The organism is Candidatus Thiothrix putei, assembly GCA_029972225.1.
Classification (GTDB): domain Bacteria; phylum Pseudomonadota; class Gammaproteobacteria; order Thiotrichales; family Thiotrichaceae; genus Thiothrix; species Thiothrix putei.
On the sequence record CP124756.1, the window covers coordinates 454,997 to 512,667 of the forward strand.

General features: G+C 51.7%; 54 protein-coding genes and 4 pseudogenes (2 of these 58 running past the window's edge). 35 read left to right on the forward strand and 23 right to left on the reverse strand.

The features are described 5' to 3' along the window. Nucleotides 1-496, forward strand: the 3' portion of a protein-coding gene (locus QJT81_02360) for a DMT family transporter (GenBank protein ID WGZ94851.1). 416 nt of this gene lie to the left of the window's left edge; the window shows 496 of its 912 coding nt (coding positions 417-912); the start codon falls outside the window, past its left edge; the stop codon is at nt 494-496. A gap of 104 nt (nt 497-600) precedes the next feature. Next, nucleotides 601-1,649: pseudogene (locus tag QJT81_02365) on the forward strand (IS630 family transposase). Between the two features lie 26 nt (nt 1,650-1,675). On the opposite strand, the gene QJT81_02370 reads toward QJT81_02365, so the two are convergent. The 4 genes from QJT81_02370 to QJT81_02385 form a co-directional block, all read right to left on the reverse strand. Beyond that, complete coding sequence (locus tag QJT81_02370; protein WGZ94852.1) at nt 1,676-2,164, reverse strand: hypothetical protein; 489 nt, start codon at nt 2,162-2,164, stop codon at nt 1,676-1,678. Continuing rightward, on the reverse strand, nt 2,161-2,490 hold the full coding sequence (locus QJT81_02375) for a UPF0175 family protein (GenBank protein ID WGZ94853.1): 330 nt from the start codon (nt 2,488-2,490) through the stop codon (nt 2,161-2,163). The genes QJT81_02370 and QJT81_02375 overlap by 4 nt, the downstream gene beginning before the upstream one ends. Before the next feature lie 102 nt (nt 2,491-2,592). Beyond that, nucleotides 2,593-2,784 carry a hypothetical protein gene (locus QJT81_02380; protein ID WGZ94854.1) on the reverse strand — a complete coding sequence of 64 codons (192 nt, stop codon included), beginning with the start codon at nt 2,782-2,784 and terminating at the stop codon, nt 2,593-2,595. Between the two features lie 34 nt (nt 2,785-2,818). After that, a complete protein-coding gene (locus tag QJT81_02385; GenBank protein ID WGZ94855.1) occupies nt 2,819-3,073 on the reverse strand; it encodes a hypothetical protein in 255 nt (84 codons plus the stop codon). An 11-nt stretch (nt 3,074-3,084) separates the two neighbouring features. On the opposite strand from QJT81_02385, the gene QJT81_02390 reads away from it, so the two are divergent. The 5 genes from QJT81_02390 (at nt 3,085) to lepB (ending at nt 5,968) form a co-directional block, all read left to right on the forward strand. After that, entirely contained in the window at nt 3,085-3,558 is a 474-nt protein-coding gene (locus QJT81_02390) for a sigma-70 family RNA polymerase sigma factor (GenBank protein ID WGZ94856.1), read from the forward strand. A gap of 100 nt (nt 3,559-3,658) precedes the next feature. Next, the gene (locus tag QJT81_02395; protein ID WGZ94857.1) at nt 3,659-3,931 is read left to right on the forward strand and encodes a hypothetical protein; all 273 of its coding nucleotides are present in this window, start codon (nt 3,659-3,661) and stop codon (nt 3,929-3,931) included. Between the two features lie 17 nt (nt 3,932-3,948). Beyond that, nucleotides 3,949-4,890, forward strand: coding sequence for an ISAzo13 family transposase (locus QJT81_02400; GenBank protein ID WGZ94858.1), 942 nt, complete (start codon nt 3,949-3,951; stop codon nt 4,888-4,890). Next, on the forward strand, nt 4,841-5,122 hold the full coding sequence (locus QJT81_02405) for a hypothetical protein (GenBank protein WGZ94859.1): 282 nt from the start codon (nt 4,841-4,843) through the stop codon (nt 5,120-5,122). Before QJT81_02400 ends, QJT81_02405 begins: the two co-directional genes overlap by 50 nt. Before the next feature lie 66 nt (nt 5,123-5,188). After that, entirely contained in the window at nt 5,189-5,968 is a 780-nt protein-coding gene (gene lepB, locus QJT81_02410) for a signal peptidase I (protein WGZ94860.1), read from the forward strand. An 8-nt stretch (nt 5,969-5,976) separates the two neighbouring features. Here lepB and QJT81_02415 read toward each other — a convergent pair whose 3' ends face one another. Together QJT81_02415 and QJT81_02420 are read right to left on the reverse strand one after the other, a co-directional pair. Continuing rightward, the gene (locus QJT81_02415) at nt 5,977-6,957 is read right to left on the reverse strand and encodes a DUF58 domain-containing protein (protein WGZ94861.1); all 981 of its coding nucleotides are present in this window, start codon (nt 6,955-6,957) and stop codon (nt 5,977-5,979) included. Beyond that, complete coding sequence (locus QJT81_02420; protein WGZ94862.1) at nt 6,854-7,783, reverse strand: MoxR family ATPase; 930 nt, start codon at nt 7,781-7,783, stop codon at nt 6,854-6,856. The genes QJT81_02415 and QJT81_02420 overlap by 104 nt, the downstream gene beginning before the upstream one ends. Nucleotides 7,784-8,316: 533 nt before the next feature. Here QJT81_02420 and QJT81_02425 point away from each other — a divergent pair. After that, a pseudogene (locus tag QJT81_02425) lies at nt 8,317-9,365 on the forward strand (IS630 family transposase). Nucleotides 9,366-9,653: 288 nt separating this feature from the next. Here the strand turns inward: QJT81_02425 and QJT81_02430 are convergent. Continuing rightward, entirely contained in the window at nt 9,654-10,709 is a 1,056-nt protein-coding gene (locus QJT81_02430) for a transposase (protein ID WGZ94863.1), read from the reverse strand. 399 nt (nt 10,710-11,108) lie between these two features. On the opposite strand from QJT81_02430, the gene QJT81_02435 reads away from it, so the two are divergent. Continuing rightward, nucleotides 11,109-11,636, forward strand: a complete 528-nt coding sequence (locus QJT81_02435; GenBank protein WGZ94864.1) for a hypothetical protein — start codon at nt 11,109-11,111, stop codon at nt 11,634-11,636. Nucleotides 11,637-11,936: 300 nt separating this feature from the next. Here the strand turns inward: QJT81_02435 and QJT81_02440 are convergent, their stop codons facing one another. Continuing rightward, nucleotides 11,937-13,316, reverse strand: coding sequence for an ATP-binding protein (locus QJT81_02440; GenBank protein ID WGZ94865.1), 1,380 nt, complete (start codon nt 13,314-13,316; stop codon nt 11,937-11,939). A gap of 114 nt (nt 13,317-13,430) precedes the next feature. Further along, nucleotides 13,431-13,976, reverse strand: a complete 546-nt coding sequence (gene orn / locus QJT81_02445; GenBank protein WGZ94866.1) for an oligoribonuclease — start codon at nt 13,974-13,976, stop codon at nt 13,431-13,433. Between the two features lie 48 nt (nt 13,977-14,024). Here orn and QJT81_02450 point away from each other — a divergent pair, with 48 nt between their 5' ends. The 9 genes from QJT81_02450 to QJT81_02490 all read left to right on the forward strand — a co-directional run bounded on the left by QJT81_02450 (nt 14,025) and on the right by QJT81_02490 (nt 22,684). Continuing rightward, nucleotides 14,025-15,266 carry a M48 family metallopeptidase gene (locus tag QJT81_02450; protein ID WGZ94867.1) on the forward strand — a complete coding sequence of 414 codons (1,242 nt, stop codon included), beginning with the start codon at nt 14,025-14,027 and terminating at the stop codon, nt 15,264-15,266. A gap of 13 nt (nt 15,267-15,279) precedes the next feature. Further along, nucleotides 15,280-15,561, forward strand: coding sequence for a cytochrome c (locus QJT81_02455; protein WGZ94868.1), 282 nt, complete (start codon nt 15,280-15,282; stop codon nt 15,559-15,561). 44 nt (nt 15,562-15,605) lie between these two features. Then, complete coding sequence (gene rsgA / locus QJT81_02460; GenBank protein ID WGZ94869.1) at nt 15,606-16,508, forward strand: ribosome small subunit-dependent GTPase A; 903 nt, start codon at nt 15,606-15,608, stop codon at nt 16,506-16,508. A gap of 242 nt (nt 16,509-16,750) precedes the next feature. Further along, the gene (locus QJT81_02465) at nt 16,751-17,242 is read left to right on the forward strand and encodes a hypothetical protein (GenBank protein ID WGZ94870.1); all 492 of its coding nucleotides are present in this window, start codon (nt 16,751-16,753) and stop codon (nt 17,240-17,242) included. Between the two features lie 60 nt (nt 17,243-17,302). Next, nucleotides 17,303-19,252, forward strand: a complete 1,950-nt coding sequence (locus QJT81_02470) for a transglycosylase SLT domain-containing protein (GenBank protein WGZ94871.1) — start codon at nt 17,303-17,305, stop codon at nt 19,250-19,252. Continuing rightward, nucleotides 19,224-20,285: a type II secretion system minor pseudopilin GspK gene (gspK, locus tag QJT81_02475; protein WGZ94872.1), complete on the forward strand. Its 1,062-nt coding sequence runs from the start codon at nt 19,224-19,226 to the stop codon at nt 20,283-20,285. The genes QJT81_02470 and gspK overlap by 29 nt, the downstream gene beginning before the upstream one ends. Continuing rightward, nucleotides 20,254-21,450 carry a type II secretion system protein GspL gene (gene gspL, locus QJT81_02480; GenBank protein WGZ94873.1) on the forward strand — a complete coding sequence of 399 codons (1,197 nt, stop codon included), beginning with the start codon at nt 20,254-20,256 and terminating at the stop codon, nt 21,448-21,450. Before gspK ends, gspL begins: the two co-directional genes overlap by 32 nt. Beyond that, a complete protein-coding gene (locus QJT81_02485; GenBank protein ID WGZ94874.1) occupies nt 21,447-21,926 on the forward strand; it encodes a type II secretion system protein M in 480 nt (159 codons plus the stop codon). Before gspL ends, QJT81_02485 begins: the two co-directional genes overlap by 4 nt. Further along, nucleotides 21,923-22,684 (forward strand): type II secretion system protein N, encoded by a 762-nt coding sequence (locus tag QJT81_02490; protein WGZ94875.1) that lies wholly within the window; start codon nt 21,923-21,925, stop codon nt 22,682-22,684. The genes QJT81_02485 and QJT81_02490 overlap by 4 nt, the downstream gene beginning before the upstream one ends. A gap of 43 nt (nt 22,685-22,727) precedes the next feature. Here the strand turns inward: QJT81_02490 and QJT81_02495 are convergent, their stop codons facing one another. After that, a complete protein-coding gene (locus QJT81_02495; GenBank protein ID WGZ94876.1) occupies nt 22,728-23,936 on the reverse strand; it encodes an RNA-guided endonuclease TnpB family protein in 1,209 nt (402 codons plus the stop codon). Between the two features lie 176 nt (nt 23,937-24,112). Between QJT81_02495 and QJT81_02500 the strand changes: the two genes are divergently transcribed. Then, nucleotides 24,113-24,445 (forward strand): hypothetical protein, encoded by a 333-nt coding sequence (locus QJT81_02500; GenBank protein WGZ94877.1) that lies wholly within the window; start codon nt 24,113-24,115, stop codon nt 24,443-24,445. Here the strand turns inward: QJT81_02500 and QJT81_02505 are convergent. After that, nucleotides 24,398-25,975 (reverse strand): ATP-binding protein, encoded by a 1,578-nt coding sequence (locus tag QJT81_02505; protein WGZ94878.1) that lies wholly within the window; start codon nt 25,973-25,975, stop codon nt 24,398-24,400. The two genes, QJT81_02500 and QJT81_02505, sit on opposite strands and share 48 nt — an antisense overlap. 180 nt (nt 25,976-26,155) lie before the next feature. Between QJT81_02505 and QJT81_02510 the strand changes: the two genes are divergently transcribed. The 7 genes from QJT81_02510 (at nt 26,156) to QJT81_02540 (ending at nt 35,597) form a co-directional block, all read left to right on the forward strand. Further along, entirely contained in the window at nt 26,156-26,338 is a 183-nt protein-coding gene (locus tag QJT81_02510) for a hypothetical protein (GenBank protein WGZ94879.1), read from the forward strand. A gap of 8 nt (nt 26,339-26,346) precedes the next feature. Next, nucleotides 26,347-27,018: an ATP-binding protein gene (locus QJT81_02515; GenBank protein ID WGZ94880.1), complete on the forward strand. Its 672-nt coding sequence runs from the start codon at nt 26,347-26,349 to the stop codon at nt 27,016-27,018. A 59-nt stretch (nt 27,019-27,077) separates the two neighbouring features. Then, complete coding sequence (locus tag QJT81_02520) at nt 27,078-29,534, forward strand: SNF2-related protein (GenBank protein WGZ94881.1); 2,457 nt, start codon at nt 27,078-27,080, stop codon at nt 29,532-29,534. After that, entirely contained in the window at nt 29,531-30,664 is a 1,134-nt protein-coding gene (locus QJT81_02525) for a Fic family protein (protein ID WGZ94882.1), read from the forward strand. The genes QJT81_02520 and QJT81_02525 overlap by 4 nt, the downstream gene beginning before the upstream one ends. Nucleotides 30,665-30,869: 205 nt before the next feature. Further along, nucleotides 30,870-31,034: a hypothetical protein gene (locus tag QJT81_02530; GenBank protein ID WGZ94883.1), complete on the forward strand. Its 165-nt coding sequence runs from the start codon at nt 30,870-30,872 to the stop codon at nt 31,032-31,034. A gap of 19 nt (nt 31,035-31,053) precedes the next feature. Beyond that, nucleotides 31,054-32,871 carry a site-specific DNA-methyltransferase gene (locus QJT81_02535; protein WGZ94884.1) on the forward strand — a complete coding sequence of 606 codons (1,818 nt, stop codon included), beginning with the start codon at nt 31,054-31,056 and terminating at the stop codon, nt 32,869-32,871. Continuing rightward, entirely contained in the window at nt 32,868-35,597 is a 2,730-nt protein-coding gene (locus tag QJT81_02540) for a DEAD/DEAH box helicase family protein (GenBank protein ID WGZ94885.1), read from the forward strand. Before QJT81_02535 ends, QJT81_02540 begins: the two co-directional genes overlap by 4 nt. Before the next feature lie 31 nt (nt 35,598-35,628). On the opposite strand, the gene QJT81_02545 is transcribed toward QJT81_02540, so the two are convergent. The 3 genes and pseudogenes from QJT81_02545 to QJT81_02555 all read right to left on the reverse strand — a co-directional run bounded on the left by QJT81_02545 (nt 35,629) and on the right by QJT81_02555 (nt 37,274). Then, nucleotides 35,629-36,177: an ATP-binding cassette domain-containing protein gene (locus QJT81_02545; GenBank protein ID WGZ94886.1), complete on the reverse strand. Its 549-nt coding sequence runs from the start codon at nt 36,175-36,177 to the stop codon at nt 35,629-35,631. After that, a pseudogene (locus tag QJT81_02550) lies at nt 36,170-36,310 on the reverse strand (transporter substrate-binding protein). Before QJT81_02550 ends, QJT81_02545 begins: the two are co-directional and overlap by 8 nt. A gap of 247 nt (nt 36,311-36,557) precedes the next feature. Further along, nucleotides 36,558-37,274: a TorF family putative porin gene (locus tag QJT81_02555; GenBank protein WGZ94887.1), complete on the reverse strand. Its 717-nt coding sequence runs from the start codon at nt 37,272-37,274 to the stop codon at nt 36,558-36,560. Between the two features lie 300 nt (nt 37,275-37,574). Here QJT81_02555 and QJT81_02560 point away from each other — a divergent pair, with 300 nt between their 5' ends. Genes QJT81_02560 through QJT81_02575 form a run of 4 tightly spaced genes read left to right on the forward strand, consistent with a single transcriptional unit; the run spans nt 37,575 to nt 40,524 of the window. Further along, on the forward strand, nt 37,575-38,348 hold the full coding sequence (locus QJT81_02560; GenBank protein WGZ94888.1) for an ATP-binding cassette domain-containing protein: 774 nt from the start codon (nt 37,575-37,577) through the stop codon (nt 38,346-38,348). 17 nt (nt 38,349-38,365) lie between these two features. Then, entirely contained in the window at nt 38,366-39,145 is a 780-nt protein-coding gene (locus QJT81_02565) for a lysine/arginine/ornithine ABC transporter substrate-binding protein (GenBank protein ID WGZ94889.1), read from the forward strand. Between the two features lie 3 nt (nt 39,146-39,148). Then, nucleotides 39,149-39,835 carry an ABC transporter permease gene (locus tag QJT81_02570; protein WGZ94890.1) on the forward strand — a complete coding sequence of 229 codons (687 nt, stop codon included), beginning with the start codon at nt 39,149-39,151 and terminating at the stop codon, nt 39,833-39,835. Continuing rightward, nucleotides 39,832-40,524 (forward strand): ABC transporter permease, encoded by a 693-nt coding sequence (locus QJT81_02575; protein ID WGZ94891.1) that lies wholly within the window; start codon nt 39,832-39,834, stop codon nt 40,522-40,524. Before QJT81_02570 ends, QJT81_02575 begins: the two co-directional genes overlap by 4 nt. Here the strand turns inward: QJT81_02575 and QJT81_02580 are convergent. The 6 genes and pseudogenes from QJT81_02580 to QJT81_02605 all read right to left on the reverse strand — a co-directional run bounded on the left by QJT81_02580 (nt 40,503) and on the right by QJT81_02605 (nt 45,477). Beyond that, nucleotides 40,503-41,126, reverse strand: coding sequence for a LysE/ArgO family amino acid transporter (locus QJT81_02580; GenBank protein ID WGZ94892.1), 624 nt, complete (start codon nt 41,124-41,126; stop codon nt 40,503-40,505). The two genes, QJT81_02575 and QJT81_02580, sit on opposite strands and share 22 nt — an antisense overlap. Before the next feature lie 321 nt (nt 41,127-41,447). Further along, complete coding sequence (locus tag QJT81_02585; GenBank protein ID WGZ94893.1) at nt 41,448-42,443, reverse strand: IS30 family transposase; 996 nt, start codon at nt 42,441-42,443, stop codon at nt 41,448-41,450. Nucleotides 42,444-42,653: 210 nt separating this feature from the next. Then, nucleotides 42,654-43,430, reverse strand: coding sequence for a nucleotidyltransferase domain-containing protein (locus QJT81_02590; protein WGZ94894.1), 777 nt, complete (start codon nt 43,428-43,430; stop codon nt 42,654-42,656). Next, nucleotides 43,431-43,592, reverse strand: coding sequence for a hypothetical protein (locus QJT81_02595; protein WGZ94895.1), 162 nt, complete (start codon nt 43,590-43,592; stop codon nt 43,431-43,433). 19 nt (nt 43,593-43,611) lie between these two features. After that, a pseudogene (locus tag QJT81_02600) lies at nt 43,612-44,660 on the reverse strand (IS630 family transposase). A gap of 22 nt (nt 44,661-44,682) precedes the next feature. Beyond that, a complete protein-coding gene (locus QJT81_02605) occupies nt 44,683-45,477 on the reverse strand; it encodes a nucleotidyltransferase domain-containing protein (GenBank protein ID WGZ94896.1) in 795 nt (264 codons plus the stop codon). 446 nt (nt 45,478-45,923) lie between these two features. Between QJT81_02605 and QJT81_02610 the strand changes: the two genes are divergently transcribed. Continuing rightward, the gene (locus QJT81_02610; GenBank protein ID WGZ94897.1) at nt 45,924-48,236 is read left to right on the forward strand and encodes a YgiQ family radical SAM protein; all 2,313 of its coding nucleotides are present in this window, start codon (nt 45,924-45,926) and stop codon (nt 48,234-48,236) included. On the opposite strand, the gene QJT81_02615 is transcribed toward QJT81_02610, so the two are convergent. Then, nucleotides 48,233-48,934, reverse strand: a complete 702-nt coding sequence (locus QJT81_02615) for a hypothetical protein (GenBank protein WGZ94898.1) — start codon at nt 48,932-48,934, stop codon at nt 48,233-48,235. The genes QJT81_02610 and QJT81_02615 overlap by 4 nt on opposite strands. A 197-nt stretch (nt 48,935-49,131) precedes the next feature. Here QJT81_02615 and QJT81_02620 point away from each other — a divergent pair, with 197 nt between their 5' ends. Further along, complete coding sequence (locus tag QJT81_02620; protein ID WGZ94899.1) at nt 49,132-52,098, forward strand: hypothetical protein; 2,967 nt, start codon at nt 49,132-49,134, stop codon at nt 52,096-52,098. Between the two features lie 266 nt (nt 52,099-52,364). Here QJT81_02620 and QJT81_02625 read toward each other — a convergent pair whose 3' ends face one another. Together QJT81_02625 and QJT81_02630 are read right to left on the reverse strand one after the other, a co-directional pair. Then, the gene (locus QJT81_02625) at nt 52,365-53,306 is read right to left on the reverse strand and encodes an ISAzo13 family transposase (protein WGZ94900.1); all 942 of its coding nucleotides are present in this window, start codon (nt 53,304-53,306) and stop codon (nt 52,365-52,367) included. A gap of 17 nt (nt 53,307-53,323) precedes the next feature. Beyond that, nucleotides 53,324-53,596: a hypothetical protein gene (locus QJT81_02630; GenBank protein ID WGZ94901.1), complete on the reverse strand. Its 273-nt coding sequence runs from the start codon at nt 53,594-53,596 to the stop codon at nt 53,324-53,326. On the opposite strand from QJT81_02630, the gene QJT81_02635 reads away from it, so the two are divergent. The 3 genes in view from QJT81_02635 to QJT81_02645 are tightly spaced (at most 7 nt apart) and all read left to right on the forward strand, a layout consistent with a single transcriptional unit that may run on beyond the window. Beyond that, entirely contained in the window at nt 53,583-54,803 is a 1,221-nt protein-coding gene (locus QJT81_02635; protein ID WGZ94902.1) for a hypothetical protein, read from the forward strand. The genes QJT81_02630 and QJT81_02635 overlap by 14 nt on opposite strands. Beyond that, nucleotides 54,800-55,531, forward strand: a complete 732-nt coding sequence (locus QJT81_02640; GenBank protein ID WGZ94903.1) for a hypothetical protein — start codon at nt 54,800-54,802, stop codon at nt 55,529-55,531. The genes QJT81_02635 and QJT81_02640 overlap by 4 nt, the downstream gene beginning before the upstream one ends. Before the next feature lie 7 nt (nt 55,532-55,538). Continuing rightward, nucleotides 55,539-57,671: the 5' portion of a YgiQ family radical SAM protein gene (locus QJT81_02645; protein ID WGZ94904.1), read on the forward strand. It continues 99 nt past the right edge of the window; the window shows 2,133 of its 2,232 coding nt (coding positions 1-2,133); the start codon lies at nt 55,539-55,541; the stop codon falls past the right edge of the window.

The window sequence follows — 57,671 nt, forward strand, 5'->3', positions numbered from 1 at the left end:
GTTGGCATTGGTATTGACCTACAGCGGGGTGATGGTGCTGTATTGGCACGAGGCGACCTTCGGCGGTAGTGATGTCAGTTTTGGCGTCATGTTGGTGGCGATGTCGGCGTTATCCTTTGCGTTTTACGTGGTGTGGAGCAAGCGGCTGATCGGCAGGCTCGGCAGCCGTTTGTTCACCAGTTTGGCGATGTTGGTATCGACGGTGTTTGTGTGCATCCATTTCCTGTTGACCCATCAGGTTGAGGATTTGTGGATTAGCCCGACTGCGTGGGGTTATGCCGTGCTGCTGGGGATTTTCAGCACCGTGTTGCCGAGTTTCATGGTCAGCGAAGCGATTGCGCGGATTGGGGCGGCACGTACCAGCATCGTGGGGACAGCCGGGCCGGTCATCACGATTTTGCTGGCAGTGGCGTTACTGGGCGAGCCGTTTGGCTGGTTTCACTTGGCGGGGATGCTGCTGGTAATGGCAGGCGTGGGGTTGTTGGGGAAGAAATGAGTGTGTTGTCCTAGCGAATTATACCAGTCCGTGCCATAAAATAGTTTTTTTGATCAGGGAAATATGGTTAGATGACTGGTAACAAAAGCAGCCATGAGTAATGTATGACATTAAAAATCACTTTCACTGAGGATGAGATAGCGGAGCTGTTCTACTGGAAGGAGCGCCATCCTCATCCCAGAGTCCGTAAGAAAATGTCCGTGCTGTACCTGAAATCCCAACAGTTGACGCATAAGGAAATCAAACGATTGGAAAGGATTACAGAAGCCACGCTGCTTGCCTACCTAAACGCCTACCTACAACCTAACGGTTTAGAAGCTCTTAAAGAAATACGATTCAATAAACCACAGAGTGATTTGATGGCATATAAAGACAAGATTGAAGCCTATTTTCGTGAATATCCCCCCGCAACCAGCAAGGCGGCAGCCGCTAAGATTGAGGAGCTGACAGGCATCAAACGCAGTGAGGACAGGGTACGTGTCTTTATGAAGAAAATAGGGATGGACATCCATAAAGTGGGGATGATACCCGCCAAAGCTGATGTGGAAGCACAAGAAAAGTTCCTGGAAAATGAACTAAAACCGCGCATTCAGGAGGCTAAGGAGGGCAAACGCGCCCTTTTTTTGTCGATGCCGCCCACTTCGTGTTAGCACCGTTTCTGGGGTTTTTGTGGTCATTTTCCCGCGTATTCATCAAAGCCCCCTGTGGTCGACAACGCTACAACGTATTGGGCGCACTCAATGCGATAACGCTACAACTCATCACGATCACTAACGACTCCTATATCAACGCTAACAGCGTGTGTGAATTATTGGAAAAAATTGCAGCGTTAGCACTCAAAATACCGATCACTTTGGTCTTGGATAATGCCAAGTATCAACGCTGTGAAGCCGTGTTTGCCTGTGCGAAAAGGCTCAATATTGAACTATTATTTTTACCGACCTATTCACCCAACCTCAATCTGATTGAACGGTTGTGGAAGTTCGTCAAGAAAAAATGCTTGTACTCGAAATACTATGATAAGTTTCCCGCTTTCAAGGCGGCCATCACCAACTGTCTCGACAAGCTGGATACCGATCACAAGAAAGAACTGACCCAGTTGATGACAACAAATTTTCAAACCTTTAAAAATGTTCAGGTCTTGACGCTGTAAGGTATACCCTGTCAGGTGATAATTCGCTAGGACTGATGCAACACATCCCGTACCTGTTGCTGGAGCGATGGCGCAAGCCTTAACCCATTAGCAACTGCCTGATCCAGCATCGCCAGCGCAGTGTGGGTATCCACGAGTTTGCTGCGGTTTGCCTGTATCAGCAATCCCGCAAATCCCGTGATGCGAATGCCGAACTGTTTGGCAATCTGGCGACCTTTGCGTTCGTCGATAATCAAGGGCAGGTTAAGGCTGGTAGCCAGTTCGATAGCGTTTGCTTCACCTGCATCTAACAATAGCAGGAGAGCGGCAAGGCGTTTTGACGCTGGCACATCCACGATGGTAAAGCAGGGTAAACGCTCTAGCAGTGCGGTGATGTTGGGCGAACCCGCCTGTAATTCTGCCAATACCACGGCAGGTATCAGAATTTGTTCAAACAGCTTGCATAACAACCCTAATGATGCCAATTTTTCCAACACAATCAGGCTGGTGGTATCGCTGACAATCACGGATTTCATGCGGCAAATAGCTCATCCAGTGTTTGCAGGTCTTCCTGTAAATCGTAGTCGGCAAAGGGGATATTGAGTTCACCGAGTAACTCTAAGGTAGCGTGTTTGGTTTTCCCCAGCACTTTGCCTAATTGCCCAAGGCTCAAATCACCACTTTGAAAGGCTTTGAGCGCCATCCAGTTTTTCAGCCCGTTTTCCATGAGTTGGTGGGTGAATGGCAGGGCGACACCCAACGGTTCGCCGCGTCGGGTGATGAGCATGTACTCATTATTTTGCAGTAAATGGCTCAACTTGCCGGGGTTGGTTTGTAATTCCTTGATGCCGATGACGTTCATTGTGAATCACCTTGTACTAACGTTACGGAGTACTTGAGTATAACATGGGGGTGCTGCCAGTGAAACAACTGGCTTAAGCAACGTAGGCATGACAGGGACGTTTTATAATCGTAAAAATCCTGCCAAATAGAGCAATCTATCCCGATTAATCCCCCCAAACTTATCGCGCAGCTTATCCAACACATTGGAGGCATAGCGATACGAAATCCCCGTATGATCCTGAATATTTTTGAAGGGCTTGCCCGACGCCGCATAGCGCAAAACCGTGATTTCGGTGTCATTCAGGCTTGGCAAAAAGGGGGAGGTAAACCGAGCACAGGTTTGCGGATCAGACAACTACCAAGCTATGGAAGATGTGCGTCATCTGCAACAACAGTTCTGAACGTTCCCGCATCAAATGCTTAAACAGTTCAGGGTATTCGCGATTGATAATATTGATCGTCGAAACACCTGCCACGCCCACTGCGGGAATGCTGAGGGCATTCACACACCCATATAACTGGGTAGCCAGCTTATCAAAAGTGTAAACAACACGCCCTTCAAACTCTCCTCCAGCACATCGCCAAGGGCAATCGGCAGGCATTCGCGCCGCTGGTGGAACGCTATCAGCGCCCGCTGTTCAGCTATTTGGGGCGCATGGGATTTTCTCAGGCACAGGCGGAAGATTTGGCACAGGAAACCTTCATCCGCGCATGGCAGCATTTGGGGCAATACGACGCGCACCGCGCTGAATTTTCCACATGGCTCTTCACCATCGCCCGCCGTTTGGCATTAAACGAGCTGGAACGTGCAGGCAATCGGCTGGAAACACACTGGGGTGAAGACCCACCCGACGTTGCCAGCCACGACGCCACCCCGCTGGAACACACCGAACAACACGAGCAGCAACGCCGCTTGCAAGCCGCCCTCAAACGCTTGCCGCCGCGAGAGCGCAGCCTGTTAGCCTTGGCATACAGTCAGGGTTTGGATATGCAGGCGATTGCCCACATCGAAGGCTGTAGCGTCGGTGCAGTCAAAACCCGTTTGCATCGCGCCCGCGAACAATTACGCCACTGGCTAGGAGCTTGATATGGCACAACACGACGATCCCTTGGAACGCTTAGGAACTGTCCCGAAATAACTTCCCTCTTTTCTGCTAACAGCGAAAGGGGGAAGATAGCCCCTTGTAATGCCAATCAACACCGAGGATGAGCCAATGGATGTTTACCCATCAGCCATAGAAAAACAAATGCAGCGGTTCTACCAATCGCTCAATGAGCGTGACCGCCGCCGCTACGCCGCCGTGGAAGCCGTCCGGCTTGGGCACGGGGGGCAGGACTACATTTCCCGGTTATTGGACTGTGACCCCAAAACCATCCGCCACGGGTTGACGGAGTTGGAATCGGAAGATGGCTTGCCCACCGTAAGGCAGCGAAAAAAAGGGGCGGGCGCAAACGGCTGAACGCTACGCACCTGCAATTGGATGAGCATTTTCGCCAAGTTTTAAAGGATCATACGGCAGGCGACCCCATGCGGGAGGCGGTGAAATGGACGAACCTGTCACGTCGGCAGATTGCCCGGCGGATGCAGGCATTGGGGACATCGGCTGGGAAAAACGTGGTGTCGCGCCTATTACGGGAGCACGGCTACCGCCGCCGCAAGCCCCAGAAGAAACGCACCATGGGGCAACACGCTGACCGTAATGCCCAGTTTGAAAAGATTGCCCAACTCAAACAAACCTACCTGCAAGCAGGCAAACCCGTGATCAGCATTGACACCAAAAAGAAGGAACTGCTGGGCAACTTTTACCGTGAAGGGGTAACGGATGCCGTCGAACCCACGGAGGTCAATGACCATGACTTCCCCAGCTATGGCAATGGTCAGGTGATCCCCCACGGCATCTACGACCTTGCCCGCAACGAAGCGGCACTGCACCTGAACACCAGCCACGACACCACCGAGTTTGCCTGCGAAAGCCTTGGCTTATGGTGGCGTGAGCAAGGGAAACCCAACTACCCCGAAGCTGACGAGCTGTTGGTCTTATGTGACGGTGGTGGCAGCAACAGTTCCTCTGCGTACCTGTTCAAGCAAGACTTGCAGGCATTGGCGGACAGCCTGAACCTGACAATACGCATCGCCCACTACCCGCCCTATTGCTCCAAATACAACCCGATTGAACACCGACTGTTCCCCCATGTGACCCGTGCCTGCCGGGGTGTGCCGTTGGAAACGGTCGAAACCGCCAAACACTACATGGCAAAAACGGAAACCACCACTGGCTTGAAGGTCGCTGTCCGCATCATCAGTAAAGTTTTTGAAACCGGGCGCAAGTATACCCAAGCGTTCAAGGATAACATGACCATCCAGTTCGATGACTTCCTGCCAAAATGGAACTACTCCGCTGTCCCTCAGTCCCCCTGATTTCGGGAAGTTATTTCGGGACAGTTCCTTACTGCAAATCGAGCCGCTGGATGTGCCGCACGGTTTCAGCGAGCGGGTGATGCAGCGCATCGCGTATTTACCCTTGCCCGCGCAAGGCAGCCAGCCCTTGGAATGGTTGCAATGGTTAGCGTTGGCAGGTGGCGCATTGGCAGGTATTGGGCAAGTGCTGGGCTTTGTGTTCGGCATCTGGATGGTGAGTGCGGCGGGGTAAATGCCGTGTAACCGTTGCCGCGCTCGGCGGTATAACTCAGCATGAATCATAACTTTGGAGCTTTCCATGCAACCTGAAACCTTAACGTATCAACGCCGCCAGCCGTGGTTTGCGGCGTTCATGTCCTTCATCCTGCCCGGTTTTGGGCAGCTTTATAACGGTGAGTGGAATAAGGCAACGTGGCTGTTTCTGGGCTTTGCGCTGCTGGTGATTCCTGGCATTGCGGTGATTGCGCTGTATTTGCCTGCGAGTTGGACGTTTCCGACGCTGTTGCTGAGTTTGCTGACCTTGTTGGGGCTGTGGGGCTATAGCGTAGTGGATGCGTTTCGCACCGCGCGGTGTTTGCAGGCTTACGTGCTGAAACCCTGGCAACGCGGCAGTTTGTACGCGCTGGTGTGGTTGGTGTGCAGTGGCATTGCCTTGCCGTTCCTAACCGATTTTGTGCGCACGCATTTGGTGGAATCGTTTCGTGTGCCGTCGGCGAGTATGCAGCCTGCGGTGCTGGCGGGGGATATTCTGTTTGCCGACAAACGGTATAACCGCCCCGGTCTTACAGCGGTGCAACGCGGTGATATTGCGATTTTTGTGTACCCGAATGACCGCACCCTGCATTACATCAAGTGTATTGTGGGCTTGCCGGGGGATGTGATGAAGGTCGATGGCGGCGAAATCACCGTGCCAGCGGGGGAGGTGTTTGTGATGGGCGATAATCGCGCTGCCAGCAAAGATTCCCGCGATTTCGGCACCGTGCCGTTGCAAGATGTGGTGGGCAAGGCGCGGCAAATCTGGTTTTCGTATGGCGATGGCGCAATACGTTGGGAGCGTTTGGGGAAGGTGCTGGAGTGAGGCAACGTTCAGGCCGCTGACATCCCAAATAGTGCCAATGCCTGCAAGCACTGTGCCTTGTGCGCCTCACCCTTACTGGGAGCAAGCACCTTGCCGGGCAGCTTCAAACCGTATTGGCACTGTTCCTGATGGCATTCCAGCACCTTGCGGCACAAGTGTGACAAACGTACTTCTACCCCCGGCATCGGCAAACTATCCCAGTCCAGCCATAGGTCATGGCTGGCATAATCCACAAACGTCTTGGTGTAAAGCTTGCCGGTCTGGGCAAACTTAGCCCAATGAATGCGTTTCGGGGCATCGCCATACTGGTAATCACGCACCCCACCGAAATCGTTCGTGCCACCCATGATTTCCAACCCCGTGTCGGTTGCTTCATTAGGGGCAGTGCCGTTGGTTTGGAACGCCTTTTCTATTGGTGCGGGGTAGACCAAACCTTGTGCATCCAGAGACACATACGACCATGTTACCGCCAGACCGGTGGGGTAACGGCTGGTAATACGCAGGCGTGGCGGTTTGAAATACCCGCGCCCTTGGGTGCTATGTGAGAGTTTTACCCGTTGGACTTGGGTGGTAATCAGATTTACCTGTACTTGGCTTTCGCCTTCCCAGTCCAATTCCAGCGCGTATTTGGCTTGCTGCGCGGGGCGGCTGAGTGCCACTTCCAATACCGCATTTTCCCCCGCAAAACACGGCTCAATGCCAATAACGGTAACGGACAGCCCAGCTAAATTACGCCAAGTGTAAAAGATATTCAGCAACAGCAAGGCCAGCAGCCAAAAGCTGATGATGTACACCAGTGAGTTTTGGAAATTGATCCCCAACAAGAATAGCAAGGCCACGACTGCTAACAACCCCAGTGCGGTTTTGCTGGGGAGAATGAAAATCTTATCCACGCCCGACGACATCCACTTTGCTGAGGATGTGCCGCGCCAAGGGTTCGCCTTGCGCTTCTTGCCGCCCGACAAGGCGATGCCCGACCACGGCAGCAAACACCGCCTGCACATCTTCCGGTAACACATGCCCGCGCCCTTGCAGCAACGCCCAGGCTTGCGCTGCTTTAACCAATGCCAGTGAACCACGCGGCGATAACCCTAAATGGCACACGTCGGTTTGGCGGGTGTAGGCAATCAGGCGTTGCACGTAATCCAGCAGGGTGTCGGTCATTTTCACTTGCGGGACGAGTGATTGCAGGGCTTTCAGGCGGGATTCGTTTAACACTTGCTGCATACTGGCGAGTAACACCCGCCCGTTACGTCCTTTCAATAACTCACGTTCTGCCGCAGGTTCAGGGTAGCCTAAAGAGAGACGAATCAGGAAACGGTCAAGCTGCGATTCTGGCAGCGGGAAGGTTCCCGACTGGCTTTGCGGGTTTTGGGTGGCAATCACGAAAAAGGGGGAGGGCAAGGTATGGGTGGTGCCATCCACGCTCACTTGGCGCTCTTCCATGGCTTCCAGCAAGGCGCTTTGTGCTTTGGGGGTAGCGCGGTTCAGTTCGTCGGCAAGGAAGACTTGGCTGAAGACCGGGCCGGGGTGAAACCGGAATCTGCCTGCCTGCGTCTCGAAAATCGTTGCACCAATCAAATCGGCTGGCAGCAAGTCACTGGTGAATTGCACCCGCTTGTATTCTAGGCCGCACACCTGCGCTAGTGCGTGGGCGAGGGTGGTTTTACCCATACCGGGTAAGTCTTCCAATAGCAAATGACCATTTGCGAGTAAGCAGGTGAGGGCGAGTTGTATCTGCTGTTCCTTGCCGTGGATGACCTTGTTCAATTGCGCAAGCGTAGCCTGAATCAATTGGGGGGCTGCGGTTGTCATGGTGTGTCCGTTATTGTTATTGATTGGGGTTTGGGGAGGACTTTACAGGAAGGGCTATGGCTTGCCTATGGGGAGGCGACGGGCTGCTTTTACTGGGTGGCGAAGAAACCCCGTTTAGGTTAAATTCCCTGCATTGTTGATAATGGGGTAGCTGGTGAAGGGGGGGGGCAGCCAGTGGTGGATGCGTTGGTAGCGTTAGGCTTAGCAGTTGAAGCAGGTGGTCATTACAAGGTACTATCAACTTAAATGATCAATAAGCGGGCATTACTGATGATTTTGGTAGGGATTACAGGGCTGGATTTCGACACATCTGTATTTTCCGGGTACGGAACGGCTGGGCTTTGCACGTCAGGTTTTTGGGGGGGCAGGGCATGAAAGGCATCAAGTTTCTATCGAATCTGTCTGATCTGTTCAAAGGTTTTGAGAAATCCGAGAATAATACTCGGACTATACCAGTCCGTGCCATAAAATAGTTTTTTTGATCAGGGAAATATGGTTAGATGACTGGTAACAAAAGCAGCCATGAGTAATGTATGACATTAAAAATCACTTTCACTGAGGATGAGATAGCGGAGCTGTTCTACTGGAAGGAGCGCCATCCTCATCCCAGAGTCCGTAAGAAAATGTCCGTGCTGTACCTGAAATCCCAACAGTTGACGCATAAGGAAATCAAACGATTGGAAAGGATTACAGAAGCCACGCTGCTTGCCTACCTAAACGCCTACCTACAACCTAACGGTTTAGAAGCTCTTAAAGAAATACGATTCAATAAACCACAGAGTGATTTGATGGCATATAAAGACAAGATTGAAGCCTATTTTCGTGAATATCCCCCCGCAACCAGCAAGGCGGCAGCCGCTAAGATTGAGGAGCTGACAGGCATCAAACGCAGTGAGGACAGGGTACGTGTCTTTATGAAGAAAATAGGGATGGACATCCGTAAAGTGGGGATGATACCCGCCAAAGCTGATGTGGAAGCACAAGAAAAGTTCCTGGAAAATGAACTAAAACCGCGCATTCAGGAGGCTAAGGAGGGCAAACGCGCCCTTTTTTTGTCGATGCCGCCCACTTCGTGTTAGCACCGTTTCTGGGGTTTTTGTGGTCATTTTCCCGCGTATTCATCAAAGCCCCCTGTGGTCGACAACGCTACAACGTATTGGGCGCACTCAATGCGATAACGCTACAACTCATCACGATCACTAACGACTCCTATATCAACGCTAACAGCGTGTGTGAATTATTGGAAAAAATTGCAGCGTTAGCACTCAAAATACCGATCACTTTGGTCTTGGATAATGCCAAGTATCAACGCTGTGAAGCCGTGTTTGCCTGTGCGAAAAGGCTCAATATTGAACTATTATTTTTACCGACCTATTCACCCAACCTCAATCTGATTGAACGGTTGTGGAAGTTCGTCAAGAAAAAATGCTTGTACTCGAAATACTATGATAAGTTTCCCGCTTTCAAGGCGGCCATCACCAACTGTCTCGACAAGCTGGATACCGATCACAAGAAAGAACTGACCCAGTTGATGACAACAAATTTTCAAACCTTTAAAAATGTTCAGGTCTTGACGCTGTAAGGTATAGTACGGCAAAACAAACTCAAACTATGGGATGACCAAGCAATTGATGTTGGCACTACATGGGGAGATGAAATAAATGAGCGACTTGCAAAATCCGACAAACTGAGTTGCTCAATTTTCAGCATTGACCGAACGCCGCATATTCAGCCGATTTTTTACTCAATTTGACCAACGAAACCTGAGCTTTTTCAGTTTTACCGTAACTTTTGCTAAATTTCACCCATACCGATGCGACTGCTCCTGTTTTTCAGTCAGTCTTCCCGTGTTTTTTCAAACCCAGTCGCTTTATAACAAGACACGCATCAGTTGATCAGCACTCAACACCAAAATCCCAAACATCAAGTGGCTGTAAACTTTTTGCGCACCTTGCACCCACACATTCCGACCACCAAATTCATCCTTCAGGCGGGCATTGGTTCGTTCTACGGTGCTGCGAATTTTGTAACGCTCGGCATCAGCAGGTTCAAACGCTTCTTTCTGTCCGCCGCGAGGATTGTGATCAATCAGAGGGACATGCCCCAGATGACGGCTGTATTCGTGCAAATCAGCACTGCAATAGGCCGCATCCATCAGGTCGTAGAGACTGGTGACACGTTGGGCACTGATTTGAGAGAGTGGGATGGCTGCCCCGCTGTCGTGAAAGGAGGCGGAAGACAGAATGGCTGCTATCGGGACACCACAATCGGCGGTATCGATATGCAGTTTGTAGCCGTTCCAACTGTGCTTGTAGCCTTGGGCATTCTTCTTCGTCCCCCGGTTACACTGAACCGGTATCTCATCGAGTGCTTGCTGAAGTGACTGTTCCCGTTGGCGCTGAATCCGTGTTTGCCCTTGTTTTTTCTTTGGCTTTTCCTCGGCAACAGGCCGTTCACGTGCCTCAATGGCTGTTGAATCCCGACACAGGTGGCCGATCAGCGCATCGCCCAAATACGTTTTCACCAACGTTTCATGCACACGTTCCGCTAAACGCTGTTCAGCAAATTCAGCGAAGGCACGTGAAAAGGTGGATTCGGAAGGCAGTTTCTTGGTCAGGGGAAACCCGCAGATGCGTCGCAGGGAGCGATCGTTTTGCAGCCGGTCAATGAGTGCTCGCGTATTGACAATATTGAGCACGCTTTTGGCGACAAAAGCATTGGCAAACCAAGATCGCTCCGTCGCTGGCCGTCCAGACCCATCACGAAAAGAGCGCACAAAATCTTCAATGCGCGTCAGCTCCAGTACGTGAATGAGCTTTTCAAGCTTGGGGGTCAATGTGCCAAAGGCATCATTGAAGCAAGGCAGTATTTCAATTTGCAGCAAACTCCAGCGTTGTGCAATCAGGGCGCGTTCGGTAGAATTCATAGCGTGGGCTTAATGGTTGTTTTGATGCTTCTATTATCGCCGAAAACGGCAGCCCACACTTCTTTTTTCCTTCAGATGAAGGAAGGTTCACGCTGAAAATGTAATTTTGCAAGTGGCTCAAATGAAAATCTGACAAATGCAAGAATCGTCTTTTGCCTCGTTAGCCAAGACTTCATTAATTCAGAATTTTGCTACAACAAAGAACTAAAGGATGCACTTGAAGCACACAAACGAAAAGAAAAAGTAATTGTCCCTGTCAGATATAGGTCATGTCTTTGGAATAAATTACCATTCGCAAACATACAAGGTACTCCTAATAATGGCTGGATAAGATCCGAGCAAGATCAGGATGTCGCATGGACTAAAGTTGCAGAATCGACTGAACGTCTGTTGGACAAGATGGCATCAGCAGACGCCCAAAAACAAAGCGTCATCATAGAACAATATGTCAACAAACTAGCCAATGAACGGAATGAGCTTAACAAACTTCAACAGCGGAAATCAGGAATAGAAAAAAATATCAGCGAAATAACTGAAGAAAGCAACGAACTTAGAAAAGCCTATCATTCACCACACAAGCAATTAGCTGATTGGTTGAGAAACGATAAATACAGCATTGTTGACAGAATATTCAAGCAAATGTGTGAGGATAATTTTGATGGGGATTTTCCATCAGGATTCCCAGAGAAAAAAGCTGGGATTAGAACATTTAAACTTCATATAGCTCAACTTATTGACTCATTGGAAATCTGTCTACTGTTGGATAGCACATATTTAATTGAAGAGCCGGTCACTGATTTAGAGATCAAGAATGAATACTATAGAGAAGCACTCTCCCTATTGAAGAAGAGGATTCCTTTTTCTACGTCATATGAATCAAAAGAGAAGCTGCGCTCATATATAGATTACCTGACAGAAAGGATTTGACTCAACAAAGTTGAACCAAACCCTTTTTTCGATTCAATGAGTGGAATACATTAACGTTGATTATTGCGGAGATGCTCTATCTCTTGTTCAATCTGTCGTATCTCTTCCTGTATTCTCTCCTCATCAGTTAGTAGGCGGTTGAGTTCTCTCTGTAACTGATGCAAACGTTTGATCAATGTTTCCAATCTAGACATAGTAATGTCCCCTGTATAAGTTAATATCAAAAATTACACAGCCTCCCGATGCCCATCGGCAGGTGCAAAACCTTTGATATAATTTACTTATGGTTTGTTCATTTTTTTATCGAAGACCGTAGGAAACACACGCCCCCAACCGCTCTACCAAATACAACGGTAACGACACCAGCCGGTAGCTAATCGCCTGCTGCTGGTTGTTTGTGTTCACCACGGCATTGACAGTACTGACCGCAGGCAAACCCGCATCAAACCGCACGGCAAGCGGAGCCTGCTTTTCTGCCATGAACTGATGCAGTGATTTCATGCTGCCACTTGCACCTGCCTTGACCTCAATCGGAATGATTTGCCCCTCCAGTGCCACCACATAATCCAGTTCAGCATTGGCGGAACGACCTTCCCGCAGCCAGTAGGTCAGTTCCCGGTTGGGCGATTCCGCCAGCAATGCCTGTAAGTGCTGACCGACAAACTGTTCAGCAATCGCGCCCTCGTTCACTAGCTTGATGTCGTCAAACTGGGACAATGTGCGCCAATTGAGTCCGCAAATGGCATTCATCAGACCGACATCCAGAAACAGCAGCTTATAAACTTTCTCGTCGAGGCTGGCTTGCAGCGGCAAGCCCGAACAATGGCTGTGGATGACCTTGCTGATCACCCGCGCCATGCAGAGCAGTTCCAGGTCTTTTTTCAGGGCGGCACTCTGGTCTTGTCGGGAAATATTGCTGTATTTGACCTTCACCCCGACATGGCGGGCAGCGAAGTTGAACACATCCAGCATCCGGTTCTGATCCCGGTGTCTGCCGTATTTGGGAAAGTCATCCCGATAGGTTTCAATGATGGAGTTATGGACTTCACTCACCGACTGGTAACGGCGGGTGTCGGCGAATGCAACCACGGCTTCGGGCATCCCACCCACGAAATAATAGCTGCGTAGCAATTCCAGCAGCCGCTGATGTACGACTGTGCCGATCTCATCGCCAAGCTGGTATGCTGTCACGACCTGATACAGCTTGTCTTCACCCAGTGCCAGCAGGAATTCGGAAAACGTCATCGGCTCCATGTGCAGGTATTGCACCCGACCCACTGGCATCGGAAACTGATGCGCCGCCAGCACAAATTCCAACAGGGAACCCGCACACACGACTGGCAATTGCGGGCGGTCTTCATGGAAATAGCGCAAAGCGGGGATGGCTTCCGGCACAGCCTGAATTTCATCCAGAAACAGCAATGCCTGCTCATTAACCGCTGGCATACGTGGCAAGGCTTCAATTTGCTGAAGAATTTTTTCCGGGTCATTGCTGGCAAACGTACTGCTCAACGCAGGGTAGCGTTCCAGATTGGTGGTGAGCAAGGTCATGCCTTGTTGCTCAGCAAACAACTGCACCAAGGTGGATTTACCCACCTGCCGCGCACCCCGGATGATCAGGGGTTTACGGTTTTTGTTGTGTAGCCAGCGGGTCAGAAACTGTAGTTGTTGGCGTTGCATGTGTGCTTACCTTGGCAGGTTAGAATGCAATGACTATAGCACAAGCACGAACAGTTCATGATTTTAGGGGGGTATTTTGATTAGCTTCACATGATTTTAAGGGGGTATTACCCACTACTGCTGAATAAAATGCTCCCGATAATACGCCAGCTCATCAATCGAATCCCGCACATCTGCCAATGCCAAATGCTGTGATTCCTTCTTAAAACCTGCCGCCAGCCCCGGTTTCCAGCGATTCGCCAATTCTTTCAACGTGCTCACATCCAGATTGCGGTAATGAAAGAATTTCTCCAATTCTGGCATTTGCCGCGCCAGAAAACGCCGATCCTGACAAATGCTATTGCCGCACATCGGCGACGCACCCGCTGGCACAAATTGCTTCAGAAAGTCGAGGGTCGCTTGTTCGGCTTGCGCGGTTGTCCATTCACTCGCTAACACGCGCTGAATCAGCCCCGAACCGCCGTGTTGTTTCTGGTTCCACTCATCCATTTTCGCCATGGTTTCCGCCGTCTGGTGGATGGCAATCACCGGGCCTTCTGCCAAGATAGCCAAGTCTTTATCGGTGACGATGGTGGCAATTTCGATAATCACGTCGTTGACGGTATCCAGTCCCGTCATTTCCAGATCAATCCAGATCAAATTTTCCTGATTCATGCTCATTCGGGTACACTGCACTTACTTTAGGGAATCTGGAATATAACAGACATTATGCAAACCTTTACCTACATTTTCCTTGCCTTTTTGCTGGCATCGACTTTGGTACAACTGTACTTGTCATTGCGGCAGAAACAGCATGTCAGCACCCACCGCGCCGCTGTCCCCACCCCGTTTGCGGGTAAAATCTTGTTGGAAGAACACCAAAAAGCCGCCGATTACACCCTCGCCAAAGGCGGTTTGGGGCGCATCGACTTGCTGATTGGCTTGGTGATCTTGCTGGGGTGGACACTCGGCGGCGGGCTGGAATGGCTGGATGCACAATGGCGCAGCTTTGGCTGGAACGAGCTGTACACCGGCACAGCGGTAATTATTAGCCTGATGTTGATCGGTAGTTTGCTGGATATGCCAATGTCGCTTTACCGTACTTTCGTATTGGAAGAACGCTTTGGTTTCAATAAGATGACGCCTGCAACCTTTGCCGCAGATTTGCTGAAAGGTGCGGCTTTGTCCTTGCTGATCGGGATTCCGGTGGTGATGCTGATATTGTGGTTGATGGAATCGGCTGGCAGCTTGTGGTGGTTGTATGCGTGGGCGGCATTGACTGCGTTTTCACTGTTGATGACCTGGGCATACCCCAAATTCATTGCGCCCTTGTTCAATAAATTCAGCCCGTTGGAAGAAGGCGAAGTCGCCGAACGCCTCAACGCATTGTTAGCACGCACCGGCTTTAACAGCAAAGGTGTATTCGTGATGGATGGCTCACGCCGTTCTGCGCATGGCAATGCCTACTTTACCGGTTTCGGCAAAAATAAACGCATTGTGTTTTTCGATACCTTGCTGAAACACTTAACGCCTGCGCAAGTGGAGGCGGTACTGGCGCACGAATTGGGGCATTTCAAACGCAAACACATCGTTAAGGGCATGGCCTTGTCGATGATCATGACATTAAGCGGTTTCATCGTCTTGGCATGGTTAATGAACCAAGAGTGGTTTTATACTGCGCTCGGCGTTAGCCAGCCGTCTACCTACATGGCGTTAGTGTTGTTCGTATTGGTTAGCCCAGCATTCACGTTTTTTATCGGCCCTGTCATGGCATGGTGGTCGCGTAAACATGAATTTGAAGCGGATGAATTCGCGGCACAACAGTCAAGTGGTACGGAACTGATTGCAGCATTAGTGGGTCTTTACAAGGAGAATGCCAGTACCCTGACACCCGATCCGTGGTATTCGGCATTTTATGACTCGCATCCGCCCGCAGCGATACGGATTGCGCATTTACAACAACAAATGTAACAAGAGTAGTGAAATGAAAGCGAAAGCTCTTTTGATTCTCTGTAGTGGCTTGCTACTGATGCAAACAGTAGCCGCCGAACCTGACCCGGCAAATGGGCAAAAACTGTTTGCTGCGTCAAAGTGCCTGAATTGCCATGGCACGGATGCCTTTACCAAAGCCGATCGTAAGGTCACTGATCTCGCTAGGCTGGAAAGCCAGGTGCGCAGTTGTGACGCTAACCTCGACACCAATTGGTTTGACGACGAAATTAAGGATGTTGTCGCTTATCTCAATCAGGCGTATTACAAATTTTAGGAATACGTGGGCAACGTAGGCGTTTTCCGTCACAATAGGATGTTATGACGGAAAACATTTCTCACGCAGCTTCTTCAGGCATCGGGCAAGTGATTACCCGCTTTGGTGCTGACTTTTTGATTGAAACCGAGGCGGGCGAGCGGCTACGTTGCACGGCTCGCCGTAAACTCGACCATCTTGCCTGTGGCGACCATGTGCAATGGGAACGCCAAGCCCAAGGCAATGCTGCTGTTACCGCTATGCTTCCCCGCCGCAATGTGCTGGAACGCCCGGACTTTCGCGGCAAACTGCGCCCTATTGCCGCCAATATTGATCTCTTGATTGTGGTGGCTAGTTGGCAACCTGCTCCGGTGTGGGATACCCTCGACCGTTACCTGATTGCCGCCAATCGTTTACACGCGGATGTTTTGCTGGTGATGAATAAAATGGATTTACGCCAGACTCATGCGACGGCTGAAGCGGAAGCCTGTTTAGCGGAATACGTGAACATTGGTTGTCCCATTCTGCACGTTGCTGCGGATCAGCAGCAAGGAATAGGGGACATTCTCAGTGCTATTCAAGGGCGCACCGCAATTGTGGTAGGGCAATCGGGGGTGGGTAAATCGTCTATCGCCGCACAGTTATTGCCGGATACGGATATTCGTGTGGGTACGATTTCTGATACTGGGGAAGGGCGGCACACCACCACCTCTGCCACACTGTATCGCTTGCCAGCGGGTGGTGCGTTGATCGACTCTCCCGGTGTGCGGGATTTTGGGTTGACCGGGTTGGATTTTGCCACTTTGGAAAGCGGTTTCCCGGAGTTTCGCCCCTTTTTGGGGGAATGCCGTTTCAATAACTGCACACATAACCATGAACCGGGTTGTGTGATAAAGGCGGCTGTCAGTGCTGGGCAACTACCGCCAAAGCGTTTTGCACGCTATTTGAGTTTATTGAGTACGGTCTGAGTACCGTACATACCACCTATCTGCTCGCTTATCTTGATTCATCCCGTATCCGGTTTGTTCGGAACTATAATAACTGCATATAAATCAAAAATAAGGCGATAAACCAAACCGGTTGATTTTCAGAATCCTTTGTCAGGAAAGTGACTACTATCACTTCATAATTCGGAACTTTTCAGTAAAGTCAAGAGACTGAGTAATAAATAACTACTGAAAATCACCTTGAGCTAACATGAGGTAACACCATGAATATCCATCAACTGCATGTGTCTGATAGCAGTTACGCTGACAGTCACGAATGTACGCCCTGTGAGGCATCCCCCCGACCTGCCAGCGCCCGCTACTGGCCTAAAGTGCGGATGCAGCGCCGTCGCTTAAGCGGCAGACTTGATGAACGTCTTAGCATTGAAATTTCCAATCCTTGGCCTGAACTAGTCCTCCGCCATGTTAATATTGCTTTCCTTTCCACTGATCCGCACCATCACCAGAAAAATAGTAGCCAAACCGTTAAATTTGTGCCGACTCACGGTATCGAATTTGGGGATATTACCTATGAAAAGGCGATGACCCGCGACATCATTATGATTGACCATCAGCCGGGTGAAGAGGGACATCAAATCTACGCAGGCGTGTGTTTTACGGCAGTCACCAAAACAGGGGAGGTCAAGCACTACGGTTATTTATTGTTTAAAAGCAATTTATTGTTGGCAGAAGAAGCATTCGATCAAGCGGCATAGGTTTATTCTACAGGGCATTTATGAGACTCTTGGCGCGTTATTGGTAGCAAAACCTTATTCATGAGCCGACTTTTTCTGACATTTGCATGTTGCGTGTTCGCCTATACGCCAGCCGTTTTCGCGGAGCCATCGGCAACACAGCGCGAACTGTTTCAGTCCACTTACAGCGAGTTACAAGCCGGAAAACTGGATAGGTTTGCCACCTTGCCTGAGGCGATGCAGCACTATCCCCTCTATCCATGGTTGGAATATGCTGACCTCAAGCAGCGTTTCGACACGCTTCCCGATGCGCCAATACTGGCTTTTATCCAACGTTATCCAGATTCTCTGATGGCAGATGCGTTACATATACAACTGGCTAAACGCTTCGCCGACAAACAGGAATGGCAAAAGTTGTTGGCAACCATTCCGGCAATGTTGGACGATACCGATACCCAATGCTATCGCACTCAGGCACTGGCTGCCGTGGGGCAAAAAACCGCAGCGCTGGAAACCGGTAAACAAACCTGGATGGGGATCAGCAAATCACTTTCTGATGCTTGCATCCCGGTCACGGATTTACTGCGGCGTCACGTTACGCTCAGCACTAAGGATTACTGGGAACGTATTCGTGTAGCACTCGATAAAAATCAAACGACCTTAGCCACACAACTGGCGGCTGATTTGCCACCGGAAGCGCAACGTGCTGTTGAGCTGTGGATTCAAATCCGCCAAAACCCAGCCGCAGCATTACCCTTGGCTCTTCAGCAAGCGAATACGCCTTATATGCGTGATGCGATTGCCGCTGGCCTCGCACGCCTTGCTAAAAAAGAACCCCAACAAGCCGAAAATTTCTGGCAGCAGGCTCGGCAAACCCGCCAATTTACCCCAGAAGACATCGCCAAGGTGGAAAGTGCTTTGGGGATGCAGCAAGCCTTGCGCCACGACCCTGCTGCACTTCAGCGCCTTGCCGCCATCCCCGCAGCACAACGCACTCAGGAAGCCAATCTGTGGATGGCTCGCCTCGCCGCCCGTCAGGGGGATTGGGAAAAGTTGCTGGATGCGACCCAGCACCTCACGTTTGAGCATGAGCGCGATGCCGCCAGTTGGGAGTATTGGCAAGCCCGCGCCTTAGAACAGACCGGTAAAAAAGCCCAAGCGACATCGCTCTACGCCAAGATTGCCCCGCAAGCCACGTTTTACGGCTTTCTGGCGGCTGATAGATTAGGGCAGGCGTACCCCGGTTTGAAAACCCCAGCGATTGATCGTAGTCAACGGGTAATAGGGTTGCAAAAAGTTGCAGCCATCCAACGCGCCTTCGAGTGGTTCGCACTGGGCAACCGTGAACAAGGGCGTAAGGAATGGTTTCGTGCGCTTAAACAAATGGATAAAGAGGGTATTTTAGCGTTAGCCGATCTCGCCACCCGTGCCAATGACCCGAATCTTGCTATCTGGACGGTAGCGCGTGCCAAAGAATGGGATGAAACACACCTGCGCTTTCCGGTGGTGCATACCGAGATGGTGATGGAACAAGCACGAAATCAAGGCATCCAACCTGCTTGGGTCATGGGGGTCATTCGCCGCGAAAGTGCGTTTGATGCGACAGTGGAATCCAGCGCAAAAGCGCTTGGTTTGATGCAATTGATTCCGCCCACTGCCAACGCCGTCGGTAACAAGTTGGGGCTTAGGCTCAAGGGTAGGGATGACATTTTGCACCCACCGACTAACATTCAGTTAGGCAGTGCCTACCTGCGTGACATGTTGGGTACATTTTCCGGTAACTACGCGCAGGCAACGGCAGCCTATAATGCAGGGCCTGGGCGTCCCCCCCAGTGGGCACCGGATAAGTTGATCAATGCGGATCAGTGGATCGAAAGCATTCCTTTCACCGAAACCCGCGAATACGTGCAGGCGGTGATGGGGTATACCACCATTTACGATGAAAAACTGAATCCCGGCAAAGGCCGCCGTTTGTCTGAACGTTTACAACCGATAGCACCCAATGCACCCAAATCATCACCCAGCCCGTAACAGGCCACGCCAGCAACGCGGTATCGCTATCCTTTCAGTGTTAGTGATCGCGGTATTGGTCGTGACGTTGGCAGCCGCTATTTTTGCCCGCCAGAGTCGGGCGGTGCGCCAAACCGATAATTTCCAATCGTTGGAACGGGCTTGGCACTATGTGCTGATGATGGAGCAATACGCAGGCTTACAACTGCAACTGGATGCTAAAACCAATAAATTCGATGCACTGACGGATCGTTGGGCTTACCGCCTCCCTACCCAAACCTTGACGGAAGAAAGCGGGGCTATCGTCAAATTCACAGGCAATCTTGAAGATTTGCAAGGGCGTTTCAACCTTAACAATCTGCTGAGCCAAGACGCTGAGCAACGCGGCAAGCTGGATGCTGCTGCCCTCAACCAGTTAAAGCCGTTTGTGACGGATGCGGGGTTGCCCGCCGGTTTCGCGGATGCGATTGCCGATTGGTTGGATAGCAATACCCAACCACAAGGGATTGATGGTGCAGAACGCGATTATTATCTGGCGGGGGTGATTCCCTACTTAGCGGCAGATATGCCATTTGCAGATGTGAGTGAGGTGCGTTTGTTACGCCTAGAGATGCAAGACCCAGAGGCAAAAAACAAAGCCCTCAACCATTTCCTCACGACGGTGACGGCGTTGCCATTCGAGAAAACCACCATTAACCCCAATACGGCTAGTAAATGGGTGTTGAAGGCCTTACGCCTCAGTGACAGCCAAATTGCGCTGATTCTCGATAAGCGCAAACTCAAGCAAGCCTATCGCAGCAAGGAAGAATTTCTCCGCGACATGGCGTTTGAACCCGGTAAAGACGATGCATTGATGAACAGTTTTGACGTAACCACGCAATATTTTCGCCTCACAGGTGAGGTGCAAATCAATCGGGCGCGGGTTTTTGTCAACAGTCTGTTATTACGTGACGCAAAGGGGAGTGTTCGTGTCATAATGCGTCAATTCGACCGGGTTAACGAACAACCAATAACGACTAACGATGCTAGTAATACGCCTACAAACACCGAATGATCCTGAACCTGCTTGGGCAGTGCTTAATAACAAGCCTGCTGACTGGCAACACGGTTCTTGGGAAAAACTTATGCCACTGGCACGGGGGCAGGATATTGTATTGCTGATCCCCAGCCGTGATGTATTGTTGACGCAGACGAGTGTCAACACCCGTAATCAGCGCCAGTTGCAGCAGGCCATTCCGTTTGCCTTGGAAGACAGTATTGCCGACGAGTTGGAGCAGCAACATATCGTTTGGCAAACACGCCCCGCATCGACGCAAGTGGATGTGGCGATCATACGCCGTGACCGCCTGCGTGAATGGGTGAAGGCATTACAGGCACACCAGTTACGCCCCCAAACGGTCTTGCCAGACCTGTTTGCGTTGCCTTGGGGGGAAGATACCCTGACTTTATGGCAACAAGGCGCATACATTTGGGTAAGAACAGGGGAGTTGTCAGGCTATGCCAGCACCCCTCCCGCTTTACCCCTGTTACTGGACAGTTTAACGTCAGGGCAAACCGAACCTGTACGGCTACGCTTGTACAGCGATCAAACGGATGTATGGGCGGCGGATCAACGTTTCACCATTATTCCTGAAACCCAAGCCGAACAATTGTTTCCCAGCAGCCTGCAAGCAGCGCTCAAGCTTAACTTATTGAACGGTTTGCAGGATGAAACCCGTGCTCAATTCCGTCAGCACTGGCAGCGGTGGCGCTTAGCCGCAGGGTTAGCGGCAGGGTCAGCCATCGTCGCCATGGTCATGTACGGGGTGGGCAGTTACCGTTTACAGCAACAGCTTGAGGCGATAGATGCGCAAAACCTGCAACTATTCGCCGAACTCTTCCCCGATGTCAGTGACGTTGACCCGCGTGGTCTTAAAAGCCGCCTTGCCTCCGAATTGGTACGAATTAAAGGCAAAGGTAGCGCTACGGCAACCACTACCAGCCCTTTACCCCAGTTAGCAGCGGTCGCCGCAGCCATGCAAGCCGCCGGTGATTTAAGCGTGGAAGATATTCGTGCACAAACCGGTACGCTGACAGTCAATTTGCAAGCCAAAAACCAGCAAGCCATTGAAACCTTGCGGGATACACTGGAAAAATCCTTGGGTAATGCCGTGGAAATGCAATCGTCCCGTACCGCAGATAGTGTCAAAGCAACCCTAACGCTGGGAGGTCAGTCATGAAGGCTTGGTGGCAAAATCTAGCAGCCAGTGAACGCCGTTTGATGTCTATTGGTGCTTTCCTTATTGGTTTGACCATGCTCTGGTTATTTGTGTGGAAACCGCTAAACGCTCATCACCAATTATTGCAGCAAGATTTGGCAGATGCACAGGCAGCGCACGCAGAGATGCAACGCCAGCGTGCTGAAGTTCTCGCACTCAGAGGCGCAGCCCCCAATGCAGCAGTCGCCGCAGGCGGTAGTTTGCACACCAGTGTCATTGCGGCTCTCAAACAATTTCAATTGGATGGCACGGGGACTAGCTCCGAAGAAAAAAATAAAAACACGGTGACACTGAAACTGGAGGCTAAACCCTTCGATACCTTGGCGCAGTTTCTGGCTGCAATGGAAACCCAACACGCCGCCAATATCACCAGTATGACCCTCAAACCGGCAGACAAACCCGGCACGGTTGACGCACAAATTACGCTGGAACGATGAAAATACGCACCCTCATTCTCGCAGGCACAGTCAGTTTCCTGCTAACCTCGCTGACACAATTGCCCGCCAAACTGGTATTAGCTCAACTGCCTGCTGACCTGCCCGTGCAACTGCAAGGTATCAACGGTACACTGTGGCAAGGTGGCGCTGCCAGCTTGAGCGCTCAAGGTTTGCAACTCAATAATGTGCAATGGGATTTGCAAACCAGTGCCTTATTGAAAGGCCAGCTTGCGGCAGACATACGGGCTAGTTTGCCACAGGGTGGGGATATTGATGGTATTTGCAGCATTAACCTCGCAGGTGTACTGTACTGTAGCCCGTTGAATCTCAATAATTTACCGGCGCAAGCGGTATCACCTTACCTGCAAAGTTTGATGATTCCGCCGTTAAGTGGCAATTTTCAAGCCAATCTTAGTGCTGTGGAGTGGGATCAGCAATCTCCCCCCAAACTCAGTGGGCATGGTGAATGGCGTGAAGCAGGGGTGCAAATGCTGCCGCAGCGTTACGGCAATTACACCGCGAATGTCAGCAGTGGTGATGATGGAACGCAGCAAATCAGCCTTGCTTCCGCACCCGATGCAGCATTTAGCTTGGATGGTACGATTACCTTGCAAGCGACAGGTCAGTACCAAACGGCATTGAACCTGAAGCCGGGTAGTAGTATTGATGATGGCACTAAGCAATTCATGAGTAGCTTTATTGTGCCACCGCAACCGGATGGGACATTCCAGATCCGTGAACAGGGGCAGTTGCCCTAAGAGAAGAAACCGTTATTTCAAACCTACCCAAATCTACTTATAGCTAACTAAAAGTAGTCATGGTGTTGAATTCCTGCTTCACGGGGGCTGGTTTCGTCTTCGGCTTGCGCCCAAGACCAGAGCCTTCCCCTCCACAGGCAGACACCGTGTAACTCACGGCGTATTCTTCTAAATTCTTGGCGGCATTTACGTCACGGTCATGGACTGCACCGCAAACGGGGCAAGTCCATTCACGTACCGACAGTGGCAGCTTGTCCACTTTATGCTCACAGCCAGCAGCAGAACACGTCTTGCTCGAAGCAAAAAACCGATCAGCCACCACGACCACCGCACCGCGCATTTCCGCCTTGTATTCCAGTTGCCGCCGGAACTCGAAGAATCCCATATCACTGATGGCACGGGATAAATGACGGTTTTTCACCATACCCGACACGTTCAAATCTTCAATGCCGATGGTGTGAAAACGGCGGGTCAAATCCGTGGTGAGTTGGTGCAAACTGTCTTGGCGGATATTGGCGATACGTGCGTGAAGTTTTGCCAGTTTTTGTTTTGCCTTGTGGCGGTTGGCACTGCCTTTGACCTTGCGGGACAGGCTGCGCGAGAGCCGTTTTAGGCGGGAAAGCAAGGCTTTATGCGGCTTTGCCCCAACCACTTTTTCCCCCGTTGATAGGGTTGCCAGTGCAGATACGCCCAAATCCACCCCTACCGTGCCTTGGTTTTTGGCAGGCGGGAGATGATGTTGGTCGGTATCCACGGTGATGCTGGCGAACCACTGGTCAGCGGTGCGGGAAATCGTGGCAGAGAGAATTTTACCGGAAAAGCGTAACGTTTCCCGCATCCGCACTAACCCAAGGTTGGGAATGCGGATGCGGCAAGCGTCGATGGCAAACTGGTCATTAGTGAGGGTGAAACTGTCGCGGCTTTTGCCTTTCTTTTTGAATTGCGGGTACTTGGCTCGCCCCGCAAAGAAGTTCTTGAAAGCTGCACCGAGTTGGATAATCGCCATTTGCGGGGCGTTTTTGGTGACTTCCAGCATCCAGGGGAATTGTTCGCGTTTGATGGCGTTCAATTGGCGGCGCAAGCCCATTTGGTTGGGTTTTGGCTGGGTGTTATCGTCTTTCCATGCGGCGTATTGGGTTTGCCATTCTGCCAACGCCCAGTTGTAGGCGAACCGTGCTGTACCAGCGGCTTTCGCCAAGTACGTCGCTTGCTTATGGTTGGGGTCAAGGCGGATTTTGTGGCTGATGATCATGGCAAACAGAATGCAGCGCGGTGTGATAGTTGTCTAGTCATCCGTGCTTTTGCTGCTATCTTTTACGGATAAACGGCACTACGCTTTTATAAACCTAACCAAAATGATAAAGTTTGAATAGATTTAGATAGATTTTATGGTAACTGTTTCAAACCCCTCCTAACCTCTCCTTATCAGTGACCAGCCAGGCACTGCTGAATGCTGATGCACAACAAGCCATCGCCACCGAAGTCCGCGAACGCCTGACCCCGCAACAAGGCACACTGTTTACGACGGAAAACGCCGCCGACCTCGCCGCGATTGTTGCCAAAACCACCAATGTCATGGTGCAACAAACCATCGACATCCCGCGCATCCTGGTCAACCCAACCGGCGAAGTCGAACCCGGCTTCCACCCCTTCAAACTGGATGTGAGCGGCTTGCACCTGCAACCGGGCGACCGCGAACTGGTCGGGCAGATGCTACGCACTCACGAACAATTCCACCTCAAAGCCGACAATATTGCGTGAGGTCTTGCTGAATTCCACCCCCAGCAAATGGATAGGTTGCTGCAAACCCCGGTATTTATCGGCATACGCCTTGTCCTTGATCTGTTGCAGCGCATTGCCTTCTGGCGCGATTTCCACCACTTTGAATTCAAAGATATAGACCTGCTGGTTAAACTTCAGAGTCATATCAATTCTCCCCAGATTGGTGATGTCTTCCAGCGTCACGTCCAGCCCCAGTGCTGCAAAGTAGGAATAAAACACCGATGCGTAATAACCCTCGTAGTTCTGGATGTCGTTATTGCTATACCAGTGGTAGGGAATGCTGGCGAAAAAAGCGTGGAAAAGCTGTTTCAACCCAGCAAAATCATTCGCTTCCAGCAGGCGGTAAAGTTGCAGGCTTTGCACCGCCTGTTTGGACTTATCTTTCACCAGCACCGACAACAGCGATTCGTTCAGGCTTTGGTAGACCTCACGGTTGGGGTAGCCCAGCGTGTAAAAATACTGACCACCCACATGCTCCTCCTTGAGGATGGTCAGGTAGCCAGTCTGGAACAACAATGCCTCGGTAGTAATGTCGTCCACGTCAAAGCTGGATAACATGCTGCTGCTGCTGAGCATTTCCCCCAGTTTCAGGCTCGGCACTTGGCGCTGGAACAGCAAATCCAGCAAAAAGGTCGGCGTGCCGGTTTCAAACCAATAGCTTCTAAAGAGGCGGTTTTTGAACAGTTGCAGAATATCAAACGGGTTGTAAACGCCTTCGCCCATCCAGTGATAGCCGTTGTACCACTCGCGAATGGCATTCCTGTCCAGCCCCGGCAATTCGGGGGCGAACACGCTGTCAAGGTCACGGTCGGTGTAACCGCAAATGGTGGCGTAATCGGGGATCAGGGTCAGGTCATACAAGTTATTAAGACCGGAAAACAAGCTAACCTTGGAAAACTTGCTGACTCCGGTCAGGAAGCTGAATTTGATGTGCGCGTCATAATCCTTGAGGTTGCCGTAGAACCCGCGCAGGAAGTCACGGTTAACGCGGGCGACTTCCGGGTGCTGCAAGGCATCCAGAATCGGTTTGTCGTATTCGTCGATCAGAATCACCACCGGTTTTCCCGCTTGCTGGTGCAGATGCCTGATCAAGGCACTAAAACGCCCAGAGGCAGTCTCATTGACATTGTTGAGGGCGTACTGTGTTTCCAGCACACGTAATTGCTCTGACATGATTTTGGGCAACTGATCTGCCCTGGCATAGTTGCCTGCTCCAAAACTGAAACGCAGCACCGGGTATTTTACCGACCAGTCCCATTGCGCGTGCGCTGCCAGCCCCTGAAACAAGGGTTCATTGCCTTCAAACAATTCTTTCAGGGTATCGAGAAACAGGCTTTTGCCGAAGCGACGCGGGCGGGAGAGGAAGTAGTGCTTGCCCTCTTGCGCCAGTTTTACCGCCAGATGAGTTTTGTCTACGTAATAGTGGTTGTCGTAGCGGATTTCGCTGAAAGTCTGGATGCCGATGGGTAAACGTTTACGCTGCATGGTGGTCGTCAGGTTGCTGCTCATGCTGGGAGTTTAGCACGGCTTACACCGTCAAATACCGCTGAATCAAGCCATCATCCAGCGTGTGCATTTCCCCCTCCGCCACGCGCCGCCCGCGATCCAGAATACAAAACCGATCGCCCACTTTCTATTCGTTTTGCCTCGGATGAATTGGCGGCAATGGGGAATTTGATACTCTTGGGTGTGGATGATAAAACGGAAATCATATTTGGTATTACGCCGGATATGCTGGCGCGTTTATTCCAGCAACGCAGTCAGGCGCGGATTGTGCGATTTGAGGGGCAAATAGTTCCCAAAGCCAGTTTAGATGACCTTGACGCATTGTTATTACGCCGTGTTTTCTCAAGCCCGACCAAGGTGATGTAATTACCCAATTGGCACGGCTGCATTTGATTGATAATCGTGAAGGAGAAGCCCTGCCCACCATTGCGGGGGTATTGCTTTGCACGTTAGACCCAACCAAATGGTTACGTAATGCTGAAATTCTGGCTGTCGCGCATAGCGGCTTGCGCAATGACCCGAATGAGCAACTGGATGCACAGGAAATCCGGGGGCCATTGGATAGGCAAATACTGGATGCGTTCCACTTTGTGCGCCGTAACATGATCACCGCTGCCCGTAAACCGTTGGGGCGCGTGGATTACCCGCAATACCATTTAGGTGCAGTGTTTGAGGCGATTGTGAATGCCGTGGCGCATCGGGATTATTCCCTGCACGCGCAACGTATTCGCTTGTTCATGTTCGCCGATCGGCTGGAAATCCATTCACCGGGCGCATTGCCTAACACCTTATCGTTGGAGTCGATGAGCCGTTTGTCTGTACCGCGTAACGAAATCCTCGCCAGCCTGTTTTCGCGTTATTACCCCGTGGATGAAGTCGGTTTGGGTAAAAGCTACCTGATGGATAGGCGTGGTTTCGGTGTGGAAATGCTGCTGCGGGAAAGTGAGAAACTGTCTGGTAAATTGCCGAAATACGAGTCGATCAGTGATCTGGAACTGTGCCTAACCATTTATGCACAAGCGTTGCCCACTGCCGAAACATCATGAAGTGAAGATAGACAAATCCTCAGCTATACTCTACGCCTGACATCTAAAGCCGAGCTATCATGCGACTGACTCCTCACCAATCCCAATACTACGCATGGCAACTCACGCGCCATGCTGCCAGCAATTCCCTAGAATCCCTTGCCCCGACCTTGGTAAACGCCCAAATCGACCTCAACCCACATCAGGTCGAAGCGGCACTGTTTGCCTACGAAAACCCCTTATCCAAAGGCGTGATTCTCGCGGATGAAGTCGGTTTGGGAAAAACCATCGAAGCGGGCTTAGTCATTGCGCAACGTTGGGCAGAACGTAAACGCCGTATATTGATCATCGTCCCCGCCAACCTACGCAAACAATGGCATCAAGAGTTACAGGATAAATTCGGCTTGCCTTGTCTGCTGCTGGAAAGCAAAAACTACAACACCTTACAAAAAGCGGGTACTCGGCATCCGTTTGATAATACTGACCACATCATTATCGGCTCTTACCAATTTGCCAAAAGCAAGGCTAAAGACGTAAAAGCGGTGGATTGGGATTTGGTGGTGATGGACGAAGCGCACCGCCTGCGCAACGTTTACAAAACCGGGAATGTCATTGCCCGCACCCTCAAGGAAACACTGGCGCATGTGCATTCCAAAATCCTGCTGACCGCCACTCCGTTGCAAAATTCCTTGCTGGAACTGTATGGGCTGGTCAGCCTAATTGATGATCGGGTATTTGGTGATTTGGAGAGTTTCCGTACTCAGTTTGGACAAGCCAACCGCGAAACGACGCTGCAAAACTTGCGTCACCGTATCAGCCCGTTTTGCAAGCGAACCCTGCGGCGGCAAGTCCAGCAATACGTCCCCTATACCAAGCGCATTCCGATTCTGGAAGAGTTCACGCCGACACAAGATGAGCGGGATTTTTCCAATTTAGTTGCCGAGTATTTGCGTCGTCCCAAGTTGCAAGCCTTGCCGGATGGTCAACGCCAATTGATTTCACTGGTGTTGTGGAAACTGTTGGCCTCGTCTACCCATGCGATTGCAGGGGCATTGGAAACCATGGCAAACCGTTTGCAAGCCACATTGGATGACCCGAACAAACTCGATCTTGCAATGCTAGATGACGACTATGAGGCGTTGGATGAAACCGCCGAGGAATGGGATGACGAAGACCAGATAAACGACAAGCCACTCAACGTCCGCGAAGCTATCCAACAAGAAATGGGAGAACTACGCCTGTTCAAGGAAAAAGCCGACCAGATTCGGGATAATAGCAAGGGACAAGCCCTGTTGCTGGCACTGGATAAGGCATTCAAGGAACTGGAACGCTTGGGTGCGGCAAAAAAAGCCATCATCTTTACCGAATCCAAACGCACGCAAAGCTATCTGCAAAATCTGTTAAAGAACACGCCTTACGGTGCAGGTTTGGTGTTGTTCAATGGTACGAACAGTGACACCCAAGCTCAGCAAATCCATAAGGCATGGGCGCAACATCACGCCGGTACGGATAAGGTCAGCGGCTCGAAAACGGCAGATACCCGTGCCGCGCTGGTTGATTACTTCCGCGAAGAGGGCAGTGTGATGATTGCCACCGAAGCGGGGGCGGAGGGTATCAACCTTCAGTTCTGTTCACTGGTGATCAATTACGATTTGCCGTGGAATCCGCAACGCATTGAGCAGCGCATTGGGCGTTGCCACCGTTATGGGCAAAAACACGATGTCGTGGTGGTCAACTTTGTCGATTTGAGCAATGAGGCCGATAAGCGTGTGTATGAGTTGTTGGCGCAGAAATTCCAGCTTTTTGAAGGTGTTTTCGGTGCAAGCGATGAAGTATTGGGCGCAATCGGTTCGGGTATCGACTTTGAACGCCGCATTGCCCGTATCTACCAAACGTGCCGCAAACCGGAAGAAATTCGCAGCAGCTTTGCCGCACTCCAACAAGAATTGGCAGGTGAAATCACGGAAGCGATGACGCAAACCCGTCAGTTACAGACGGTTTCCGCGTTGGCACAGGAAGAACAGCATTTGCTGGTGGCGGCGGTTGACCGCAATGGTCATGTGTTGGCACTGGATGACCCTGATAAACTGTTACGCATTCCGGCAATGGTCACGGCGACACCGATAGATTTGCCTGACAGCCCATTGCTGCAATACGATCTTGAACAACGTAAAAATGCCTTGTTGCGTGAAATCAACGACCGCAACCTGAGCTATTTCGATCAGGAAGTGCAAAAGCTGGATGGCTGGGCAGATGATCTCAAGCTGGGGCTGGAACAGGAAATCAAGGACATCGACCGCGAAATCAAGGAAGTGCGCCGTACCGCTGCGATTGCGCCCACACTGGATGAAAAGCTCCACTGGCAGAAACGCCAGCGCGAACTGGAAACCAAACGCAGCAAGTCACGCCGCGAACTGTTCCGGCGGCAGGATGACATCGACGAGCAGCGCAATGAATTGATCACAGAACTGGAAGACCGCTTGCAGCAGCGGGTGGAAGAACAGGTGTTGTTTACGATTGAGTGGGAGTTGGTATGAAGTTTGAGACCTTTCAGGCCGGTATTTTGCAACCCCGCTACCAATACAAAAGTTTTGAGCCAGTTCCTGTCAATCATGAGTGGATATGGGAAGATGCCACCATCAATACCCTGCTGGAATCCGCCAACCGTGCCTTAGGTGAGTTAAACGCCTTTTCCCTGATTGTGCCGGATATTGACCTGTTCATTGAAATGCACGTCGTCAAAGAGGCGCAGACTTCCAGTCGTATCGAAGGCACACAAACGGGCATTGATGAAGCCTTAATGCCGGAAGATCAAATTTTGCCGGAAAAGCGTGACGATTGGCGCGAAGTGCGTAATTACATCAATGCCGTGAATACAGCGATTGGTGAACTCAAAACACTGCCACTTTCTAACCGTTTGCTCAAACAAACCCACGAAATCCTCTTGAGTGGCGTGCGGGGTGAACACAAACAACCGGGCGAATTTCGCATTAGTCAGAATTGGATCGGTGGTTCAAGCTTGCGGGATGCGGTTTTCATCCCACCACACCCTGACAATGTGCCTGAGCTGATGGGGGATTTGGAAAAGTTCTGGCATAACGAAATGATCACCGTGCCGCATCTGGTGCGGCTGGCGATCAGCCATTACCAGTTTGAAACCATCCACCCATTCTTGGATGGTAACGGGCGCATTGGGCGTTTGCTGATTCCGCTGTATCTGGTCAGTCATGGGCTGCTGGCAAAGCCTTCGTTGTACCTATCCGACTTTTTCGAGCGCAATCGTGCCAGTTACTACGATGCGTTGATGCGGGTGCGGGTAGCGAACGACCTGATCCATTGGGTGCGCTTTTTCCTGCAAGGTATTACGGAAACAGCGATTAAAGGGCGGGAAACCTTCCACAAGATTTTGGTCTTGAGGATGGAAGTGGAACAATCCTTACTGCATCTGGGCAAACGCGCTCCCAATGCGAAACAACTACTTAACCTGCTCTACAAGCATCCGATTGTGTCCGCTGCGGAGGTGGAAAAGGAGCTAATGGTCAGTACACCGACCGCTAATACCTTGATCCGTGAACTGGAAAAACTGGGTATCGTGCGCGAGGTGACAGGACAGCAACGTGGACGCTTGTACGCCTTTGATCGTTACCTTAATCTGTTCGTTAGTTAAAGAAAACACACTTCCTTTAACTTAGCTTCATCGTTAGTTAAACTACAACCTCTGGGTATCACTTTGCCGACGCTGGCAAACCGATGGATTTCTATCACACCAGAAAACAGAAAAACAATATTTCTATTGTATTATCAATTGATTGCTATCACATTCGAGAGAATGAGGAAACGAATCAAGCAACCATTTTGCCGCCGTTGGCAAAATGGTTGGACTAGGATTCGGTGGCACACTACCAGAACACATCCCGCCAGCGGAACACATTAAAGACGTTGAAAAGCGGGTCAAGCAATCTACACCGAAAATGGAGCTTGACCAACGGGATGCAGGTGGTTTATTAGGTGGTGGCACAAATAGCGATCACGAATGATTCCAAACTTGAGACTCCCATGACCCAACCCAAACTCGAACTCACCTGGATCGGCAAATCCCACCGCCCCAAACTCGAACCGCGCATCCTGCTGGAAGACCCCGCCAAGTCCTACCACGCCGCCACCCGCGTGACCGACCACGACCAGTTCGACAACCGCCTGATTTTCGGGGATAACCTGCTGGCCTTACGCGCTTTGGAAGCCGAGTTCACCGGCAAGATCAAATGCGTGTATATTGACCCGCCTTTTAATACCCAGCAAGCATTTGAACATTATGATGATGGGTTGGAACATTCACTTTGGCTTGGTTTGCTTCGTGACCGTTCGGAAATTATCCGTAAACTGCTTGCAGAAGATGGAACGTTATTTGTTCATATTGATGATAATGAGCTTGCTTATTTGATTGTGTTGCTTGATGAAATTTTTGGTCGTGCAAACAGGGTATCAGTCGTTACCTTTAAGCAAGGCTCTGCTACAGGGCATAAATCAATTAATCCAGGAGTGGTTAGTACAACGAATTTTATTTTGATTTATGCAAAAAACAAGGCTTTATGGAAGCCTAATCGTGTTTTTACTGCCCGATTAGAACGGGATAAAAGATATGGTCAATATATCGGGAATTACAATGAACCATTTGATAAATGGCGATTTATGACTTTATCAGGTGCTTTTGCTGCAAGTCTCAATCTGCCGGAAAAAAGTCTAAAAAAGGTACTTGGGAGTGAATATGAAGAAAAAATGACTAATTTCGTATTGCAAAATGCCTCAAGGGTTATTCAGCTTGCTAGACCAGATTATAATGCCGTCAGTGGTATGGCTCGTAAAATGATTGATGAATCAAAAATCAGTCCACATACAGTCATGAAACTGGAGCGTGAGAATTATTCTGATATGTACTTTGTTGGTGGGCAACGGATTCTGTTTTATTCTGATAAGTTGAAATTTATAGATGGAAAATATGTGGTTGGTGAGCCGTTAACTAGCCTTTGGGATGATGTTTTATCTAACAATCTCCATAATGAGGGTGGGATTGATTTTCCTAAAGGTAAAAAACCGGAAGCACTCATTAAACGGTGCTTCGATTTAGCGACGAATGCGGGGGATTGGGTGCTGGATTCGTTTGCGGGGAGCGGCACGACGGGCGCGGTAGCGCACAAAATGGGGCGCAAGTGGATCATGGTGGAACTGGGCGACCACTGCCACACCCACATCATCCCGCGCCTGCAAAAAGTCATCGACGGAGCCGACCAAGGCGGCATCAGCAAAGCAGTAGACTGGGCGGGTGGCGGCGGATTCCGCTATTACAAACTCGCCCCCTCCCTGCTGGAGCGTGACCGCTGGGGCAACTTCACCATCAACCCCGACTACAACGCCGCGATGATGAGCGAAGCCCTGTGCAAACAACACGGCTACACCTACGCCCCCTCCGAAACCGTCTTCTGGCAACAAGGCTACGCCACCGAACGCAGTTTCCTCTACGCCACCACCCAAAACCTGTCATTCGAGCAATTGCAAGCACTCGCGGAAGAAGTCGGCGAACACCGTTCCCTGCTAATCATCGCCGCCGCATGGCGCGGCATCAGCGGCTTCGATGCCAGCCGCCGTTGGCCTAACCTCACCCTGAAAAAAATCCCCAATAGCATTTTGCACCTGTGCGAATGGGGCAAAGACGACTACAGCCTCAACGTCGCCAACCTGCCGATGGCACAGCCCGTGGATGAACCCACGCCTGTAGGTCGGGCTTCAGCCCGACAAGTCGGATTAAAATCCGACCCACAACAAGACAATACCAGCGGCACACAAGCCAGCTTATTTGGGGAAGGGGAAACACCATGACACGCCAACAAACCCTGCACGACATCAAAACCAGCCTGTCCTTGCGCCCACCGCAAGCCGAATCGCTGCACAAGCTGGCAACCGCGCTGGAAACCGCCCCCGCCATGAACCAATCCGGCGAACGTGACCTCAACGGCATTCTGGCAAGCCTGCAAGCGCAATTCCCCACGCTGGACGATTTCGAGCGCGAATTCCCCTCGCTGTGTTTCGCGCTGGCAACAGGCGTGGGCAAAACCCGCTTAATGGGCGCGTTCATCACCTATTTGCATCAGGCTTATGGCATCAACAACTTCTTCGTGCTTGCGCCAAACCTCACGATTTACAACAAGCTGATTGCCGATTTCACCCCGAATACGCCCAAATACGTGTTCAAGGGCATCCACCATTTCGTGTTCCAGCCGCCGGAAATCATCACGGGCGAAAACTACGACTACCGCGCCGCGCAAGTGCAAAGCAGTTTGCTCTCGCCCGTCACCATCAATATTTTCAACATTGCCAAGATCAACTCGGAAGTGCGCGGCGGCAAAGAACCCCGTATCAAGCGCATCAAGGAAGTGCTGGGCGACAGCTATTTCAACTATCTGGCAACGCTCCCCGACCTCGTACTGCTGATGGATGAATCACACCGCTACCGTGCCAGTGCCGGGGTGCGTTCCATCAACGAACTCAAACCGTTGTTTGGTCTGGAACTCACCGCCACCCCGTTTGTGGAAACCAGCCGTGGCCCCGTACCGTTCAAAAACGTGGTGATGGATTACCCATTAGCGCGGGCAATGGCAGACGGCTTTGTGAAAGAACCCGCCGTTGTCACCCAGCGCGGATTCAATGCCGCCGACCACAACCCCGAAGACATTGAGCGCATCAAGCTGGAAGACGGTATCCGCCTGCACGAAATCACCAAAGTAGAGCTAATCACTTACGCCCGCGAAAACGGCGTTGCCATCGTCAAACCGTTCATGCTGGTCATCGCCCGCGACACCACCCATGCCGCGCAATTACTCACCACGGTACAAACCCTGTTCGAGGGGCGTTACCAAGGCAAAGCGATTCAAGTGGACAGCAGCAAATCCGGCGCGGAAGAAGAGGAAATGATCACCCGCCTGCTGGCAGTGGAAAGCGTCAACGAACCCACCGAAATCGTCATCCACGTCAATATGCTCAAAGAAGGCTGGGACGTGACCAACCTCTACACCATCGTGCCGCTACGTGCTGCCAACGCCCGCACCCTGATCGAACAATCCATCGGGCGCGGCTTACGCCTGCCCTACGGCAAACGCACCGGCAACGCCGCCGTCGACCGCCTCAATATCGTTGCCCACGACCGCTTTCAGGAAATCATCGACGAAGCCAACAAGGGCGACTCACCGATCCGTCTCCAGCGCATCATTCTGGATGCTCCCACGGCAGACGACAAAAAGATCAGTGTTGAAGTCAAGCCCAATTATGAAACGATGTTGGGGAAAGCAAGCCGAAGAGAAGAAACCCCTCCTAACCTCCCCTTGTCAGGGGAGGAACAAGCAGGCGGCACCTCCAGTTCTCCCCCTGATAAGGGGGAGTTAGAGGGGGTTTCTTCTGCCGAACAAGAAACAATGTGGATAGTCGCCGAAGTCGCTGCCAACTACGCCGCCAACCGCGAATTCGTCCCCACCAGCAATGCCCTGCTCAAAGCCGATGTGCAACAAGCCATTGCCGCCGAAGTCCGCGAACGCCTGACACCCCAGCAAGGCGCACTTTTCACTGCTGACCATGCCGCCGACCTCGCCGCGATTGTTGCCAAAACCACCACCGTCATGGTGCAACAAACCATCGACATCCCGCGCATCCTGGTCAACCCAACCGGCGAAGTCGAACCCGGCTTCCACCCCTTCAAACTGGATGTGAGCGGCTTGCACCTGCAACCGGGCGACCGCGAACTGGTCGGGCAGATGCTACGCACCCACGAACAATTCCACCTCAAAGCCGCCGCTAGCAAACAGGAAGAACGGCTGGAAGACTACGTGGTATTTGCCCTGCTGGATCACGACGACATTGATTACTTCAGCCAGAAAGAAATTCTCTACGATCTCGCCGGGCAAATGGTGCAACACCTGCGCTCTTACCTGTCCGAAGACGAGGCGCATAATGTGCTGAACAAAGACCGCAAACTGATTGCCCGCGAAATCCACGCGCAAATGCTCAAACATTTCTGGGAAAAAGCCAGCGGTTATGAAGTGCAAGTCAGCCGTGGTTTTACCCCACTAAAATCCTGCAACTTCACCGCCACTGCCAACCAGCCGCCGCGCTCTTACCGTGAAACCGTGATGGAAACGGGCAAGATCAAGCAAATGCTGTTCGGTGGCTTTGAGAAATGTTTGTACCCTTTACAGAAGTTTGATTCCGACACAGAACGCCGTTTTGCGGTGCTACTGGAGCGTGATGCGCAAAAGTGGTTCAAGCCCGCCAAAGGGCAATTCCAGATTTACTACAAATTGGGAACAGAACAGCCGGAATACGTGCCGGATTTTGTCGCGGAAACCGATGATACGATTTTCATGGTGGAAACCAAGGCCAAAACCGATATGGAAGCACCTGACGTGCAAGCCAAAGCGGATGCAGCAAGACGCTGGTGTAGCCATGCCTCAGATTATGCGCGAGAGCAAGGCACGAAACCGTGGCGTTATTTGCTGATTCCGCACGATGAAGTACGTGAAGACCGCCAGCTAACCGACTTCCGACGGTTTCAGTAACGGTCATGCAAAAGTCAGGTATTTGGCGGCGTTACACCGTCAAATACCGCTGAATCAACCCATCATCCAACGTGTGCATTTCCCCCTCCGCCACGCGCCGCCCGCGATCCAGAATACAGAACCGATCCCCCACTTTCCGCGCAAACGGCAATTTCTGTTCCACCAGCAACACCGTCAGCCCAATGTCTTTATTGAGCTTGCGGATAATGTCACCGATTTCCGCCACGATATTCGGCTGAATCCCCTCGGTCGGTTCGTCAAGAATCAGCAATTTCGGGTCAAGCACCAACGCCCGCCCAATCGCCAATTGCTGTTGCTGCCCACCGGACAAATCGCCGCCGCGCCGCCCCAACATTTCCTTCAACACCGGAAACAGCTCGAAAATAAACGGCGGAATACTGCGCACCTTGTCACGCCGTGCAGGCAAGCCAATCAGCAAGTTCTCTTCCACGGTGAGCAGCGGAAAAATCTGCCGCCCTTGTGGCACGTAACCAATGCCGAGGTTGGCACGTTTTTCCGCATCCACCCCCAGCAGGTTTTGCCCCTGATACTGAATCACACCATCCCGTGCTTTGATCAATCAGCATCAGCATGGTGTCTTTCAGCGTGGTTTCGCTGATCGCCATTGTGCCGGAGAGGGAATGCAACACGCCGACCTTGATGGTGTCATCAGCAGCCATTGCCAAGCCGGATGTCCCCAGCGTCGCAGCCATACTCACAACCAACACAGTTTGTTTGAAAACGTTTTTAAGAAACATTGGGTTACTCCTGAATGATGAATAACAGGTGAGGAACCTATCCCTCAATAAGCACAAAGCGTGCCAGCATCACGCCTTGTTGCGTTTTTGCATCAGATTGGTGCAAAAACGCAACGATTGCACCATCAGTTAACACCCTAAACATATAGGCAAAAAAAAAGGGATGCACATAGCATCCCCTTTTCAAACCACCGAATGGCATTTATTTAGTCAATGGGATGCTATAGCTCACCAAGAATTGCGGATTGTCATCTACTGGCTTACCTGTAGCTGGAAAGACTTCTCCCGTATCGGCATCAGTCACAAATTGGCTAACTGCAAAGCTCAAATTATCATTGTACTGATAGCCAAGCTGGATATGACCGGGACTAATGCCTTTGTCATACATATGCTGACCGTACATGGCAGAGTATTTATCTTTGGTGTACTTAGCCGTGACATAACGGTATTCGTTGGCATCATCGCCTTCCAGCGCTTCATACAACGTCACGTTGACAGGGCCTGAACCAACAGAAATCACCGCATCCACCAATTCACCTGGATCTTTTTTCGTTGACTTACCGTCTGCATCCACTTTATCACCATCAGGGTAGGCGTATGTCCACAAGCTGGCATCGACATCCAAATTACCGACTTTACCGCCCCAACCGGCATACAAATCGTACTCTGTACCCCAGCTCGCATCACCGGAAGAACCCCAGACACCTGCATACGCACCGGAATCATGACCGATTTTCAGATCACCAGACACAGCCGCATCGCCGTCACCCAGATCAATACCACGCCACAAATACATATTGGCAACACCGACAGAAGCGGAGACTTCTGCACCAGAACCCGCATGTGCAACGGGTGCAGCCAACACAGCCGCAGACAACATCACCAGAAGACCACTAGCAAGCGTTTTTTTAGTATGCATACAACACCTCAAACGTAATTATAAATAGGAACCAACCACGTCGCCTTGATCGCAACAGGGCTTTGGCTGCTAAATCCAAAGCAATATCCATGCCAGCATTAGCAGCCACGAATATTCAGCATCAGATGTGTGCACACCAAGCGTATCTCGCACCATTTCAAGGCAATCGATCTTTATGCCTTTTCTAGCACCCGCAATTCAAGCAATTTCTAGGTGAATGGCAGTCAATCGCTTGCTTTATTGATCAGATTGGATTATTGCTTTGTGCATTCACGACCAATACAGCGAGAAACTTGCTTCATGCCCCCGGAACATGCCCTTGTCGTCCGTAACATCAAAAAACGCTTCGGTGATTTAGCCGTCCTCAATGGCATTTCACTCACCGCCCACAAAGGCGACGTGATTTCTTTATTAGGATCAAGCGGTTCAGGCAAAAGCACCCTGCTACGCTGCATCAATCTGCTCGAAACACCCGATGAAGGCGAGGTCTATGTCACCGGCGAGCGCATTGAAATGACCCGCGACCGGCACGGCAAAACTATTCCCAAAAGCCAGAAACAAGTTGATCACATCCGCACCCGCTTGGGCATGGTATTCCAAGGTTTTAACCTGTGGTCACACCGCACCATTTTGGACAACATTATTGAAGCCCCCGTGCATGTGCTGGGCATTCCCAAAGCTGAAGCCAAAGAATACGCTCTCGAATTGCTGCACAAAGTCGGCATTGCCAATAAAGCGGACAGCTATCCCGATCACCTTTCCGGTGGGCAGCAACAGCGCGTGGCGATTGCGCGAGCCTTGGCGATGAAACCCGCCGTGATGCTGTTCGATGAACCGACTTCCGCGCTTGACCCCGAATTGGTTGGCGAAGTGTTGCGCGTCATGCGCCAACTGGCTGATGAAGGCATGACCATGCTGGTTGTCACCCACGAAATGGGTTTTGCGCGGGAAGTATCCTCCCAAGTCATCTTTTTGCACCAAGGGCAGATTGAAGAACAAGGCAGCCCTGAACAAGTCTTCAACAACCCGCGTTCGGAACGTTGCCAGCAATTCCTTGCCACCCAGCTTAAATAACCCAACAGGAGACAACCATGAAATTACTCACTACCTTACTGTCGAGCGCTGTACTGGCATTGGCTGTTGCCGGGACTGCCCAAGCCGAAGACAAACTGCGCCTCGGTACGGAAGGCGCGTATGCCCCGTTCAACACCGTGGATAAAGACGGTAAGCTGGCAGGTTTTGACATCGACATCGGCAACGCGCTATGCAAAGCAATGGCAACCGAGTGCGAATGGGTCACATCGGACTGGGACGGTTTGATTCCGGCGTTGGATGCGAAAAAGTTTGATGCCATCATCGCCTCCATGTCGATTACCGCCGAGCGTAAGGAAAAAATCGACTTCACTGGCAAGTATTACACCACTCCGATTAAATGCATCCGCGCTGTCGGCACGGACGTTGACCCGACCGATGAAGCCAAACTCAAAGGCAAAATGGTCGGCGTACAAAGCGGTGTGGTAGCCGACAATTTCGTGCGCGGCAAATTCAAAGACATTGTGGAAGTCACCGCGTACAAAACCCAGGACGAAGCCAATCTGGATTTGCTCTCAGGGCGCGTGGATTTGGTGTGTGCCGATTCGGTGGTGCTTGCGCCCGTGGTCAAGGATGAAAAAAACGCGGGTAAAGTCGAATTCGTCGGCGGCGATTTCAGTGATGTGGAATTCGTCGGGGAAGGTGTCGGCATTGGTATCCGCAAAGGCGATACCGCTTTGGCAGAAAAGCTGAATAAGGCGATTGCTAAAATCCGTGCAGATGGCACTTACGCGGAAATCAACAAGAAATACTTCGACTTCGATTTGTACGGGGAATAAGCCTTGCTGGATTTACAAGGTTACGGCTGGTTGCTGCTCAAAGGTCTGCAAATGACCGTATTGGTGGGCTTGTGCGCCATGTTTGTGGCAATCCTGTTCGGGCTGCTGGGCGCGTGGGGCAAGTTTTCACACTCACGCTTGGCGAATTGGGCAGCGGATACCTACACCACCGTGGTACGTGGCGTGCCGGAGCTGATTCTGCTGTTGCTGGTGTATTACGGTGTGCCGAAGCTGATTCAGGATGGCGCAGCGGCGTTGGGGTATGAGTTACGACTCGACCTCAACCCGTTTGTGGCAGGCTTTATGACCATTGGCTTTATCTACGGCGCATTCTGTACCGAAGTGCTGCGCGGGGCGTTTTTATCCGTCCCGCGCGGGCAGATGGAGGCGGCGCGGGCAATTGGCATGAGCAAAACGCTGGCGTTCCGGCGGGTGCAATTACCGTTGGCGATGCGCATGGCGTTGCCGGGATTGGGCAATGTGTGGATGGTATTGATCAAAGCCACCGCGCTGATTTCCTTGATTCAACTGAATGAATTGATGCGTAACGCCAAACTCGCTGCCACCGCCACGCATCAGCCGTTTACCTTTTACTTCCTTGCCTCCCTGCTGTTCCTCGCGATTACCTTGGTGTCGATGTTGGTGTTGAAACGTGCCGAAACCTGGGCAAAACGCGGGGTGCGGGTATGAACTGGGAACTGATTTGGGAGAGCTTGCCAAAATTACTGGCGGGTACTGGGGTCACGGTACAACTGACCTTGCTCAGCCTTGCGATTGGTTTGCTGTTAGCTGTGCCGCTGGCATTGGCGCGGTTGTCACCCAACCCCTTGCTGAAGTATCCGACGGCGGGGTTTGTGTTTTATTTTCGGGGTACGCCGTTGCTGGTGCAATTGTTCCTGATCTATTACGGCAGTGGGCAATTCCGTGACGTGCTGAGTGATATGGGGTTGTGGACGTATTTTCGCAATGCGTGGTTTTGCGCGGTGCTGACCTTAACCTTGAATACGGCAGCGTATACGGCGGAAATTTTCCGAGGTGCGATTCAAGCCGTGCCGCGTGGCGAGATTGAAGCGGGTAAGGCGTTTGGGATGTCGGGTTGGTTGCTGTTTCGGCGCGTGACCTTGCCGAAAGCGTTTCGGATTGCGTTGCCTGCGTATGGCAATGAGGTGGTGTTTTTGCTGCAAGCCACGTCGTTGGTGAGCGCGATTACGGTGATTGATTTGACGGGCGCGGCGGATTTAATCCGTTCCAAAACCTTTGCGGTGTATGAAATGTACCTGACGGCGGCGGTGTTGTACTTGATTATGACGTATGGGCTGGTGTATGCGTTTCGCTTGCTGGAAAAGCGTTTGAATGCCTACCAGCACAGATCGGCTTGAAGCAAGCCCCACGCAATCGTCCACATAATGATGCCAATCAGGATGTCGAGGATTTGCCATGTTCTGGGCTTTTGGAAAAGGGGCGAGAGTAATCTTGCGCCGTAACCTAGCCCGAAAAACCAGATACCCGACACACTGACTGCGCCGAGCAGAAACCAATACTTGTCGTGTGAAGGCAATGTGCCAGCAACACTGCCGAGGATGACGACGGTATCGAGGTATACGTGCGGGTTCAGCAAGGTTAGCGCGAATGTGGTAGCGATGACGGCTGCGAGGCTGGCGGGGTTGGCATGGCTGGCGGCGGCTTCCAGATGGCTGGTGGCTTGATACGCACTGCGAAAGGCGTTGAAGCCGTACCAAAATAGGAAGGCTGATCCCAACAGCGCGAGGCTGCACGTTGCTATGGTGCTGTCCTTGATTAACGTGCCTAAACCCAATACGCCTGCCGACATTAATACCGCATCGCATAAGAAACAGATTAGCGCGACCCAGAAAATGTGGTGGCGGGCTAAGCCTTGTTTTAAGACGAAAGCATTTTGTGCGCCGATGGCGACGATTAGACCGCTGGCGATCATCGCGCCTTTGAGGATGGTTTCGAGCATAGCGCCTCTGGTTGGCAGAAATGGATAGGGTGAGAGAATACAGTGACTGGTTCTTCAGCGGAACACACCATAGCAAGGCAAACCGGACATATAAACGGTCAAGATAGAAAAGCCAAGGTTATAACCAACTGATATGTAAAGCTTAGTGGCACTAACAAACCGGACAAAGAAGCGGACAGATGAAATAGGCAGCTCCCAAGTCAGGCGGGGTGAATACCGGAGCTATTTCCGAAAAGGTAGCTCAAACTACATTATGGATTTTCTTATTGTAGAAAGTGGGTGGGTTTCTCCAATAAGAACTTGGATTTGTGTTTAGTGAATTCAAGTAATAAGTGCATAACCCACCAACTTTTCGGCCTCTATGCCGGATAGTTCTCGGAACACCTCGTAAGGTGTCTTGAATCCCAGACACTTCCTTGGTCTGTTGTTGAGTTTATGTACAGCCTCCAGTACCTGTCGGGTGGTCACGTCCAATAGCCCCATTGCCTTGGGGAAGTATTGGCGTAACAGCCCATTGGCGTTCTCATTTTGCCCACGCTCCCACGAATGGTAGGGCTTGGCGAAATACGTTTCGCACCCAAGGGCTTGGGCAACTTGCTCATGTTTGGCAAACTCTTTGCCGTTGTCGAAGGTGAGCGTGTGCACCCAATCCTTGAAGCTGTCCAGCAAGGTGATAATGCTGCTGGTTACGGCTTCTGCGGTCTTGTTTGCCACTGGAAAAGCTAGGCGTAGCTTGGATTTGCGTTCATCCAGTGTCACCAGTGCGCCTTGGTGTCCCTTGCCGATCATGGTGTCGGCTTCCCAGTCACCGAGCCGTTCACGCTGGTTGGCTACCGCTGGGCGTTCGTCAATGTCCACTCGGTTGGGGATGCCTTTGACGCTGCCCGTTTTACTGCCGTAACGCTGGCGGTATTTCTTCGTATGGCGGCGCAGGTTCAGGTACAGCTTGCCGCCCGCACGCTTGTCCCTGAGTACATGCTGGTAGATGGCTTCATGGCAAATAGTCGTTTTGCCTTCCGCTTTCAGTCGACCGCTGATCTGCTCAGGACTCCATTGCTGTTCCAGCAGCGTATCAATGCTGACCGCCAGTTCCGGGGTCAACTTGACCGCTTTGGGCTTGTCCGCATGGCGTTGTTGCGCTTTGGCGTGCGCTTGCTTGTGCCGATAGCCGCGTTGCCCTCGGTTGCGGGTCAGTTCACGACTGATCGTCGATTGACTGCGCCCCAAGGTTAACGCGATTGTTGCCGTCGATTCCTTCATCTTGTGCCGGGTTTCGATATAATGCCTCTCCTCAGAGGTAAGGTGTGTGTAAGCCATGAAGCTCTCCTGTCAGTGGTTTTTCGGGATGCTTTTTACCACATCTTGCCGCTGACCTGATGAGGAAAATCGCATCCCGCCTCGATTAACGGGCTATGCACTTATGATACGAATTCGCCTTTAGAAAGTATCTTGGATTATTTACGAGGTAGAAATCCGACTTAAGAGCACATAGCCATTTTGTTGCTGCCAACAAAATGGCTTAGCGGGTCAAATCATCAAAAACCCCCGCAAATCCCCATTCCCCAAAGCCCTCCGGCGCGGCGGCAACTTATCCACATCCGCCGCCATCACCTCCCGATACGCCGCCCGCACAAATGCCATGCATAGCGGATCAACCGCTCCCGTTTCCGCTTCGGTTTTCGTCGCCTTATCCCGAATCTGCCGCTGAAACGCCTCCAGCACCGCCACGTCATCCGTCAATGCCTGCAACAAATCCGGGAACACGACGGTAGGCATCGTGTGTTCGTGCATCACCCACAACGCGCTCAGGGTGGCGCGGCTGATGTAAAAAAACCGCTTCAACTTGATGTCCGGCGCATCCAGCGCGGCAATCATGTTATGCGCCATCGCGCTGTAATGGTGGAAAGTCGCCTTGGCGTTGAAGGTACGCGCCACCATCTCGCGCAGCAGCGCAGCCCGTTGCGGGTCTTCGCGGTAAACCAGCGGTGAAATCAGCCATTCCTGAATCACGCTGTTGCCGCTGTTAGCGAGTGTCATTGCCTTGCGCACATCCCAGCCGCCAATATCCAGCACCGCGTTGACAGGCAGTTCGATCACATCGCGTTGCGGGTCAAGCTGGATGTACCACTCCGGCGCATGGGCATACACAAAGCGCACATCGTAATCACTATCCGGCGACGGAAATCCCCACGAACGGCTGCCGCTTTCAATCGCGCTAATAATCGTCACCTGATGCTGGCGAGCCAGTTCCTCCAGCTTGCCCAACACTTCCGTGCGGATGCTGGTATTAATCCGTTCCTGCATTTACACCTTCCCCTGATAACGTTGCAACACCTGCCCAATCTCATCCAACGCCCGTTCAGCCGCGTGCGGACGGCTCACCGCCTCGCTGATCGAGCCGAAATGCTGTTCCAGACAATCCGTCAGCAACTGGCGGATGGCATCCGTATCCGGCGCATCCGGCAAGCGGCTGGCGAGATATACCTTACAGCGTCAAGACCTGAACATTTTTAAAGGTTTGAAAATTTGTTGTCATCAACTGGGTCAGTTCTTTCTTGTGATCGGTATCCAGCTTGTCGAGACAGTTGGTGATGGCCGCCTTGAAAGCGGGAAACTTATCATAGTATTTCGAGTACAAGCATTTTTTCTTGACGAACTTCCACAACCGTTCAATCAGATTGAGGTTGGGTGAATAGGTCGGTAAAAATAATAGTTCAATATTGAGCCTTTTCGCACAGGCAAACACGGCTTCACAGCGTTGATACTTGGCATTATCCAAGACCAAAGTGATCGGTATTTTGAGTGCTAACGCTGCAATTTTTTCCAATAATTCACACACGCTGTTAGCGTTGATATAGGAGTCGTTAGTGATCGTGATGAGTTGTAGCGTTATCGCATTGAGTGCGCCCAATACGTTGTAGCGTTGTCGACCACAGGGGGCTTTGATGAATACGCGGGAAAATGACCACAAAAACCCCAGAAACGGTGCTAACACGAAGTGGGCGGCATCGACAAAAAAAGGGCGCGTTTGCCCTCCTTAGCCTCCTGAATGCGCGGTTTTAGTTCATTTTCCAGGAACTTTTCTTGTGCTTCCACATCAGCTTTGGCGGGTATCATCCCCACTTTATGGATGTCCATCCCTATTTTCTTCATAAAGACACGTACCCTGTCCTCACTGCGTTTGATGCCTGTCAGCTCCTCAATCTTAGCGGCTGCCGCCTTGCTGGTTGCGGGGGGATATTCACGAAAATAGGCTTCAATCTTGTCTTTATATGCCATCAAATCACTCTGTGGTTTATTGAATCGTATTTCTTTAAGAGCTTCTAAACCGTTAGGTTGTAGGTAGGCGTTTAGGTAGGCAAGCAGCGTGGCTTCTGTAATCCTTTCCAATCGTTTGATTTCCTTATGCGTCAACTGTTGGGATTTCAGGTACAGCACGGACATTTTCTTACGGACTCTGGGATGAGGATGGCGCTCCTTCCAGTAGAACAGCTCCGCTATCTCATCCTCAGTGAAAGTGATTTTTAATGTCATACATTACTCATGGCTGCTTTTGTTACCAGTCATCTAACCATATTTCCCTGATCAAAAAAACTATTTTATGGCACGGACTGGTATACACCCGTTCCAGATCGGCTTCCTTGCGGGCAAAGTAATCTTCCAGTTGCGGCAGCGTCCATTCACCCCGGCGGATCGCTTTCATCTGCTCCGCATCGCGCTGCAAATCCATATCCTGGTGCATCAGCAATTGCTCAACCTCACCCAGCAGGCGCACCACGTGATAGGCGAATTTCACGTCATAACCGAATTGCTCTGTCAGTGCCTTGCGCTTGCCCTCCGGTTGTTTGGTACGGATTTTGTGCATCTGCCCGTAGGCATACCCCTTGAACTTCGCCCAGCAGCCCTTGTGCAAAAACAATTGCCGCCGCTCACGCACCAACTTGCCGATGGGCGAGGCATACAGCACGCAATTGTCCGGCACATACAGGCTGTCGATAATGTTGGGGTTATTATCGGTCAGCAGGCGGAAATACTTGGCAATCGCAAACACCGTCACGTCATACACCCGCCCCTTGCCACCCAACGCAGCCGTATCGCGGATATGGTGCTGCTGGTACTGCTCGAATTGCACCGAATAGCTGTCAAAACCCAGAATTTCGCCGCGCAAATGCGGAAACATCATCGTTTTGGGTGGAATCGCAAAGGCGTAGATGTCCATGTCGGAACTGTCGTTGCTGACCCCATACGCCACCGAACCCATGATGACTTCGTACTGCACGGCATCGGTCAGGAAGTCGGGCGGGCTGGGCAAGAGCTTTTTTTGCTGGAGTGACTGGATGTGGCTGCTCATCGGATGACTTCTCTGGTTGTTTTTTGACTTTTATTCTGCATTTATTCTGCAAGCACCCACTCAGGCACTTTACGTGAACCACTATTGCGGATTTTTCTTGACCTCACTCCGAACTTACCCCCCATCCCCAACCCTTCCCCCGCAAGGGGTGAAGGGAGCAAGAATGAAGCGAACCAAGGATCTTGTCCCCTCCACCCCTTGCGGGGGGAGGGTTAGGGAGGGGGGAGGTTCGGAGTGAGAATATTCAAATCTTGGCGAGGTCGAGTATAGCAACTTTATATCCATACCCAGCGACCGTTATTTGAAACGCAGCTTCCAATAAACGCCTCTTGGAGTTTACCAAAGCATGGCGTAAGTTGTTTACTCCACATCAATAATAAGCAAACCACACGCACCGCACAAACTGCGCTAGAATAGCCGCTTTCACCCGTTACTGAAGCCACCCCATGCTGCCCAACGCCAATCCCCACGCCCCTGTCGCCCTGTTCGACCACCCTAAATACTGGGCGGAATGCTACGACACTTCGCCGTATCTCCCCATGAGTCGTGCGGAAATGGACGCGCTGGGCTGGGATTCTTGCGACATTATTATCGTCACAGGCGACGCTTACGTAGACCACCCCTCGTTCGGCATGGCAGTCATTGGGCGGATGCTGGAAGCGCAAGGTTTCCGCGTCGGCATCATTGCGCAACCCGACTGGCATTCCAAAGACCCGTTCATGGCACTGGGCGCACCCAACCTGTTTTTCGGCGTGGCGGCGGGCAATATGGACTCGATGATCAACCGCTACACCGCTGACCGCAAAACGCGCTCCGACGACGTTTACACCCCCGGCGGCATGGCAGGCAAACGCCCCGACCGCGCCACGCTGGTATACACGCACCGCTGCCGCGAAGCCTACCCCGACGTGCCGATCATTATCGGCGGGATCGAAGCCTCGTTGCGGCGCATTGCGCATTACGATTACTGGCAAGAAACCGTGCGCAAGTCGATCTTGCTGGATGCCGCCGCCGACCTATTGCTGTACGGCAATGCCGAACGCGCCGTGGTCGAAGTCGCACACCGCATCGCCTCCGGCGAACCCGTTTCCAGTATCACCGACGTGCGCGGCACCGCCTTCATCCGCCGCGACACCCCGCAAGGCTGGATGGAAATCGACTCCAGCCGCATCGACCAACCGGGCAAAATCGACCGCATTATCAACCCCTACCTCAACACCACCGAGATGAGCGAATGCGAAGTCGAAAAGCGCAACGTGCAATGGTTTGAATACGAAGACCCGCGCAGCAAACGCCCCGACGAACACAAGCTGATCTTCCACCCCCGCGCCCGTTTAGACCGCGACACCACCGTGATCCGCCTGCCATCTTACGAAAAAGTCAGCAAAGACAAAGCCTTGTATGCCCACGCCAACCGCGTGTTGCATCTGGAAACCAACCCCGGCAACGCCCGCGCCTTGGTGCAAAAACACGGCAGTATTGACGTGTGGCTGAACCCGCCACCGATTCCGCTAACCACGCCGGAAATGGATTTCGTGTTCGGGCTGCCCTACGCTCGCTTGCCGCACCCCTCCTATAACGGCGTAAAAATCCCCGCCTATGACATGATTCGTTTCTCGGTGAATATCATGCGCGGCTGCTTTGGTGGCTGCACCTTCTGTTCGATTACCGAACACGAAGGGCGCATTATCCAAAGCCGTTCCAAGGAATCCATCATTCGTGAAGTCGAGGAAATCCGCGACAAAGTGCCGGGATTTACCGGGGTGATTTCCGACCTTGGCGGCCCCACCGCGAATATGTACCGCCTCGCCTGCAAAGACCCGAAGATCGAAGCCGCGTGCCGCAAACCCGCGTGCGTCTACCCCGACGTGTGCCACAACCTCAACACCGACCACGCCGCCTTGAAGGAATTGTACCGCGAAGCGCGTACCTTACCCGGTATCAAGAAAATCCTGATCGGTTCAGGGGTGCGCTATGACCTTGCCATCAAAGACCCCGAATACGTCAAAGAATTGGTGACGCACCACGTCGGCGGCTATTTAAAAATTGCACCCGAACACACCGAGTCCGGCCCCCTGTCCAAAATGATGAAACCGGGCATCGGCGCGTATGACGAATTCAAACGCCTGTTCGAGAAATACACCAAGGAAGCGGGCAAGGAACAATACCTGATCCCGTATTTCATCGCCGCTCACCCCGGCACGTCTGACGAAGACATGCTCAACCTCGCGCTGTGGCTGAAGAAAAACGGCTTCCGCGCCGACCAAGTGCAAGCGTTTTACCCCTCACCGATGGCATCCGCCACCACCATGTACCACACCGACAAAAACCCGCTGCACAAAGTCACCTATAAAAGCGAAAAAGTCGCCACGGCGAAATCACCGGAACAGCGCAAGCTGCACAAAGCCTTTTTGCGCTGGCACGACCCCAAGAACTGGCCGCTGCTGCGCAAAGCGATGGCGGAGATGGGGCGGCAGGAACTGATTGGCGATGGCGAGAACCAGTTGATCCCGCATTACAAAGCGGGTGAGGAACAGTTGGTGTATGAGGCGCATCGGCGGAAGAATAAGGGTGGGGAGCATCAGAAGAGGGTGGGGAAGCCCGCGCAAGTGGCAGCGAACAAACCGAATGCGGGTAAGCCGCAGGGTGGGAAGATGTTGACGCAGCATACGGGGTTGCCGCCGGAGCCTAGAGCAGATGCTGGGGGCAAAGGCAAACCTGCCCCCAAACACAAACCATCAAACAAACAGCGGGGTTAATCCAGCGGGCATTTCCCTCCTGTCACCGACTGGTCAAGCCCACCAGCCATTGCATCATGGCGTGTGCGTTCAACCAAAAACTGGGCAGGACGTTGATAAGCCCCCGTTTTGTTCACCCAAAAACCTTCACAACTGGTTGAACCACAGGTTGGACAAGTGCGCCCAGCACGGGTAACGCTAACGGGGCGTTGCAGTGGACTATCCGCTTTAGCTGATTGTGTCCACTCCATCAGTTTGACGGAATGTGCCTTGTCACTGAACAAAACCCGCGCTACGCCATCCGTACCCCGCTGCATCACCCAAAACAACCGCCAACCATGCGGGGAAATTGGCGGGCAACTTTTGTCCTGAATTGCCAGCCATTCGCGGGTTTCCGGGCGGTTGTCGGTTTCCACTGCCAACCCCGCCAATGGGCAGGATTGCTTTGGCACTACCGCCGCCACGCTTTCCGGCAATGCTTGGATTGCCAGTGGCAAATCTCTATCAGGCGGTAGCTTGCCTCCAAAGACACGCGCATCCCCCCGCTCCAACGACACGCTCACCGTATGGTTTGCCAGCTTGTCAAAATCCGCCTGACCCAGTTTTGTATTTTCCCCAGCAGGCTTGATCGCCTCAGTTTTGCAGCCACCCAATGCGGTAACAGTGAACAGCAAAACCAGCAGGCAGTAGACAATTGGGAACTTTGTGTTACGTCTCATCGTATCCGTATCCTTTACAAATGTTGGCAGCAATTGTATAGCACATAACCAACTGAAATGATTGCCATGTTTTATATTGTTACAATATTTAACAAAAAATATGCAAATGATACTTGAAAAAAAAAAATACAAATGGCGTATAACTACCGACCAACGGCATTCATGCACCAACCCCAAGCATCACAGGAGTGAGCCTCATGGCACAAACCGTTTCTGACAAGCATACCCGTTATGCTTTCCATGCCAGCCAGTTAAACGAAGCAAAAGATACCATCCGCAGGACACGCCGGTATTTCTTCCCTGCTGATCAACTGCCACCGGAAGGTGAAGACGGGGACTGGAACAAATGGTTGGTGACAGTTACCGTTGAACAATGTTCCCTGTATGCTACGGTCAATAAACTCAAATCTGACCCGGCGGCTGACCCTGCCAAACTCACCACGATGGAAACCGCCATGAACAAGTATGTGGTGGACTATAACGCAGCGGTAGCCGCATATCCCCAACAGATGGCAGAGATGCAAACACTGGAAAGCACTAACGACAAGTTCCTTGCGCCCGAAAGTAAGCTCAACGAGTATCTGCACGTATTGGATGAAGAAACGTGCAGCTACCTCTGTGCCGGGACAAGTAACAGCCCAACCCAACAAAGCCCATCTGCCCCTTGCCCATGTCAGTTTTTTGGTGAGAAAACCATTGAACTAACCGGAAGCCAAACCGACGCGGTACGGGTTTGGAACAGCAATTCCCACCTCAAAAGCCTGACGGTCATCGACAACCGCACTTACACGGAAGCACATCGGGATGCCATCCAATTAATTCCACCAAAAATGACCGACAAAACCCGTAAGATAAAAATGTTAAAGGACGGGTTTGAGCAAGAGCAGGACTGGATACTGTGCGACCAGATGTCCGCTGCCATCCTTGAAAATGTCACGGTTGAGGCTTGCACAGTCAAAGCCCCCGGTGGTCCTTTGCAGGGGATATTCAGCAGTGACGGGCTATTTTCCAACCTGAAAATACTCAACAATACTATCCAGACCGCAGGCGAACACGCCATCACCATCAACGGCTTCCTGAGTGGGGAAATATCCGGCAATACCTTGCAAGCAGTCGCCGGAAAAACACCTGCCATCCGCCTCTATCCTACCCGCATTGGTGGCAACCAGGCGGAAGAAGGCGTGGCATGGGTTCTCAGTTTTGCCAACGAAGGTGGCAGCAACCCGGTGTTGCAATACAGTCAGCCTATCCTCGGCAACAACCCTTTGGTTGGGGTAGCAGGCAAAACCCAAGCCGAACTCATTGATGCCCGTTCTGACATGCCCGAAAACTACCGCTGGAACAGTTTCGGGCTGGAGAACTTCCGCTACTACGCTTTCCGTGACGAGTTCAGCACCCTGACCTTCGGGCAATACCGCACCCTTGACGGCGGAAAATATTACATCCAACTGAAGGCATGGCTGGAAGACCGGATTGCCGAATACACCAACGGTATCCGCAAGATGAAGGGCTACCTGCCGGACATCACCAACATCCTGAAAGATGAACGCCACACCCAAGTGCTGCCAACCCTGCAAAAAGCACTGACAAACGCGGTCAACAGCAGCACCTACGATCATGTCAGCATCTCCAACTTCCCCGAAACCCCGATCAAGGTGTTTGTTGCCAAACAGATTGCGCTTCGGCATGGCACACTGAAAAAACTGGTGGCATTGAATGGGATGGTGCGCAACGACCTCCCCAACCTGACCGCACAGGACATGGAAAACCGCAGGCAGGCAACGCTCAAGTACCTGCTGGATGCAACCCAACTGGCGAATACAACCCCTAACCCTCTGTCAGACCCCACACTCCAGTCTGGGACTCAGGGTGAAACAGGAGGAACAGGCAGCACCGCCACACCAACTGCTCCCGAACCCGTCAAAGCCACAGGCGCTTACGGTACTGGTCTGAAAGATGACCTGATGGCAGCCGCCACCAGCGTTGCCCAAGGTGAGGAAATCACTTTCTTCTTCAAGGAAGGTTCACCTTACAACAGCGGTTATACCTTCTTCTGGCGTGTCGCCAATATCGACAGTAGCGTGGTGGCATTTGGCAGCAGTCCGCGTTACAGCATGAACACCAGCAAGCTGGATGTGAAGGCTGACCACCGGATTCAGGTTGTGCTGCGCCAAGGTGATGTCACCCTATCTGGCGGGGCATTGTTCGGGGTAGCGGCAAAAGCAACAACCGTAAGCCCGGAACCGTCAACACCAACACCTGCGGAAACAGCCCCGACGACCCTGACAAAAAACTACGGCGCACTCAAAATTCTCGCCCAACCGCTAACCGTCCAACAGGGCGACAGCATCACCTTCTCGGCTGATGCCAGCACACATTCCAATGCAGGCGATAAACTCGCTTGGTTCTGGTCGGCGAACGGCAAGACTGCCAGCACTGCCACCCTCACCCTCGACACCACCGGGGTTGCTGTCGGTGAATACAATGTCAAAGCAACACTGTATGTGACCCCGGCAGGAACGACGCAACGTACCGCCATTGCAGGCAGTGCCATGTTTACTGTGACTGTAAAGGCGGCAGCACCAGAACCACAAGCATCGCCAGCACCTGTATTACCCAAGCCACTGACAGCCAGTGGCGACCTGAAAGCGTATATCCGTGTCAGCGAAACCAGCGTTCCGCAAGGCAACAGCATCACCTTCTCGATTGACCCGAACTACCTTGCCGAGCAACAGCAAGGGGCAAAACTGACGTATTACTGGACAGCACCTACCAATTCCGGCAACCCTGCAGGGCAAGTAGCTACCTACACCATCAAGACTGATACACTTGTACCCGGCAATAACCATGTGGTGAAAGTAACCCTGTACAAGCAGTTGGATGGCAGCACCACCAGAACATCAATCGGTGGGGTGGCGACGTTTGGGGTGACGGCAGCCGCACCAACAACAGGTACGATCAACGTAGTGGTTATGGATATTGATACCCAACAGCCGATTGCAGGGGAACAATACACCCTGATACTGGATGCTGACCCAGCCAAGAAGAGCTATCCCGGTACAACGGAGGCTGATGGTAGCATTTTGGTGAAAAATATACCGTTAGGCAGCTATACCCTTATCTTTACCAACCCTGCATTCCTCAGCGCAGAAATCGTCCTGTAAATTCGGAGGCTATCATGTCAACAAATTCATCATGCAGCGTTACCCTCAATTGTGGTGCAGCCGACAACAAAACCACAGTGCGCATCAAAGCAACGGGTAACTTATTCAGCTTCCGTGCGCCGTCTGACACAAGGATCAGTGCAACAGGTACAGTTGATGGAAAAACAATTAACCTTACCCCTAACAAATCCGCAAAGCTTTGGAATACGTTGGCAGGCAGCCAACAAGGTTCTGTTAAGGAACTGTCCCGAAATAACTTCCCGAAATCAGGGGGACTGAGGGGTAGCGGTGTAGTTCCATTTTGGCAGGAAATCATCGAACTGGATGGTCATGTTATCCTTAAACGCTTGGGTATACTTGCGCCCGGTTTCAAAAACTTTACTGATGATGCGGACAGCGACCTTCAAGCCAGTGGTGGTTTCCGTTTTTGCCATGTAGTGTTTGGCGGTTTCGACCGTTTCCAACGGCACACCCCGGCAGGCACGGGTCACATGAGGGAACAGTCGGTGTTCAATCGGGTTGTATTTGGAGCAATAGGGCGGGTAGTGGGCGATGCGTATTGTCAGGTTCAGGCTGTCCGCCAATGCCTGCAAGTCTTGCTTGAACAGGTACGCAGAGGAACTGTTGCTGCCACCACCGTCACATAAGACCAACAGCTCGTCAGCTTCGGGGTAGTTGGGTTTCCCTTGCTCACGCCACCATAAGCCAAGGCTTTCGCAGGCAAACTCGGTGGTGTCGTGGCTGGTGTTCAGGTGCAGTGCCGCTTCGTTGCGGGCAAGGTCGTAGATGCCGTGGGGGATCACCTGACCATTGCCATAGCTGGGGAAGTCATGGTCATTGACCTCCGTGGGTTCGACGGCATCCGTTACCCCTTCACGGTAAAAGTTGCCCAGCAGTTCCTTCTTTTTGGTGTCAATGCTGATCACGGGTTTGCCTGCTTGCAGGTAGGTTTGTTTGAGTTGGGCAATCTTTTCAAACTGGGCATTACGGTCAGCGTGTTGCCCCATGGTGCGTTTCTTCTGGGGCTTGCGGCGGCGGTAGCCGTGCTCCCGTAATAGGCGCGACACCACGTTTTTCCCAGCCGATGTCCCCAATGCCTGCATCCGCCGGGCAATCTGCCGACGTGACAGGTTCGTCCATTTCACCGCCTCCCGCATGGGGTCGCCTGCCGTATGATCCTTTAAAACTTGGCGAAAATGCTCATCCAATTGCAGGTGCGTAGCGTTCAGCCGTTTGCGCCCGCCCCTTTTTTTCGCTGCCTTACGGTGGGCAAGCCATCTTCCGATTCCAACTCCGTCAACCCGTGGCGGATGGTTTTGGGGTCACAGTCCAATAACCGGGAAATGTAGTCCTGCCCCCCGTGCCCAAGCCGGACGGCTTCCACGGCGGCGTAGCGGCGGCGGTCACGCTCATTGAGCGATTGGTAGAACCGCTGCATTTGTTTTTCTATGGCTGATGGGTAAACATCCATTGGCTCATCCTCGGTGTTGATTGGCATTACAAGGGGCTATCTTCCCCCTTTCGCTGTTAGCAGAAAAGAGGGAAGTTATTTCGGGACAGTTCCTAAGCTGAACCTGAATGGGCATGAACTTGAACTGATCAAAGAGTTGGCGCAATATGCAGGACAGATTGTAAAGTCAGAAGACTTGAAAGTTATGGTCTATAGTCCCAACAACATTAATTATTCATTACCTACGACAAGATCTTCGCTACTGTATCCTTACCTGTTCGACGAGTGTTTGCGTGAAATAGACAGTTCAGTTCCTAACGGAACGGAAGCGTGGCAGAAAGAGTCACTAGTCAAAGCACAGGTACAAGCTGCCCAAGCTGACAAATACGAGGTTCAAATGATTGAAGCTCCAGCAAAAATACCCGACAGGGAGTTTGACTTCTCCAAACTTGACGATGTGGAGACATTTTATACACTATTGAATGATCCGCTATTGGGACCGCCTACAGGTAATTTTATCGTATTGGCAATCACTGTTCTTTCTATGGGTAATTCAACGGCAGCACGTATGTTTTGGCAGCAAATGTTAACTACCCCAAAGGTGAAAGTAGTCAGCATTGAAGGTAAAAAATTCATGTATTTTCACGGTGGTCAAAATTTTCAGACACTTATGACCGCTACTACAGAAAAAGCACTTGCCATTGCCAGAGAAGAATTGATTCGGATACTAACCAAAACAGATCCTGATTTGTGGAATTTAGGGTTAGACCGCATTGAAGCCAAAGTAGACGAACGGCTAGCCAGAGCCAATGCAACCTATATTGAAGCAGGCAAAGGCTATCGAGTCGGGATAGCGAGTTCCAAAGTTGCTAAAGTAGAACAATTTTTTGCCCCAACAGTAGACAACCTCGCTAAAGGTAACGTACTGGGAGTTTGGATCGTGGTTGGTATTGAGAGCTTTAAGTATGCCGCTACACCAGAAGCAGATCGCTATCTCAGTGATTTCATCATTTCATTGGGAACATCGCTTACCAAGTTTGCAATTGCAACAGCAGGGGGAATTTTACTTGCTGGTGCATTTCTTTCCGGTGGATGGGTTATTGTGGCAGGATTAGGGCTTGGCTTTGTTCTTGGCTGGATACTAGATGTAGTTGACAACGAATTGGGAGTAACAAATGCAATGAAAGAGGCTTTTAAAAATGTATTACCTCAAGATCCCGACTCAATTTACACAGGTGCTATGATCGCACCATGAACAAGAACAGTATATTGTTTTTTTTTGAAAACCCTGATATCTACCATGCCAGTGCAAACTGGCGTGGGGGACTCGCACTGGCAGTACTTGGTTGGATTCTAGGTTTTGGGGTATCAATATTACCAGTTATTTCCTCCGAAAGCTGGTTTCTTGCAAAACTAACCATTATTTTTCCAATACTTGGTTTATCAATTATCGTTATTCAAACAGGATTTGGGATGAGAAAATATTTCATCCCAAGCCTAATCAGTTTAACTGTAGGTTATGTTTTAAGTATCTTATTGATATTTTTATTCACTTGGGCAGGATTATTTTATTTTTTATCGCCAACCTCATGGATGGCTTTTATTCTTATCAACGCAATATTGAACTTTGTTATGTGGCGATATAACAAAATTGAATTAGAGCCAGCCAAAAAATATATTATTGAAATTTACACCAAGGGAAAGTTAGGGTTTGATGACTTGGATACTTATCGTCATGTAAGACCATCACCATTATGGATAAGAAAAATGGCATTTTGGTTCTTTCTGGTTGGACTCATTGCCTTAGGCGTAGGACGTTTTGCCAATTTATCTGCGGGTGGTAATGCTTGGTATACGCCTTATGGTATCGCTTGGGGAGTTGCACTTATTAATTTGATTCTTGTTCAGGAAGCCGCTCGATTATATGGGCAAATTAGCCCTGTAATTGCGGCAGCTAGACAACTCAGTGCGGAGAAGCAATAAATATCCAATGCGCCTGTTGCCCCCCTCGTTCGGCATGGCGGTCATCGGGCGGATGCTGGAGGCGCAAGGTTTCCGCGTCGGCATCATCGCGCAACCGGACTGGCATTCCAAAGACCCGTTCATGGCACTGGGCGCACCTAACCTGTTTTTCGGCGTGGCGGCGGGCAATATGGACTCGATGATCAATCGCTACACCGCTGACCGCAAAACGCGCTCCGACGACGTTTACACCCCCGGCGGCATGGCAGGCAAACGCCCCGACCGCGCCACGCTGGTATACACGCACCGCTGCCGCGAAGCCTACCCCGACGTGCCGATCATTATCGGCGGGATCGAAGCCTCGTTGCGGCGCATTGCGCATTACGATTACTGGCAAGAAACCGTGCGCAAGTCGATCTTGCTGGATGCCGCCGCCGACCTATTGCTGTACGGCAATGCCGAACGCGCCGTGGTCGAAGTCGCACACCGCATCGCCTCCGGCGAACCCGTTTCCAGTATCACCGACGTGCGCGGCACCGCCTTCATCCGCCGCGACACCCCGCAAGGCTGGATGGAAATCGACTCCAGCCGCATCGACCAACCGGGCAAAATCGACCGCATTATCAACCCCTACCTCAACACCACCGAGATGAGCGAATGCGAAGTCGAAAAGCGCAACGTGCAATGGTTTGAATACGAAGACCCGCGCAGCAAACGCCCCGACGAACACAAGCTGATCTTCCACCCCCGCGCCCGTTTAGACCGCGACACCACCGTGATCCGCCTGCCATCTTACGAAAAAGTCAGCAAAGACAAAGCCTTGTATGCCCACGCCAACCGCGTGTTGCATCTGGAAACCAACCCCGGCAACGCCCGCGCCTTGGTGCAAAAACACGGCAGTATTGACGTGTGGCTGAACCCGCCACCGATTCCGCTAACCACGCCGGAAATGGATTTCGTGTTCGGGCTGCCCTACGCTCGCTTGCCGCACCCCTCCTATAACGGCGTAAAAATCCCCGCCTATGACATGATTCGTTTCTCGGTGAATATCATGCGCGGCTGCTTTGGTGGCTGCACCTTCTGTTCGATTACCGAACACGAAGGGCGCATTATCCAAAGCCGTTCCAAGGAATCCATCATTCGTGAAGTCGAGGAAATCCGCGACAAAGTGCCGGGATTTACCGGGGTGATTTCCGACCTTGGCGGCCCCACCGCGAATATGTACCGCCTCGCCTGCAAAGACCCGAAGATCGAAGCCGCGTGCCGCAAACCCGCGTGCGTCTACCCCGACGTGTGCCACAACCTCAACACCGACCACGCCGCCTTGAAGGAATTGTACCGCGAAGCGCGTACCTTACCCGGTATCAAGAAAATCCTGATCGGTTCAGGGGTGCGCTATGACCTTGCCATCAAAGACCCCGAATACGTCAAAGAATTGGTGACGCACCACGTCGGCGGCTATTTAAAAATTGCACCCGAACACACCGAGTCCGGCCCCCTGTCCAAAATGATGAAACCGGGCATCGGCGCGTATGACGAATTCAAACGCCTGTTCGAGAAATACACCAAGGAAGCGGGCAAGGAACAATACCTGATCCCGTATTTCATCGCCGCTCACCCCGGCACGTCTGACGAAGACATGCTCAACCTCGCGCTGTGGCTGAAGAAAAACGGCTTCCGCGCCGACCAAGTGCAAGCGTTTTACCCCTCACCGATGGCATCCGCCACCACCATGTACCACACCGACAAAAACCCTCTGCACAAAGTCACCTACAAAAGCGAAAAGGTCGCCACCGCCAAATCACCGGAACAGCGCAAGTTGCACAAAGCGTTTTTGCGCTGGCACGACCCGAAAAACTGGCCGCTGCTGCGCAAAGCGATGGCGGAGATGGGGCGGCAGGAACTGATCGGCGATGGCGAGAACCAGTTGATCCCGCATTACAAGGCGGGCGAGGAACAGTTGGTGTATGAGGCGCATCGGCGCAAGAATAAGGGGGGGGAGCATCAGAAGCGGGTGGGGAAGCCTGTCGCGGCTGCAACGGCTGGGAAGCCGAATTATGGTAAACCTGTGCAAAGTGCAGCGGCTGGTAAACCCAATACTGGTAAACCCGCGCAAGCGGTAACGAGCAAACCGAATGCGGGTAAGCCGCAGGGTGGGAAG

Bases quoted from the DNA above. Each gene is read 5' to 3' on its own strand.
- QJT81_02370 (WGZ94852.1), bottom strand. From the start codon at position 2,164: ATGAAATCCGTGATTGTCAGCGATACCACCAGCCTGATTGTGTTGGAA.
- QJT81_02375 (WGZ94853.1), bottom strand. From the start codon at position 2,490: ATGAACGTCATCGGCATCAAGGAATTACAAACCAACCCCGGCAAGTTG.
- QJT81_02385 (WGZ94855.1), bottom strand. From the start codon at position 3,073: ATGCCTGCCGATTGCCCTTGGCGATGTGCTGGAGGAGAGTTTGAAGGG.
- QJT81_02395 (WGZ94857.1), top strand. From the start codon at position 3,659: ATGCCAATCAACACCGAGGATGAGCCAATGGATGTTTACCCATCAGCC.
- QJT81_02405 (WGZ94859.1), top strand. From the start codon at position 4,841: ATGACTTCCTGCCAAAATGGAACTACTCCGCTGTCCCTCAGTCCCCCT.
- lepB (WGZ94860.1), top strand. From the start codon at position 5,189: ATGCAACCTGAAACCTTAACGTATCAACGCCGCCAGCCGTGGTTTGCG.
- QJT81_02420 (WGZ94862.1), bottom strand. From the start codon at position 7,783: ATGACAACCGCAGCCCCCCAATTGATTCAGGCTACGCTTGCGCAATTG.
- QJT81_02430 (WGZ94863.1), bottom strand. From the start codon at position 10,709: ATGAATTCTACCGAACGCGCCCTGATTGCACAACGCTGGAGTTTGCTG.
- QJT81_02435 (WGZ94864.1), top strand. From the start codon at position 11,109: ATGGCATCAGCAGACGCCCAAAAACAAAGCGTCATCATAGAACAATAT.
- QJT81_02440 (WGZ94865.1), bottom strand. From the start codon at position 13,316: ATGCAACGCCAACAACTACAGTTTCTGACCCGCTGGCTACACAACAAA.
- orn (WGZ94866.1), bottom strand. From the start codon at position 13,976: ATGAGCATGAATCAGGAAAATTTGATCTGGATTGATCTGGAAATGACG.
- QJT81_02450 (WGZ94867.1), top strand. From the start codon at position 14,025: ATGCAAACCTTTACCTACATTTTCCTTGCCTTTTTGCTGGCATCGACT.
- QJT81_02455 (WGZ94868.1), top strand. From the start codon at position 15,280: ATGAAAGCGAAAGCTCTTTTGATTCTCTGTAGTGGCTTGCTACTGATG.
- rsgA (WGZ94869.1), top strand. From the start codon at position 15,606: ATGACGGAAAACATTTCTCACGCAGCTTCTTCAGGCATCGGGCAAGTG.
- QJT81_02465 (WGZ94870.1), top strand. From the start codon at position 16,751: ATGAATATCCATCAACTGCATGTGTCTGATAGCAGTTACGCTGACAGT.
- QJT81_02470 (WGZ94871.1), top strand. From the start codon at position 17,303: ATGAGCCGACTTTTTCTGACATTTGCATGTTGCGTGTTCGCCTATACG.
- gspK (WGZ94872.1), top strand. From the start codon at position 19,224: ATGCACCCAAATCATCACCCAGCCCGTAACAGGCCACGCCAGCAACGC.
- gspL (WGZ94873.1), top strand. From the start codon at position 20,254: ATGCTAGTAATACGCCTACAAACACCGAATGATCCTGAACCTGCTTGG.
- QJT81_02485 (WGZ94874.1), top strand. From the start codon at position 21,447: ATGAAGGCTTGGTGGCAAAATCTAGCAGCCAGTGAACGCCGTTTGATG.
- QJT81_02490 (WGZ94875.1), top strand. From the start codon at position 21,923: ATGAAAATACGCACCCTCATTCTCGCAGGCACAGTCAGTTTCCTGCTA.
- QJT81_02495 (WGZ94876.1), bottom strand. From the start codon at position 23,936: ATGATCATCAGCCACAAAATCCGCCTTGACCCCAACCATAAGCAAGCG.
- QJT81_02505 (WGZ94878.1), bottom strand. From the start codon at position 25,975: ATGAGCAGCAACCTGACGACCACCATGCAGCGTAAACGTTTACCCATC.
- QJT81_02520 (WGZ94881.1), top strand. From the start codon at position 27,078: ATGCGACTGACTCCTCACCAATCCCAATACTACGCATGGCAACTCACG.
- QJT81_02525 (WGZ94882.1), top strand. From the start codon at position 29,531: ATGAAGTTTGAGACCTTTCAGGCCGGTATTTTGCAACCCCGCTACCAA.
- QJT81_02530 (WGZ94883.1), top strand. From the start codon at position 30,870: ATGGTTGGACTAGGATTCGGTGGCACACTACCAGAACACATCCCGCCA.
- QJT81_02535 (WGZ94884.1), top strand. From the start codon at position 31,054: ATGACCCAACCCAAACTCGAACTCACCTGGATCGGCAAATCCCACCGC.
- QJT81_02540 (WGZ94885.1), top strand. From the start codon at position 32,868: ATGACACGCCAACAAACCCTGCACGACATCAAAACCAGCCTGTCCTTG.
- QJT81_02555 (WGZ94887.1), bottom strand. From the start codon at position 37,274: ATGCATACTAAAAAAACGCTTGCTAGTGGTCTTCTGGTGATGTTGTCT.
- QJT81_02560 (WGZ94888.1), top strand. From the start codon at position 37,575: ATGCCCCCGGAACATGCCCTTGTCGTCCGTAACATCAAAAAACGCTTC.
- QJT81_02565 (WGZ94889.1), top strand. From the start codon at position 38,366: ATGAAATTACTCACTACCTTACTGTCGAGCGCTGTACTGGCATTGGCT.
- QJT81_02575 (WGZ94891.1), top strand. From the start codon at position 39,832: ATGAACTGGGAACTGATTTGGGAGAGCTTGCCAAAATTACTGGCGGGT.
- QJT81_02580 (WGZ94892.1), bottom strand. From the start codon at position 41,126: ATGCTCGAAACCATCCTCAAAGGCGCGATGATCGCCAGCGGTCTAATC.
- QJT81_02585 (WGZ94893.1), bottom strand. From the start codon at position 42,443: ATGGCTTACACACACCTTACCTCTGAGGAGAGGCATTATATCGAAACC.
- QJT81_02590 (WGZ94894.1), bottom strand. From the start codon at position 43,430: ATGCAGGAACGGATTAATACCAGCATCCGCACGGAAGTGTTGGGCAAG.
- QJT81_02605 (WGZ94896.1), bottom strand. From the start codon at position 45,477: ATGAGCAGCCACATCCAGTCACTCCAGCAAAAAAAGCTCTTGCCCAGC.
- QJT81_02610 (WGZ94897.1), top strand. From the start codon at position 45,924: ATGCTGCCCAACGCCAATCCCCACGCCCCTGTCGCCCTGTTCGACCAC.
- QJT81_02615 (WGZ94898.1), bottom strand. From the start codon at position 48,934: ATGAGACGTAACACAAAGTTCCCAATTGTCTACTGCCTGCTGGTTTTG.
- QJT81_02620 (WGZ94899.1), top strand. From the start codon at position 49,132: ATGGCACAAACCGTTTCTGACAAGCATACCCGTTATGCTTTCCATGCC.
- QJT81_02630 (WGZ94901.1), bottom strand. From the start codon at position 53,596: ATGCCAATCAACACCGAGGATGAGCCAATGGATGTTTACCCATCAGCC.
- QJT81_02640 (WGZ94903.1), top strand. From the start codon at position 54,800: ATGAACAAGAACAGTATATTGTTTTTTTTTGAAAACCCTGATATCTAC.